This window comes from Mucilaginibacter sp. P5_A4 (assembly GCF_056400605.1).
Window position 1 is genome coordinate 1 of sequence record NZ_JBFUKX010000045.1, and the last position, 57,229, is coordinate 57,229.

58 protein-coding genes are annotated in these 57,229 nt (G+C 42.1%); 25 read left to right on the forward strand and 33 right to left on the reverse strand.

The genetic code is table 11. The features are described from left to right. Positions 1–264: 264 nt before the first annotated feature. The 4 genes from AC1DQW_RS21755 to AC1DQW_RS21770 all read right to left on the reverse strand — a co-directional run bounded on the left by AC1DQW_RS21755 (position 265) and on the right by AC1DQW_RS21770 (position 2,213). On the reverse strand, positions 265–423 hold the full coding sequence (locus AC1DQW_RS21755; RefSeq protein ID WP_477455987.1) for a hypothetical protein: 159 nt from the start codon (positions 421–423) through the stop codon (positions 265–267). Between the two features lie 184 nt (positions 424–607). Continuing rightward, entirely contained in the window at positions 608–967 is a 360-nt protein-coding gene (locus AC1DQW_RS21760) for a hypothetical protein (protein ID WP_477455988.1), read from the reverse strand. After that, positions 964–1,605 carry a TNT domain-containing protein gene (locus AC1DQW_RS21765; protein WP_477455989.1) on the reverse strand — a complete coding sequence of 214 codons (642 nt, stop codon included), beginning with the start codon at positions 1,603–1,605 and terminating at the stop codon, positions 964–966. The genes AC1DQW_RS21760 and AC1DQW_RS21765 overlap by 4 nt, the downstream gene beginning before the upstream one ends. Positions 1,606–1,871: 266 nt before the next feature. After that, positions 1,872–2,213, reverse strand: a complete 342-nt coding sequence (locus tag AC1DQW_RS21770; protein ID WP_477455990.1) for a HopJ type III effector protein — start codon at positions 2,211–2,213, stop codon at positions 1,872–1,874. 312 nt (positions 2,214–2,525) lie between these two features. On the opposite strand from AC1DQW_RS21770, the gene AC1DQW_RS21775 reads away from it, so the two are divergent. Continuing rightward, the gene (locus AC1DQW_RS21775; protein WP_477455991.1) at positions 2,526–2,801 is read left to right on the forward strand and encodes a DUF4342 domain-containing protein; all 276 of its coding nucleotides are present in this window, start codon (positions 2,526–2,528) and stop codon (positions 2,799–2,801) included. 112 nt (positions 2,802–2,913) lie between these two features. On the opposite strand, the gene AC1DQW_RS21780 is transcribed toward AC1DQW_RS21775, so the two are convergent. The 4 genes from AC1DQW_RS21780 to AC1DQW_RS21795 form a co-directional block, all read right to left on the reverse strand. Then, complete coding sequence (locus AC1DQW_RS21780) at positions 2,914–3,522, reverse strand: hypothetical protein (protein WP_477455992.1); 609 nt, start codon at positions 3,520–3,522, stop codon at positions 2,914–2,916. Continuing rightward, a complete protein-coding gene (locus AC1DQW_RS21785) occupies positions 3,519–5,675 on the reverse strand; it encodes a xanthine dehydrogenase family protein molybdopterin-binding subunit (protein WP_477455993.1) in 2,157 nt (718 codons plus the stop codon). The genes AC1DQW_RS21780 and AC1DQW_RS21785 overlap by 4 nt, the downstream gene beginning before the upstream one ends. Beyond that, positions 5,672–6,142, reverse strand: coding sequence for a (2Fe-2S)-binding protein (locus AC1DQW_RS21790; RefSeq protein WP_477455994.1), 471 nt, complete (start codon positions 6,140–6,142; stop codon positions 5,672–5,674). Before AC1DQW_RS21790 ends, AC1DQW_RS21785 begins: the two co-directional genes overlap by 4 nt. 231 nt (positions 6,143–6,373) lie before the next feature. Then, positions 6,374–7,075 (reverse strand): hypothetical protein, encoded by a 702-nt coding sequence (locus AC1DQW_RS21795; protein ID WP_477455995.1) that lies wholly within the window; start codon positions 7,073–7,075, stop codon positions 6,374–6,376. A 167-nt stretch (positions 7,076–7,242) separates the two neighbouring features. Between AC1DQW_RS21795 and AC1DQW_RS21800 the strand changes: the two genes are divergently transcribed. Next, the gene (locus tag AC1DQW_RS21800; RefSeq protein ID WP_477455996.1) at positions 7,243–7,998 is read left to right on the forward strand and encodes a hypothetical protein; all 756 of its coding nucleotides are present in this window, start codon (positions 7,243–7,245) and stop codon (positions 7,996–7,998) included. A gap of 94 nt (positions 7,999–8,092) precedes the next feature. Here the strand turns inward: AC1DQW_RS21800 and AC1DQW_RS21805 are convergent, their stop codons facing one another. From AC1DQW_RS21805 to AC1DQW_RS21815, 3 genes are all read right to left on the reverse strand, one after another. Continuing rightward, positions 8,093–9,988, reverse strand: coding sequence for an SPFH domain-containing protein (locus AC1DQW_RS21805; RefSeq protein WP_477455997.1), 1,896 nt, complete (start codon positions 9,986–9,988; stop codon positions 8,093–8,095). A 223-nt stretch (positions 9,989–10,211) separates the two neighbouring features. Continuing rightward, positions 10,212–10,613: a type II toxin-antitoxin system VapC family toxin gene (locus tag AC1DQW_RS21810; protein ID WP_477455998.1), complete on the reverse strand. Its 402-nt coding sequence runs from the start codon at positions 10,611–10,613 to the stop codon at positions 10,212–10,214. Beyond that, positions 10,610–10,906, reverse strand: coding sequence for a type II toxin-antitoxin system Phd/YefM family antitoxin (locus AC1DQW_RS21815; protein WP_477412102.1), 297 nt, complete (start codon positions 10,904–10,906; stop codon positions 10,610–10,612). The genes AC1DQW_RS21810 and AC1DQW_RS21815 overlap by 4 nt, the downstream gene beginning before the upstream one ends. Positions 10,907–11,015: 109 nt before the next feature. Between AC1DQW_RS21815 and AC1DQW_RS21820 the strand changes: the two genes are divergently transcribed. From AC1DQW_RS21820 to AC1DQW_RS21840, 5 genes are all read left to right on the forward strand, one after another. Next, positions 11,016–11,174 (forward strand): hypothetical protein, encoded by a 159-nt coding sequence (locus AC1DQW_RS21820; RefSeq protein WP_477455999.1) that lies wholly within the window; start codon positions 11,016–11,018, stop codon positions 11,172–11,174. Positions 11,175–11,229: 55 nt separating this feature from the next. Then, entirely contained in the window at positions 11,230–11,637 is a 408-nt protein-coding gene (locus AC1DQW_RS21825; protein WP_477456000.1) for a hypothetical protein, read from the forward strand. Positions 11,638–11,839: 202 nt separating this feature from the next. After that, entirely contained in the window at positions 11,840–12,385 is a 546-nt protein-coding gene (locus tag AC1DQW_RS21830; RefSeq protein WP_477456001.1) for an RNA polymerase sigma factor, read from the forward strand. Beyond that, positions 12,366–12,638, forward strand: a complete 273-nt coding sequence (locus AC1DQW_RS21835; protein ID WP_477456002.1) for a hypothetical protein — start codon at positions 12,366–12,368, stop codon at positions 12,636–12,638. The genes AC1DQW_RS21830 and AC1DQW_RS21835 overlap by 20 nt, the downstream gene beginning before the upstream one ends. A gap of 103 nt (positions 12,639–12,741) precedes the next feature. After that, positions 12,742–13,425 (forward strand): ClpP family protease, encoded by a 684-nt coding sequence (locus AC1DQW_RS21840; protein ID WP_477456003.1) that lies wholly within the window; start codon positions 12,742–12,744, stop codon positions 13,423–13,425. A gap of 134 nt (positions 13,426–13,559) precedes the next feature. On the opposite strand, the gene AC1DQW_RS21845 is transcribed toward AC1DQW_RS21840, so the two are convergent. From AC1DQW_RS21845 to AC1DQW_RS21865, 5 genes are all read right to left on the reverse strand, one after another. Further along, complete coding sequence (locus AC1DQW_RS21845; RefSeq protein ID WP_477456004.1) at positions 13,560–14,786, reverse strand: multidrug effflux MFS transporter; 1,227 nt, start codon at positions 14,784–14,786, stop codon at positions 13,560–13,562. 74 nt (positions 14,787–14,860) lie between these two features. Then, the gene (locus tag AC1DQW_RS21850) at positions 14,861–16,033 is read right to left on the reverse strand and encodes a BamA/TamA family outer membrane protein (RefSeq protein ID WP_477456005.1); all 1,173 of its coding nucleotides are present in this window, start codon (positions 16,031–16,033) and stop codon (positions 14,861–14,863) included. A 258-nt stretch (positions 16,034–16,291) separates the two neighbouring features. Further along, positions 16,292–16,642, reverse strand: a complete 351-nt coding sequence (locus AC1DQW_RS21855; protein ID WP_477403840.1) for a glycine zipper domain-containing protein — start codon at positions 16,640–16,642, stop codon at positions 16,292–16,294. Positions 16,643–16,853: 211 nt separating this feature from the next. Further along, positions 16,854–17,666, reverse strand: coding sequence for an alpha/beta fold hydrolase (locus AC1DQW_RS21860; RefSeq protein WP_477456006.1), 813 nt, complete (start codon positions 17,664–17,666; stop codon positions 16,854–16,856). A 7-nt stretch (positions 17,667–17,673) separates the two neighbouring features. Next, on the reverse strand, positions 17,674–18,990 hold the full coding sequence (locus AC1DQW_RS21865; protein WP_477456007.1) for a gluconate:H+ symporter: 1,317 nt from the start codon (positions 18,988–18,990) through the stop codon (positions 17,674–17,676). A gap of 393 nt (positions 18,991–19,383) precedes the next feature. Here AC1DQW_RS21865 and AC1DQW_RS21870 point away from each other — a divergent pair, with 393 nt between their 5' ends. Further along, positions 19,384–19,743, forward strand: a complete 360-nt coding sequence (locus tag AC1DQW_RS21870) for a response regulator transcription factor (RefSeq protein ID WP_477456008.1) — start codon at positions 19,384–19,386, stop codon at positions 19,741–19,743. 1,012 nt (positions 19,744–20,755) lie between these two features. Next, positions 20,756–21,127: a response regulator gene (locus AC1DQW_RS21875; protein WP_477403848.1), complete on the forward strand. Its 372-nt coding sequence runs from the start codon at positions 20,756–20,758 to the stop codon at positions 21,125–21,127. A 68-nt stretch (positions 21,128–21,195) separates the two neighbouring features. Here AC1DQW_RS21875 and AC1DQW_RS21880 read toward each other — a convergent pair whose 3' ends face one another. The 4 genes from AC1DQW_RS21880 to AC1DQW_RS21895 form a co-directional block, all read right to left on the reverse strand. Then, entirely contained in the window at positions 21,196–21,378 is a 183-nt protein-coding gene (locus tag AC1DQW_RS21880) for a hypothetical protein (protein ID WP_477456009.1), read from the reverse strand. 64 nt (positions 21,379–21,442) lie between these two features. Further along, positions 21,443–21,565: a hypothetical protein gene (locus AC1DQW_RS21885; protein ID WP_477456010.1), complete on the reverse strand. Its 123-nt coding sequence runs from the start codon at positions 21,563–21,565 to the stop codon at positions 21,443–21,445. A gap of 72 nt (positions 21,566–21,637) precedes the next feature. Then, complete coding sequence (locus tag AC1DQW_RS21890) at positions 21,638–22,144, reverse strand: GbsR/MarR family transcriptional regulator (protein ID WP_477456011.1); 507 nt, start codon at positions 22,142–22,144, stop codon at positions 21,638–21,640. 167 nt (positions 22,145–22,311) lie between these two features. Further along, a complete protein-coding gene (locus tag AC1DQW_RS21895; protein WP_477456012.1) occupies positions 22,312–23,376 on the reverse strand; it encodes a hypothetical protein in 1,065 nt (354 codons plus the stop codon). A gap of 307 nt (positions 23,377–23,683) precedes the next feature. Between AC1DQW_RS21895 and AC1DQW_RS21900 the strand changes: the two genes are divergently transcribed. From AC1DQW_RS21900 to AC1DQW_RS21930, 7 genes are all read left to right on the forward strand, one after another. After that, positions 23,684–26,803, forward strand: coding sequence for a tetratricopeptide repeat protein (locus AC1DQW_RS21900; protein ID WP_477456013.1), 3,120 nt, complete (start codon positions 23,684–23,686; stop codon positions 26,801–26,803). A 35-nt stretch (positions 26,804–26,838) separates the two neighbouring features. After that, positions 26,839–28,719, forward strand: coding sequence for a hypothetical protein (locus AC1DQW_RS21905; RefSeq protein WP_477456014.1), 1,881 nt, complete (start codon positions 26,839–26,841; stop codon positions 28,717–28,719). Between the two features lie 37 nt (positions 28,720–28,756). Further along, positions 28,757–29,857: an HU domain-containing protein gene (locus AC1DQW_RS21910; protein WP_477456015.1), complete on the forward strand. Its 1,101-nt coding sequence runs from the start codon at positions 28,757–28,759 to the stop codon at positions 29,855–29,857. Beyond that, positions 29,854–30,567, forward strand: coding sequence for a MotA/TolQ/ExbB proton channel family protein (locus tag AC1DQW_RS21915; protein WP_477406597.1), 714 nt, complete (start codon positions 29,854–29,856; stop codon positions 30,565–30,567). The genes AC1DQW_RS21910 and AC1DQW_RS21915 overlap by 4 nt, the downstream gene beginning before the upstream one ends. After that, positions 30,564–30,965, forward strand: a complete 402-nt coding sequence (locus tag AC1DQW_RS21920; protein WP_477406599.1) for an ExbD/TolR family protein — start codon at positions 30,564–30,566, stop codon at positions 30,963–30,965. Before AC1DQW_RS21915 ends, AC1DQW_RS21920 begins: the two co-directional genes overlap by 4 nt. A 136-nt stretch (positions 30,966–31,101) precedes the next feature. Then, positions 31,102–31,920, forward strand: coding sequence for an energy transducer TonB (locus AC1DQW_RS21925; RefSeq protein WP_477456016.1), 819 nt, complete (start codon positions 31,102–31,104; stop codon positions 31,918–31,920). 96 nt (positions 31,921–32,016) lie between these two features. Next, the gene (locus AC1DQW_RS21930) at positions 32,017–33,333 is read left to right on the forward strand and encodes a bifunctional folylpolyglutamate synthase/dihydrofolate synthase (protein ID WP_477456017.1); all 1,317 of its coding nucleotides are present in this window, start codon (positions 32,017–32,019) and stop codon (positions 33,331–33,333) included. 18 nt (positions 33,334–33,351) lie between these two features. Here the strand turns inward: AC1DQW_RS21930 and AC1DQW_RS21935 are convergent, their stop codons facing one another. Continuing rightward, on the reverse strand, positions 33,352–33,876 hold the full coding sequence (locus AC1DQW_RS21935; RefSeq protein WP_477456018.1) for a GNAT family N-acetyltransferase: 525 nt from the start codon (positions 33,874–33,876) through the stop codon (positions 33,352–33,354). Between the two features lie 61 nt (positions 33,877–33,937). Further along, a complete protein-coding gene (locus AC1DQW_RS21940) occupies positions 33,938–34,429 on the reverse strand; it encodes a lipocalin-like domain-containing protein (RefSeq protein WP_477456019.1) in 492 nt (163 codons plus the stop codon). A gap of 118 nt (positions 34,430–34,547) precedes the next feature. Between AC1DQW_RS21940 and AC1DQW_RS21945 the strand changes: the two genes are divergently transcribed. The 4 genes from AC1DQW_RS21945 (at position 34,548) to AC1DQW_RS21960 (ending at position 37,640) form a co-directional block, all read left to right on the forward strand. Beyond that, positions 34,548–34,883: a winged helix-turn-helix transcriptional regulator gene (locus tag AC1DQW_RS21945; RefSeq protein WP_477407797.1), complete on the forward strand. Its 336-nt coding sequence runs from the start codon at positions 34,548–34,550 to the stop codon at positions 34,881–34,883. Positions 34,884–34,977: 94 nt separating this feature from the next. After that, positions 34,978–35,970 (forward strand): L-glyceraldehyde 3-phosphate reductase, encoded by a 993-nt coding sequence (gene mgrA / locus AC1DQW_RS21950; RefSeq protein WP_477456020.1) that lies wholly within the window; start codon positions 34,978–34,980, stop codon positions 35,968–35,970. A 106-nt stretch (positions 35,971–36,076) separates the two neighbouring features. Further along, entirely contained in the window at positions 36,077–37,054 is a 978-nt protein-coding gene (locus tag AC1DQW_RS21955) for a Gfo/Idh/MocA family protein (RefSeq protein ID WP_477456021.1), read from the forward strand. 82 nt (positions 37,055–37,136) lie between these two features. Continuing rightward, positions 37,137–37,640, forward strand: coding sequence for a hypothetical protein (locus AC1DQW_RS21960; protein WP_477456022.1), 504 nt, complete (start codon positions 37,137–37,139; stop codon positions 37,638–37,640). Positions 37,641–37,702: 62 nt separating this feature from the next. Here AC1DQW_RS21960 and AC1DQW_RS21965 read toward each other — a convergent pair whose 3' ends face one another. Further along, positions 37,703–37,879, reverse strand: a complete 177-nt coding sequence (locus AC1DQW_RS21965; RefSeq protein WP_477456023.1) for a DUF6496 domain-containing protein — start codon at positions 37,877–37,879, stop codon at positions 37,703–37,705. Positions 37,880–38,148: 269 nt separating this feature from the next. On the opposite strand from AC1DQW_RS21965, the gene AC1DQW_RS21970 reads away from it, so the two are divergent. Then, on the forward strand, positions 38,149–39,243 hold the full coding sequence (locus tag AC1DQW_RS21970; RefSeq protein WP_477456024.1) for an AI-2E family transporter: 1,095 nt from the start codon (positions 38,149–38,151) through the stop codon (positions 39,241–39,243). 62 nt (positions 39,244–39,305) lie between these two features. On the opposite strand, the gene AC1DQW_RS21975 is transcribed toward AC1DQW_RS21970, so the two are convergent. Further along, positions 39,306–39,506: a hypothetical protein gene (locus AC1DQW_RS21975; RefSeq protein WP_477456025.1), complete on the reverse strand. Its 201-nt coding sequence runs from the start codon at positions 39,504–39,506 to the stop codon at positions 39,306–39,308. Between the two features lie 142 nt (positions 39,507–39,648). Here AC1DQW_RS21975 and AC1DQW_RS21980 point away from each other — a divergent pair, with 142 nt between their 5' ends. The 4 genes from AC1DQW_RS21980 to AC1DQW_RS21995 all read left to right on the forward strand — a co-directional run bounded on the left by AC1DQW_RS21980 (position 39,649) and on the right by AC1DQW_RS21995 (position 42,885). Then, positions 39,649–40,551, forward strand: coding sequence for an MBL fold metallo-hydrolase (locus AC1DQW_RS21980; RefSeq protein WP_477456026.1), 903 nt, complete (start codon positions 39,649–39,651; stop codon positions 40,549–40,551). Between the two features lie 25 nt (positions 40,552–40,576). Then, positions 40,577–41,467: an alpha/beta hydrolase gene (locus AC1DQW_RS21985; RefSeq protein WP_477456027.1), complete on the forward strand. Its 891-nt coding sequence runs from the start codon at positions 40,577–40,579 to the stop codon at positions 41,465–41,467. A gap of 78 nt (positions 41,468–41,545) precedes the next feature. Next, positions 41,546–41,926 (forward strand): hypothetical protein, encoded by a 381-nt coding sequence (locus AC1DQW_RS21990; RefSeq protein ID WP_477456028.1) that lies wholly within the window; start codon positions 41,546–41,548, stop codon positions 41,924–41,926. Positions 41,927–42,000: 74 nt separating this feature from the next. Further along, positions 42,001–42,885, forward strand: a complete 885-nt coding sequence (locus AC1DQW_RS21995) for an alpha/beta hydrolase (protein ID WP_477456029.1) — start codon at positions 42,001–42,003, stop codon at positions 42,883–42,885. Between the two features lie 107 nt (positions 42,886–42,992). Here AC1DQW_RS21995 and AC1DQW_RS22000 read toward each other — a convergent pair whose 3' ends face one another. From AC1DQW_RS22000 to AC1DQW_RS22040, 9 genes are all read right to left on the reverse strand, one after another. Further along, positions 42,993–43,550, reverse strand: a complete 558-nt coding sequence (locus AC1DQW_RS22000) for a hypothetical protein (protein WP_477456030.1) — start codon at positions 43,548–43,550, stop codon at positions 42,993–42,995. A gap of 21 nt (positions 43,551–43,571) precedes the next feature. Then, complete coding sequence (locus tag AC1DQW_RS22005) at positions 43,572–44,369, reverse strand: FHA domain-containing protein (protein WP_477456032.1); 798 nt, start codon at positions 44,367–44,369, stop codon at positions 43,572–43,574. Positions 44,370–44,380: 11 nt separating this feature from the next. Next, entirely contained in the window at positions 44,381–48,472 is a 4,092-nt protein-coding gene (locus AC1DQW_RS22010; RefSeq protein WP_477456033.1) for an FtsW/RodA/SpoVE family cell cycle protein, read from the reverse strand. Beyond that, positions 48,472–49,905 carry a PP2C family protein-serine/threonine phosphatase gene (locus tag AC1DQW_RS22015; RefSeq protein WP_477456034.1) on the reverse strand — a complete coding sequence of 478 codons (1,434 nt, stop codon included), beginning with the start codon at positions 49,903–49,905 and terminating at the stop codon, positions 48,472–48,474. The genes AC1DQW_RS22010 and AC1DQW_RS22015 overlap by 1 nt, the downstream gene beginning before the upstream one ends. 90 nt (positions 49,906–49,995) lie before the next feature. Beyond that, positions 49,996–50,958 (reverse strand): hypothetical protein, encoded by a 963-nt coding sequence (locus AC1DQW_RS22020; protein WP_477412033.1) that lies wholly within the window; start codon positions 50,956–50,958, stop codon positions 49,996–49,998. A gap of 33 nt (positions 50,959–50,991) precedes the next feature. Then, positions 50,992–52,425, reverse strand: a complete 1,434-nt coding sequence (locus AC1DQW_RS22025) for a serine/threonine protein kinase (protein WP_477456035.1) — start codon at positions 52,423–52,425, stop codon at positions 50,992–50,994. 252 nt (positions 52,426–52,677) lie between these two features. Continuing rightward, positions 52,678–54,963, reverse strand: a complete 2,286-nt coding sequence (locus AC1DQW_RS22030) for a glycoside hydrolase family 20 protein (RefSeq protein ID WP_477456036.1) — start codon at positions 54,961–54,963, stop codon at positions 52,678–52,680. Positions 54,964–55,027: 64 nt separating this feature from the next. After that, the gene (locus AC1DQW_RS22035) at positions 55,028–55,861 is read right to left on the reverse strand and encodes an N-acetylmuramoyl-L-alanine amidase family protein (protein ID WP_477456037.1); all 834 of its coding nucleotides are present in this window, start codon (positions 55,859–55,861) and stop codon (positions 55,028–55,030) included. Further along, on the reverse strand, positions 55,858–56,304 hold the full coding sequence (locus AC1DQW_RS22040; protein ID WP_477402791.1) for a Fur family transcriptional regulator: 447 nt from the start codon (positions 56,302–56,304) through the stop codon (positions 55,858–55,860). The genes AC1DQW_RS22035 and AC1DQW_RS22040 overlap by 4 nt, the downstream gene beginning before the upstream one ends. Positions 56,305–57,229: the final 925 nt, after the last annotated feature.

Below are 57,229 nucleotides of genomic sequence, written 5' to 3' on the forward strand. Positions count from 1 at the left end.
ACCCTGTAATACGGCCAATAGAACAAATAGTCCAAGGATGAGGTATTTACGCATGTGATTAAGGTTCGGTTAGTGCCAATAACGGCTAATTAGTTGGATACTAAAACTACTATAAATAGTTCTAATATTCAACTAATTATTTTAAATAAAAATAAGCTAAGTGATTTCACGCCCTTGGTTGATTCTCCAACTTCCAGCAGTGTTCTGCTTTGTATTACACCAAAAAAGCCGGTGGCCCGGCTTTAAAAATTATCTTAGTTTTAACTATTTTGCGTATTTTCTCGGTACAGGGAACTTCGCGAGTGTTTCACGTGCCTGCTCTGTCTTTTTTACCACATTCGGCGAATTGCTGTAATCTTTAACCTTCACATTTTTAGCGTCCGATGTGTTTTTTTCAGCTATGTAATGTGTATTTCGTGCCATATCTACACAAATATAAAATTTTACTTTCTGTTTGTTCTACACCAAGCTTTTACGTTTGATTAGCAGCGGTCCCATCACCCGTAAAACCCCTTCCTCCTCCTTCCCCAAGGAAGGAATCGCACATCCCCTGCTTTTATAATCTTCCGAACACCTATGGAAACAACTCTAACAACGGATTCGATAGCTAATCAACTATCCAAAAACCTTCCAGGTAGAGCATATAACGGCCGGGTTGAAATTCGCCGTAGGCAAAAACAACTATAGTATTACCTTTTTTATGATAATACAGCCTGAGGTTATTGCTGCCCTTATATAGGTTCAGGAAGCCGCCATCGGTAACAAAAGCTCCGGTTTTTTTAATGAATTCAAAGTCGGCGGCACTGATAGCGCCCTGTAGATCTTCGAGGGTATTATTGGCAAAGTCGTTCAGTTTTATGGCGTTGATCAGGCTGGTTTCACGGCTCAAATCGAATGTTTTGTGCAGTATCTCCTGTTCGGGGCCATCAAATATGAGCAACTTTGCCTTCTTATAATTGGTTATCATTTGGGCCGTTCTTTATCTTTTTGTTCGGCAATATACCCTCCTTTTTCCAGATCATTAATATTATAAGGTAATTCAAACTGGACACCTAAACCGGGCTTATCAAACCAGGGGATAATCTGACCTCTTTTTACACTGTCAATAGGTTTTACAATTTTATAAACCCTGTATGGCGATTGTAAGGTTTTATCGGGCAAAGCGCGTTTTGGAAACGGCACCCCTACAAATGATACAAAGGTACCCTTGTCCTGGAAAACACTGTCAGCATCGTAATAACCTCCATAGCGATCAACCAACAGGCCGGCCTGCAACGTAATCATTTTTAATGACAGGGCGCCACGGTTTGGGGGCCAGCCGCCATTGAGGTTGTTGGTACTAAAAAACTGCTGCAGTTGGGCCCATTTTTCGTGCTTCCATAATTGCCAGGCAGTTTTCGCAAGCGGCTTTTTGGTACTGTCGGCAAAATCGGCAACAGAGGCTACAAAAACACTAAACGAAACGCCGCGTACAAGGCTGTCGTTTTTTTGATGTTCCCTTCCTGAAGGGGCTACGTGTTTGTGTGTGTTTTTGGATTGCGCCGTTTGCGCATTGACAGCAAAAGGCAGCAGTACTGCCAACAGCAATATTCTTATTGTTTTCATAGGACAAGATATTTGGTTTATTAATTAGCTAAAGATAATATATGTAAATATTTTATCAATGCAAACCGGGATATTTATTTTTAATAATATGCTGGTGTTATTAAAAATATCAAGGCAGATGTGTTAACTATTGATCACAAAAACCCACCCCGCTGTTGGAAGCCTCTGACTTTGAACTACTATGCCTGTTTCTACGGGATGCTTAAACAAACAATAATTCTATATATCTGAATCTATACATGATTTTCGCTGACCCTAAACCGCTATTATTTCGCGGTCAGCGCCTCACCTTCAAAAACAACGCCAGGCCAGCCATGGGCCATAAACTGCCTGATATTTTGATGGTCTGCTGCGTCGGGATTAGCCAATACCGACTGGTAATGTTCGGCAAATAAATAAAGTGTATCTGCCGCGCTCAAGTTGTTGAGTTGGGCGCAGGCAAAAACTTTTGCACTCCCCTGGTTTTGTGTAGCCTGGTTATAAACATCACCATTTTTAAAGGCTGTTGGTTGATGATTGTAATACGTTTCAATCAATTTTATAACTTCGCTAAACAGCACCAGTCCTTGTTGGGATGCGGTAATTAACGTAAGTAGTTGCTCCTTCATTCAGAATAATTTTTCGCGAAAGTAAAAAAGAAAAATCAATTCCTGCGCAGGTCGGAGTCTCCGACGAACCCGACCGGGCAAATTGCGCATGATACGAATATCGGTATGTAATGCAGTAACGCTGGCTGTATCCCTATATAGACTAATATACTTATCAACTTCAGCGTATTGATTTAAAAGTACATTATAATAAAAAGATCTTTTAACGATCTTACTTTTCTTCGTGGTACCATCCTGCTTTTTGTAACAACATCAGCAAAGCTGAGTCAAAAAGGAAATAAGAACCCATTATTCACTTAATAAAACTTAATCATGACCATAAAAGAAACCTTTTACCTGCACGGCGATAACCTGCTTAAAAAAGTTAAAGAATTGATAGCAGAAGGTAATGTAAGAAAAATCACCATTACAGATCATGCCGGCAAAGAACTCATGACCTTCCCCTTAACAGTTGGCCTTATAGGTATTTTACTGGCGCCGGTACTTGCAGCCGTTGGCGCAGTGGCCGCCTTTGTTGGCGATTGTAGCATTACGGTTGAAAGGGACGGATCAAAAAGTGAAGACAAAGAAAAGAAGGAAGAGTTGTAAACTTTGCTTTTATTACTGATGTACTTGCCGTCGCGGGTGCGCGCCGACAAGTACATCATGTTTACCTACCTGTTTTTTCTCTTCTCCAAGTATTCCATTCGGCTTTTTGTTATTATTTAGCAGGAGCATATGCCCCTTTGGCTATCCATAATTTTACCTGCGCGCTAAAAGCGGTATGGCTAAGCGGCGGCAAAGTTCTGCCAACACCAGGGCGCCAGGCCCAGGATACTAAATCGTCTGAGGTCATATGCTCAATTAATTGTTGTTTGCTTCTGCCGCCATTCTGTTTGGGATCAAGCAATTGAAGAGCCAGCTGCCTCGGCGTTTTTCCCTGGAAAACCATCCGCATATTTGCGGGCGGTAATCCCCATTTTGGATTTCCCGGAGGAGCATGCAAGCCCGGCGCATTTTCGGCCTGGTGGCAATTGCTGCATTTCATGGCATATAAACCTTTGCCATCGGGTCCCCTTTTTACACCCATTGTATGCAGGTGACTGTCGTCGCCCTGCAAGGGGACATCACCGCTGGGGTGGCAGTTCATACAACGTGCGCTCTTCAGAACCCCGTATACAGACATAAATGCCCTGACAGAGCCTACGCTATCTTTTGGTGAACCCACAACCGCTGCATAAATGACCGGCTTTTCCTTAAATGACATTACAGTAACAGCAATTGTTGCCAATAGCAGCACCACGAAAATGAATGATTTTTTGCTTCTCATGAGATGTGGTTTAATGGCGTGTTCATGATTGGTAAATTATAGATGCGCTTGCCTGTTGCCGCAAATACGGCATTGGCGATAGCAGGCGCGGTTGGCGGCACAGCGCATTCTCCGGCACCACCCATTTTTTCATTGCTTTCAACAATATACACATCAATCTCCGGCGACTCATTCATACGGGCAATACGGTAATCATAAAAATTATTTTGTTGTAGTTGTCCTTTTTCAATAGTCAACTCACCATAAAGCGCCATGGTTAGGCCAAATATAATACCGCTTTCCATTTGCGCTTTTACCCCGTCGGGATTAACAGCAAGGCCACAGTCAATAGCGCAGGTTACTTTATGCACCCTTAGCTTCCCGTTATCAATACTTATTTCAGCAACCTGTGCCACATAGCTGCCAAAGGCCTCATGTACAGCAATTCCCTTATACCGGCCCTTTGGTAATTTATTATCCCATCCGGCTTTTTCTGCCGCCAGGTTTAAGGCTGCCAGGTGGCGTGGTGATTTCTGCAGCATTTTGCGCCGGTAAGCTACCGGGTCCTGCCCGGCTGCATGGGCTACCTCATCCAGCATGGTTTCCATCACGTAGGCCGTATGGGTATGTCCCACCGAGCGAAACCATAACACCGGCACAACTTCTTTAGTGGAATGTAAACCAACAAAATAATTGGGGACCGTTTCAAAATATGGTGAACCGGCAACACCCTCTACTGATGTAGCATCAACACCATCTTTGGATTCAAAAGGGGTACCCGCCATAATAGACTGGCCAACAATATTATGGCGCCATGCTACCGGCAAGCCGGATGAATCTAAACCAGCATTGATGCGATGCACAACCATTGGGCGGTAATAACCGCCTTTCATATCATCCTCGCGTGTCCAAACCATTTTTACAAATTTGCCGCTCGCTTTGGCTATGTGCACAGCTTCCGAAACAAAATCGGAAGTTATAGTAGCCCGGCGCCCAAAACCGCCGCCAAGGAACACCACGTTCATTGTTATTTGTCCGGGTTTCATGCCTAATATCCTGGCGGCCGCCGCCTGATCAATACCAGGCAGCTGGGTACCTGTCCATATTTCGCATTTATCATCACTTATTTTCACTGTGCAATTCTGCGGCTCCATAGGCGCATGGGCAAGGTAAGGGAAAACGTATTCGGCTTTTAATATTTTAGTGGCTTTAGCCAGGCCGTCGTCAACATTGCCTTTTTGTGCAGCCTTTAGTCCATCGGTATGGGCGAGTTTTTGGTAGGCGTCAACTTGTGTTTTGGTGCTTAAATTAGCGCCGGCTCCATCGTCCCAGGTTATTTGCAAAGCTTTACGTCCCTCGCTTGCCGCCCAAAAATGATCTGCGATCACTGCAATGCCTGTCGGAATTTCTACCACCTGTTTAACGCCCGGGACGGCTTTAGCACGGGAGGCGTCAAACGATTTTACCTTACCCCCAAATACAGGTGCATGGGCTACAACAGCAGTAAGCATGCCGGGAAACTGCATATCCATGCCAAACTTAGCCTGCCCGTTGGTTTTAACCGAAGCATCAAGACGTTTAACGCCTTTACCAATCAGTTTCCACTGCGCCGACGGTCTTAAGGTAACATTTTGAGGTACCGGCAACGTTGATGCTTCGGTAGCCAATTCGCCGTAACTTAATTTTTTTCCACCTGCGGTAACATAACCTCCACCTGTTGTACAGCTTTCAACTGTTACCCCGGTACGTTTGGCTGCAGCCTGGGTTAACATAACACGCGCGGTTGCTCCAGCCTTACGGTAACGGTCAAACTCCGACCAGGTAGAGCTGGACCCACCGGTAATCTGGATGCCATACACGGTATGATTATAATCTTTATCAACTCCGCTATGCATGACTTTAATGGTATTCCAGTCGGCATCTAATTCTTCTGCCAGGATCATGGGCAGTGTGGTCCAGATGCCCTGCCCCATTTCAACGTGACTTAATATTACCGTGATGCTATTGTCGGCACCAATACGCAAAAAGGCGTTGGGGGCAAAAGCGGTTGCAGCATCCTGTACCAGCAAACGATTGGCCTGTGGTATGGTAAAGGAGATCAGTAAGCCTCCGCTTAACACCGCGCCCGCTTTCAGAAAATTACGGCGGCTGATCGCTGTTTGTTGATCGCTCATGATTTACCTCCTTCTTTTTGCATTGTTGCAGCCTTATGTATAGCCTGCCTTATTCGCGGGTAGGTACCGCAACGACAAATATTACCCGACATGGCATCATCAATATCCTGATCGGTAGGATTAGGGTTTTCCCGGAGCAGCACCGCAGCTGACATCAATTGCCCCGATTGGCAATATCCGCATTGCGGCACATCAAACTCGACCCATGCTTTTTGCAAAGGATGATCGTTATTGAGTGACAGTCCTTCAATGGTGACTACGTTTTGCCCTTGCGCGCGGCTCACTTTGGTAACGCATGAGCGTACAGCCTCGCCATTTAAATGAACGGTGCATGCGCCGCATTGAGCAACGCCGCAGCCAAACTTGGTGCCGGTAAGGCCTAACAGATCCCTGAGTACCCACAGCAGCGGCATATCGGGGCTGGCGTCTACCTGATACGATTTATCATTAACTTTTAATGTGATCATAAGCGGTAAAATAAGTAGAAAACAATTGGTGTATACTAAGTTAAGAAAATATTTTGCTTACTTTTGATGTTTTTCACCATAAGTATTTGGAAGATTTTTTATTTCTCTCAACGGGATAATCTACGCACATCTTTTTGTTTTGAAATTACTGGTTTCGGTTTGCATAGTTAATCCTTAAAGCATTTTATCCACAGACAAGCTTTTTGACCGCTTGTTAAACTGCTTGCAGCATTATTGTTCCAGCTGCGTATTCCTTTTATCCGCAGGTATTTTCAGGAAAGCTTTATAATTGGTATCAAGATAAACCAAAAGGTTAAAATCTTTACTGAAGTAGACCCCGGGCGATGGCGTGTACAAAACTAAAAAGTCGTCCATATCCTTACCTTTTAAAGGCAGGTATTTGGATATATAATCGGCATTAAAAACTTTGGCAATTTCGTCCTGCTGTTCCTGGTCTTTCAAAAATTCAGCTTGTTTAGCTTTTCTTTTTTCGTCCTTTTTAAAGTAATGGATTCTTAATGCTATTCCCCCTTTGTAGTTTCCATATTTTTCATCCCGTTGATAAACCATTGTTTGGTTATGATACTCGGGAGCCAGGAATGATCCCGTATGTATAGCTTCGGTCGCGGTTACATTTACCTCGTTAAGCATATTATGCCGGGGCGTTAGGAATATTTCAAGCGGCTTATTACCGGTAAGTAAAACCGTATCCGATTTGTAAAAATAACCGCTAAACACCAACAATTCGCCGGCCTTACCCTCTATACTAAATGCGCCCGATTTATTGGTGATCGTGAATTTGCGGTTGCTTAAATTTTCAACTTTTATACTTTGCAGCACCACACGCGTTTTATTCTCATATACTACCCCGTTTTGCACACTTTGGCCAAATGCAATTGCTGCTGTTGTACTGCAAAGGAATAATAAAAGCAAATGTTTAAGCATCTATAAAAATAATCATAAAATTTAAACTGCAATTACACCTAACAGCATTTAACAAAAATTAACAACTTATATAATAAGTTAAATTTTTGTTACATAACGATCAAAATTTTATAAGCAGATATTATTTATATTCGCTAACCCTAATCCAAAACCTAATGCCTGATATAAATCCATTTTTTAACCGGTATAAAACATTAAGGAATGCCGAATTGCTTACTGTTATTATTAACCCGGATAATTATCATCCCCTGGCCCTTGAGGCCGCTCATATAGAACTAAATAACAGACAGCTGACCCCCGAACAGCTTGAACTGCTTTATATCGACATTGAAGCCGCCGAACAGCAAAACAACATTCATCAGCAAAAAACAGCCCGGATAGGTCAGTCCATAGTTAACTTTCTAAACCCACTATCAGCAGCATTACCGTCCGTATCAAAATATATTAACATAATTACTATTATCGCAGCTGCCCTGTATATAGTGGCTTTGGTATTTGGTGGTAAATTAATGTTAACCGCCCTGTTTAACCCCGCTTTTTACAGCCCGTTTTTCTTTTATTCATCTATCCCCTATTTACTGCTCCCGGTAGGAATCTTACTTTTCGGGTTACGAAAAAAAGCCGGATGGCTAATATTATGCCTAATATCAACTTATAAGGCTATAGAATTACTTATCATTTATAAAAAAGAGATCGGCTTTAAACTGGATAGCCAATTTGGTTCAGAAATTACCGATACAAGGCTGGTAATATCTGGCATTGTAATTTTGGTTACGTTATTTGTTGCCGTATCCGTTTGCCGTGCCGATATCAGGGGCGTATACAAAGTAAGTAACAGGGCAAAAGTACTTACTATTGCCCTGGCTGCCGGCTGGGTGATATTTGATATGTTTAAACTTTTTAAGGCATAGCACAAAAGGTGCACCCTAAGATGCACCTTTTATAAAACCGTCATTGTTATAACGATGGTTCATTTACTACTCACCATTCACTACTCACCATTCACTACTCACCATTCACTACCCCTCCACTCACAGCACCATCTTCATTAGCCTTCTGTAGCTTTCTGAGCATTTCGCTGCCTATAAGGGCATCTATCATGCCGTTACCGCCGCCATCTTTACCGCTTACCAGTATTTCTGGCACCAGTTTAATACCATTGCTGGCAAGAGCTTCGGCTACACGTACTATGGCGTATTGCTCGGTACCCATGGCTTCGGTTTTCTGTTTGGTTACTTCAGCTTCGGCCATACCTATGGCTTTAATTTTGGCACCTTCGGCCAAACCGTTCACCTCTGTTGCGTTGGCATCGGCTTTGGCGTTCACTGTTTTGGCTTCGGCATCAGCTTTGGCTATTGTAATCTTAACTTCGGCATCAGCCTTGGCGTTAATGGTTTTGGCTTCGGCTTCACCACGTGAGGCGGCAACCCTTGATGCTGCCATCTGGGTATTGATCTCTACCTGGCGGGTTGATTTTACAACCTCCGGCTGCATATCTGCACCGGCCCTGGCGCTTTCAAACTCCTTACGCTCAATTTGCGCGTGGCGTTGTATTTCGTAAGTCACTTTTTCCTGCTCGGCTATTTTACGGTCGGTAAGGGTTTTCATTAAAGCAGCTGGCGGCACTATATCGCCTATCAGTGTATCCACACCTATTACGTTGTAAGTTTGCAGTACCGTACTGATATGTTCTTTAGCATCATTTTGCCTTTGTATACGGTTAGCCAAAAAGCCTATCACATCACTCCTTTGTGCCGAGTTACGGAAATAGTTGGCAATGGTAGGTTCCAGCACCTGCGATACCAGATTTTTCATTTTACCAAAACGGGCTATTACTTTTGGCGCTTCGTTACGGGGTACGTGTATAATTTGCGATACATCCAAATTGAATGTAAAACCATCGCTTGATCTTACGGTAATTGTGCACAGGTTTTTATCCAGCTCATGCGCTTCTGTGCGGCTATCGGCCCAGTTTAATACAATGTTGGTAGTTGGCACAATTTCTACCGCGTGGGTATATATGTTTACAGGGTGTTTACCGGGGTCAAGCGGTTCTTCCCAAACACCCTTTTCGTTACGTTTTACAATATTCCCGTGCTTAAAGGCATCGCCGCTGGTGTCTTTACCTTCGGGCCCAACAAAGGAGTTTACCACACCTACATAACCAATAGGAATGTAAACCATATCCACCTGCTCTACAATTACAAACCAGGGGTTTAGGTAATAAGTACCGGCCAGTATCACATCCTCCTGCAAACCTTTACGACCGCCAGCGTTAATAAACGCTATCGGATCCTGGAAGTTTTTATGACCATCAACCGAGTAGCCGGCAATTTCGCCCTTTGCCAATGGTTCACCATCAAGCGTGGTAATAACACCCACCTTGTTTTCCTGGATCTGGGTAATCGGCACCATCACAATCTCGAACAAAAAGGTGTTGATACGGTAACTACCCGGCGTAAGGAAAGCAGCCTGCGGGCCTTTCTGCCCGTTGTTATCCAAAAACGCTATCGCATCCTGGAATTTGTCGCAGTTTACCGGTTTACCCAGTACCCTACCGGTGTCCAGGATGGCTCCATCTTTCGCCTTCACCAGTCCCAGTTTGTTTTGCTCAATAATGGTAAAAGGCTCCATGGTAATACCGTACTGCCATGGCCACATGCCCCAATACAAACCTGGCGCAAGCGCTTTGGCCTGCATACCGGCCTCGCCGGCGGTGGCAATAATACGGCCATCTGGCAGGCGTGATTTACCCGATAAGGTGAACTTTTTTACCACCAGGCCAATACGGTCGTCGGGGACTATCACCATACCAAAAAACACCCGTAAAACAAACTTGTACATTACAAGCACCAGAATTACAGGCACAGCCCAAAATAACATCGCAATTGAATTGTTCATTTTTTAAAAGATTTAGAATTTTTATTTTTTGATTTTTAACGGAACCCTTAAGGTGCGGGCCCTCACAAATAACATATAGCTTAAACTGGATTGGAGTACCTTGGCTATATAGTGTCATTAAGACAGTTGCAATTACAGGATGTTACAATTATTTTAAAAAATATTTTTAATATTTCGGATGCCGGATGTGTGATTTCGGATTTATTACTTGTATTTATTTGATTTATAGCCAAATTAACTTAAGGCCAACAGATTTATATTGAGCTACATTTTTATCCTTACTAAGCAGTGTTAAGTTATTGGTAATAGCCTGCCATATCAGCATCCTATCAAAGGGATCGCGGTGCCAATCTGCATTCAATTGATGATATCCGGATGATTCCGATGGCAGGAGCGGTAGTAAACTAAACCCGGTTTCTTCGGCATGTTTCGGCAGATCATCTGGGGTTACTCCATTTAAATCCAGCTTTCCTAACGAGTATTTTACCGATATCTCCCAAAACGTTACTGCGCTTACAAAAACTTCGTTATTCGCATCTTCCAGAATAGTAATCACTTTGGATGATAGTTTTTTCTGATCTGATATTGCCCACAATAAGGTGTGGGCATCAAGTAGAAAACTCATCCTAACAATTCCTCCTCCGTCATTCTGAAGTCTTGTTTAAAACTTACTTTTACCTTGCCTTCTAATAAACCAAGTTTTCGTTTTGGTTTTAAAAGCTGCGACTCTGGTAAAAAGTAGCCGACAATTTCCTTTTTCTTGCCGTAAGTAACAGCAAAACCCACTCCGGCTTTAACCTGTTCCAACACTTCCGCAAAATGCGATTTAAATTCTCCAACAGTCATTGTTTTCATCCTACCATTCTTTTTACAATAATACATTTTACTTGACAAGTTGTCAAGTAAAATTCTCTTCATTTTATTAAAACTATTTATAATCTTTAGTAAAATCCGATACTTTTAGCAATTGCAAACAATTTTAAACCCTCATGAGTTTAAATAATAACATCATTAAAACCCTACGATCATGGCAACGCCAGCATCAAATAAAACCGTGACTAAAAAAACAGTCCCCGGTACCAATAAATCGGACAAACAGGAACTTAAAACCGACTTCCCGATGAGCGAAAAAGATGAAGTAAAAAAAGCCGAGGAACGAATGAGAAAGCAAATGAAGGGCAAATAATTTTCTGTTTATTTCGGCGACAATTTTATAGCTTAGGCAAACAATTAAAACCGTTATGATTAAACATAGCTTTTTATTGCTGGCTGTTGTATTACTGTTCATCACAGCTTGCAAGCCTTCAGTGTCGGTTACTACTCTTACCGGTAAATGGAAATACGTGAAGGTAGAACATCCCAATGCCAGTCCGCCCGATACCATGAAAAAGGCCGAGCTGGATGAGGTTGTTCCCTATATTCAATTTACCCCCGAAATGAAGTTCCTGATAGTATGGGGAGGTAAATTCCTGGCGCATGGTATTTATACCCTTAATGGCAGCAATATGAACATAACAGAAGTACTGCCCGATGGCAAAACCCGCAATTATGTTTTCACCGTATCGGAGCTAACCGAGAGCAAGATCATTTTCGAAACCACCGGGGCAGACGGCTCCAAGGTGACAGCCTTGAGGGCGAGTAAGTTTTGATTTATTGTTGCGTGGTTCGTGTTGCGTGGTTCGTGTGGTGTGGTTCGTATAATTTAGCATCACTTTGGTGACATCCAAAAGTCCTTTGTCTTTCGTCCAAAAGTCTTTTGTCCAAAAACCCTTGTTCCTTGTTCAAAAAATCTTTTCTCCCAAAAAGGTGATATATCTTCCTTAACTTGCACATAGTAATAAACAGTAAACAATGGATGCGGTTAAATTACAGGAGCAAGCAGCAAAAAGGCAGGAGCTTTTTATCGGCTTATACAAAAAGGTATTCCCAGCGGTGGCAAAGTACGTGGCTAAATGCGGCGGATCATTTGATGAGGCCAGGGACGTTTTCCAGGATGCTTTGCTGAGCTATTATGAAAAAACACGATCGGCTGGTTTAGCCATCAACAACAGCGATGGCGCCTATATTTATGGCACCGCCAGGTATTTGTGGCTCAAACGCTATAAAGAAGGCAAACAAACATCCCCCTTAAATGAAGCGGATACAGCAAACACTACTGCCGAGATTGTAACCGTTCCCGATGAAAACAAACTACTCAGCTTCCTGGAGACAGCCGGTAAGCGTTGTATGGAACTCCTCCGCTCCTTTTATTACGATAAGCTCCCGATGACGGAAGTGGCGCAAACGTTCGGCTTTTCGGGTGTACGCTCGGCAACAGTGCAGAAATATAAATGCATCGAAAAAGTTAGGGAAACAGTTAAACAAAAAGCATTAACGTATGAGGACTTCCTTAAATAACATAGCCTATATAGAAGCCCACCTGCTTAAAACGCAGCAACCCGGCGATGCCTTGTTGTTTGATGCAAAACTATTGCTGGATCATGACCTGCAGGTTGATACAGTGGCCCAAAAGCAGGTTTATACTTTAGTGCAGCAATATGGCCGCAGGCAGTTAAAACAAGAGATAGAAGCCGTGCACCAGCAACTATTTACCCAACCCGAACACATGAGCTTTAAACAAAAAATAGCCCGATTATTTTTCAGGTCATGAGTCGGTAGTTTTAAGTCGTTATAAATCAATGATCAAAATGACAACCTTAGACTAAAGGTTACCGACCTGGGGCTCTGAACTTAAAACAAAAACCAAAATTTTTATGAATATCGATAAACAGGAATTCCGCAAATATGCGGTCATGCACCATGCTATTGCCGGTTCGCAGGTAGATAGCTACATTTCAGGGGTCGAAAAAAATATGCTGCCCACAGCCATGACTCCCTACATTACCGAAGAGCGCGAAATGCGTGTTGCCCAGATGGACGTGTTCTCGCGCCTTATGATGGACCGGATCATTTTCATGGGCCAGGCGGTTGATGATAACGTGGCCAATATCATCCAGGCTCAATTGCTTTTTCTGCAGTCAACCGATGCAAAAAAGGATATCCAGATGTATATCAACTCGCCTGGTGGTTCGGTATATGCAGGCTTAGGTATTTATGATACCATGCATTTCATCAGTCCGGATGTGGCAACCATTTGCACAGGGATGGCCTTATCAATGGGGGCGGTATTACTTTGCGGCGGTGCCGTAGGCAAGCGGGCGGCATTACGGCATTCCCGGGTAATGCTACACCAGCCATCGGGCGGGGCGCAGGGTATGGCCTCTGATATCGAGATAGCATCCCGCCAGGTGCTCAAAATAAAGCAGGAGCTTTACGAGATTATTGCCAAACACAGCGGCCAGCCTTATGAAAAAGTATATGAGGTATCAGACCGTGATTACTGGATGATAGCCGACGAGGCTAAAGAGTTTGGGATAATTGATGAGGTATTAGTGTAATTAGGTGTGCAGATATGCAAATTTCAAATGTGCAGATAACGCGTTAACGAAACCCTGAATGGTCAGATTTATAAGTCATGCTGAATTTTGTTTCAGCATGACTTACTACGGTTGATTTTTTTCTTATGAAGCTATCAATGCGCCGTCACAGCCACCCCTGCCACAGCCTCTACTTTGTTTTTAATAAACCTCCTGCCAATAACCAATACCAATAAGGCCACTATGGATGAAGCCGCCATTACCCCTGCCATTGGCAAGGTAGTTTGGCTTTTTATCAATGTAATACCTACTGATGCCAGCGAACCTACAGCCATTTGAAAAGCTCCCAAAAGTGCAGAAGCCGAACCGGCGTTTTTTGTGAATGGCGCCAGCGACAAGGCTGATGTATTGGGGCTGCAAATCCCTATGCAGCATAAAACCCCAAATATTACGGCTATAGTGCCGCCCATACCAAACCAGCCATTTAACGATCCTACCAAAAACACAACAGAAATAATTACCATGCAGATGAGGAAAGTGTTTACGAGTTGCTCGCTGCTGTATCTTCTCACCAGCATGCTGTTAACCTGGCTCGACCCAATAAAACCTATCGAAAGGCCGGCAAAGATCCACCCAAAAGTTTTCTCGCTCACTTTAAATACCTCTATAAATACAATGGGCGATGAGGATACATATGCAAACAAACCGGCAAATGCAAAAGCCCCGCTTATGGCATAGGTGAAAAACTGCGGCTCTTTTATTACCTCCAAAAAATTATTGATGATGGGTTTTGGTTTTAAGGAGAATGAGGGATCGGGCTGGTAGCTTTCGGGTAAAAAGAATATTACGGCTAATAAAATCAATACGGCTATAATAGTGAGGATTAAAAATATAACCTGCCACTCAAACGCGGCTGTTATGTAGCTGCCAACAGTAGGTGCAATCATTGGGGATGCCCCAAGTACCAATATCAGCAAGGCAAATACTTTGGCATTATCCTTCACCGGGAACAGATCGCGCACCATGGTCATGGCAGCTACTCCTGCTGCGCAGCTGCCCACCGCCTGGAAAAACCGCATAATGATCAGCATCTCCAGCGAGGTGGAAAAAAAGCAGCCGATAGATGTTATAATGTACAAGCATAGCCCAAAATACAAAGGTTTTTTACGGCCGAACCTATCAAGCAAAGGGCCATACAATAACTGCCCGGCCGAGATACCGATAAAAAAGCTGGAAAGCGACAGGGCCACCTCATCGGTGCTGGTGTGCAGGTATTTTGCTATCGCCTTAAAACCGGGCAGGTACATGTCTATAGAAAAAGGCCCTAAAGCGGTAAGCGAACCTAATATGAGGATTAAAAAAAAGTATCGCTTTTTGGTCATATGTTGTTAGTAGATGGCCGATTGACCATGGTTAATGGATTAAATACGGGCCAAAGATACCACTAACTACGGACTTAAAAAGTTTCGCCCAAATTAAGGTTTATTGAAGAATAGTTGCGGCTTACTCCATAATCGAGACTGATATTTGTACCCGATTTTTTGTTAAATTTAAACCTAAGCCCCGTACCACCAGCCGGGTGCCAAAAGGTAAATTTCATATTATCGGGCTCGGTTACGGAGTTTACATTGGCAAATAAAACAAAGCCAAGCAAGCCATTACGGGTTATATCGCGGCGGTATTCGGTTTCAAAATAGGCAAGACGCTGGCCGCGGTAACGGTTTTGCTTAAACCCACGCCCCGATCGCTGGTAAGGTTCCCAACCTAAACTGGGCAGGTTAAGGTAGGGGGTTCCTGGTGTTAGCGATGTCCAATAGTACGACCAAAATGCCAGCACATTTTTAGGCCCCGAATTGGTTAGCGAAACGTACTTACGCACATCGATATATAATGATTGCCAGTTGGTATGGCTGCCCAACAGCCTGGTATTAAACCTGTACGATACATTGGCATAAACTCCAGGCAGTGGGTCTATTGAATTTTTACGGGTATCATACAATAAGTTTAAAGTTGCCCCTGATGAAAACGCATCCTGGTTTGTAGCTGTACCGTATTTGTAATTGGCAAAATTACGCAGGTTATTGTTGCCCTGGCTTTCCATATCTACGTAGTAATCCAGGTTGTACCCTACCCCAGCATAAAAATATGGTTTTATTTTTTTAAGCACAGTTTGGTAAAAACGAACATAGTTATACTCTACCAAAAACTTATGATCTTCGGGCATATTGCCACCAAGGCCCCAGGTATATTGTGGGTAAACCAGTAAACGGGTATCGCCTACAATATTCCATTCGTTATTATTAAGCCATATGTTTGATCTGATGGGCAAGCCATAACGGCCTTTTAAATTAAAATAAGGCGTGAATGTAAAACTCGAAAGGTTTGTTGTCGTTAGGTCGCCAAGGTAAAAACCAGCTGTAGTTGAAGTAAACAACGCCCTGCCGCCGCTTCGCCCATCTGAAGAAGATATGGGCAAAAATGAAAAATAAATTTTCTTTTTTTCGATAGCTGATATCTTCCTAGGCTTAATACTAAACACGGATCTGAAGACATCTATCAGGTCTCGCTGCTTAACAGTATCAGCTCTGTTTTTAGTAGTATCAGCAACAGGCGTGAAACTTTGCGCCATTGCGGCATAAGAAATTAAACAAAATAATAATGCTATAAACGCTTTACCCATTATACATTAAACGGAATACTTAAATATGCAATTTGGTATTTTTAACAGTTAACACAAATGCTTTAACGAATAATTCGCTTTTTAAGCATGCAACAAAATTTATTTTCTCCCGATCCTTTTACCAGGTCCTGCGCCTTAAGATAACAATAAAAAGCCCGCGATTAACATAACCGCAGGCTTACCAGGCTATTTTAACCTTTTTTAACTTTATTGGTATTTAACCGTAGTAACGGTAGTGGTTTTGGTATATGGGCGATGATGCCTTGGGTGGGCACGGCGCCAGGCAATACGGCGCGCACGTTCTTTCTTCTCCCTGGCCCTGCGGGTTTCATTTCCAATAATGTAACCTCCTCCTGCACCAATTGCACCGCCAATTAAAGCCCCGCCTACGTTATGGCCAACTAAGCCTCCAACAACGGCGCCGCCGGCACCGCCTATAATAGCCCCTTTTCCCTGATCGCTGATTCCCTTTTTCTTTGTAGTTTGTGCCTGTATGTTTGATGCAAACGTAAGCAGGAACGCAAAAAACAGGCAAGTGAATATGATTAACTTTTTCATAAAAATATTATCTGGTAAGTGTTATAAAATATACCGGGTAACACCTATACAAATAACAAGCCGAAATGCAGATGGCGGCAAGCCGGTCCCAGCTGGCAAACAGCGATTAAAGACAGCCAACAATGCGTAACGACAAGCTTGTCAGATGGTTGACTACCGAACAAAGATAACTGGAAGTTGCCTTCGATTACTTACCAACTGCAGAAACAAGCTATTTCAAAAACGCAAGTACTGTATCAGAAAACTGGACACTTTTACCGGCAACATTATGATCGCCGGGGATGTAGGTTAATTTTGATCCGGGAATAGCCTGCTGAAGCCCTTCTTCAGATCCACCATCTTTATCCTCGGTTCCACAAATAATTTGCACAGGTATTTTCACTTTAGCAAGTTGCTGTTTACTGGTTGAAGGCTGGTACTTTTGCTGAAGCATTAATGCGGTAACATCAAATAATGGATTACTATGAATGTATTTGATCATGCCATCCACATCATGAAAAGTTGTATCGCCCATCAATGCTTTATAAGCATGCACCCGCCTTGGCCAATCGGGGTTAGTATAGGCATCGCCCATACCTCCCATTACCAGTTTTTGCACCCTTTTATCTAAAACCAAAATACGCGATGCAATGATAGAACCCCGCGAGTAACCCACCACATTATATTTTTTGATACCTAAACTGCTTACCAAACCCATAATATCCTTTGCCTCGGCATCGTTGGCATACCCGGCATCGGTATGAGGCTTGTCCGACCGGCCATTGCCCCGCTGATCAAGTATGATCACTTTATAACCGGCATTCAGCAGATTGTTAAACAATGGACCATTCTTCCAGCCCTGCCCGGTACCCGAAAAGCCGTGGATCAGCAAAACCGGAAAACCATCACCCTTAACCTCGTAATAGATTTTTGTACCATCAAATGAGGTGTAATAACCACCTGTCACAGCCTCCTGCGCATAATTAACACTGCTAAGGGTTAACAATAGCAGTAAAGCAGTTATGGATTTAAAGATCTCTTTCATTGGGTCATTATTTTACAAACTGGTTAATAATTAATACCCCGGCCAAACCGACCACCGAAACCAATGTTTCCATCATAGACCATGATTTGATGGTATCTTTTATACTAAGGTTAAAATATTCTTTATATAGCCAAAATCCCGAATCATTCACGTGTGAAAACGCGAGGCTGCCTGCGCCTATGGAAAGCACCATCAGGTTAGGGTTTACATGATTTTGCACTACTAAGGACACTACAATGCCCGCGGCGGTTAATCCCGCTACGGTGGCCGAGCCTAAGCTAACGCGAATTATTGCGGCTATAACCCAACCCAAAACTAAAGGCGGTAAATTAAAGGTCTGCAATTGGGTAGCTATCTGGCTGCTTACACCACTGGCAGTTAATACTTCTTTAAATGCACCAGAGCCGGCAATAATGAGCATTATCAACGCAATGTCTTTTATAGCATCGGTATAGTTTACAGCCAGCTGGCTCATTTTTTTTCCCTGTTTAATGCCCAGGGTGTAGGTAGCTACAATAAGAGCTATCAGCATAACAATAGACGGATCGCCAAGGAAGGCAAAAACTTTTAACAGATCTTTATTTTTGATACCCAGGTATGGTAAAAAAGCGGTAAGCATTAACAGCATAACCGGCAGTAAGGCAGTAAAAAAACTATTTGCCGCCCCGGGCAATTTATCGGCGGGCAATTCCTCGGCCCTGAATGTGGCAAGCGGTTCTGATGGTATTTTTTTTAAGAATTGAGCAAATACCGGCCCGGCTAATATAATAGCAGGTATGGCTATCATTAACCCATAAATAAAGGTAGTAGCCATATTTGCATGAAACAGCACCACCAGCGCCGATGGTGAAGGGTGCGGCGGCAAAAACCCATGTGTAACCGATAAGGAAGCCAGCATAGGTAAACCAATGTATACAGCCGGTAGTTTATACTTATACACTACCGAAAATATGAGCGGCACCATGAGCACAAAGCCAATACCATAAAACAGGGGGATACCTATAATAAAACCGGCGGTAACCAGCGCCCATTGAATGTATTTTTCGCCAACGGCTTTAACCAGTACTTCGGCAATTTTTTGGGCAGCGCCGCTTACTGCTACCAGTTTACCCAGCATAGCGCCCAGGCAAATAATAATGAGCAGTTGCCCCAAAATATCGCCCATACCCTTTTGTACCGATGCTGTAACCTTATTTATAGGGATACCCAGCATTAAACCGGCAGCTATTGAAACGATAAGAAAGGCGATAAAGGGATTTAGCTTAACCCAGCTTACCAATAAAACAAGCAGGATAATACAAACAAGAATAATTAATAGTGCCATTACATCAAACTGTTATACTTTTAGGGAGGTAGCTTTATTACAAAACAAAATGTTACCCGCCTAAAGTAATAACAATATTTGAGTTTAAGATTTATAATAGGCAAACCTTTTTAATACGCTTGCACAAACAAAATAATTACTGCCCACTTAATTATTCGTTAAAAACAAAATTGCTTCGGCCATATTAATCGCATTGTAATAATTACTTAATTAAAACAAAAATGTTACTCAAAAATCACGTCCATTTACCATTCATTAATTAAAATATTTTAAATTTGTGTGCTGATTTATCCGATAAATTTTAGCTCATGCCACTACCCCTTAAATTGTTCGGATAATTTTTCAGCACTTACTTAGATACATTTTCGGCCTTTTCACTTTTTAATGCTTTTTATGTCAAAACGTATTTTGGTATTAGATGATAACCAGGACATTTTGGAAATTGTTCATGAAACCCTTACTTATGAGCAATTTGAGGTAATCAGCACAGCTGATAGCCTGGAGGTACTACCGCTGATTGAAAAATTTGCTCCTAACCTTATTATATTAGATTACCGTGTTGCGGGCACAAATGGCGGCGAAATTTGTAAGAGCATTAAGCTTCACCCCAAATTTTGCGACATTCCGGTTATCATTTTTTCAGCTTATTTAAGTAACGAAGATCATCAGCTAACCTACGGCTGCGATGGCATTATTAATAAACCCTTTGACCTTATTGAACTTGTTGAGAAGGTTAATAACCTGATAAAATAAGGTTTAGGCCAACAGCTGTAAAACTATTTCCTTACAGCACTTTTTTAACACCTTTTGATTAAAATTGATAAGTATTTAAAAAAAGCGACTAAAAAAAGCTTTTATTAAAACAATTTCAATTTAACCATTAAAATAATTATAATTACATAATAATTAATCCCAATAGTTAAAATATTGGCAATCTTCATATCTTTGTTTAGTAATTTTAAACAGTGCGTTAAATACAATAAACCCCTGATTGTATTATGGTTTTATCAGCAAATAATCCGCAAACAGGCAGTACCAGGCAAAAAAAGCTTCCGGTCTGCCCCAAATGTAAAACAGAGCTCGATAACCGGGTTCCAAGAGGTTTTTTTGCAAAAAATATATTATTTTTTCTCCCCCTAAAACGATACGTTTGTTATAGATGTCAACGTAAACGCTACCTTCTTGGTTAAATAATTTAACCACAAGCATATACACACATACGTTTAGGTACTATTTTAAATGTTTTATACCTGTTTATACAAAGGTATCTTTACTTTCGTCGCCTTATCAATTTTATGGCAGGCGATCAGGATCATAGCGTAAAAACAAGAAAAGTATATTATTGTGGAAAATGTGGAGCCCCATTCCATTTCCAGATGCACAGAGGATGGTTTGCTAAAAAGTTTTTGTTTTTTTTACCGATAAGAAAGTACTTCTGCGCCAAATGCAAAAAACCAAGCTATATATTTACCGATAAAAGCGAATAGCACCAACCGATGGCTTATTAGTTATTTCCCCTATGATTTGGTGAGTACTTTTTTGCACAGAGCCCCTTTTTAAACGCTACAATTAATAATTATTAAAAAAAAAGTTACACTGTTTCTCATAAAACTGTGTATAAATCAAATATTATTCTCGTTTCAAAGCACTTATCAATAAACTTGGTATAACATTTGCTTTGTTCTTAACATAAAATATAATCAGGCATTAGCTAATATTTAATTAGGGATAAAGCATATAATTAAAGACAGAAAAGGATAATAAAATGAGAAGGATATTAGCAGTGGATGATGACAATGATATATTGGAAGTTTTACAATATATACTTGAAGATTCTGGCTACGAAGTTGAAACATTATCAAACGGGCACAACTTATTTGCCAAAATAAGGGAGCACCAGCCAGACCTAATACTACTGGATATTATGCTTGGCGGTTTAGACGGGCGCGAATTGTGCCGACACCTTAAATCGGTTAAAGAAACGCATGATATACCTGTTATCCTAATTTCTGCAAGTCATTACGTTTCGCTAAGTTCATTAAGTCAGGATGGAAGTCCAGATGACTTTATAGCCAAACCATTTGATATTGATGTTTTGCTGCGAAGTATAAAAAGACAGTTAAATACAGCAGCTTAAACAAGTTCATTTTATAAAACAAAAAAGCAGGTGCGTTTGCAACCTGCTTTTTTGTTTTATAAATCTATTTAAATATTAACATTAAAAGCTTTATCCCTTTTGGCGCGGTTACGTAACTTAAAAAACACTACCAGGTTTAAAAAGTGCATAGCCCCTAATATCAGGATGATCCAGCCTAATTTGTAGCTCAATACCTCAACCACTACCTGGCTATTTGGTATACCGCCGGTTTCTTTCAGGGCCAAACTCATGTAACCTATATTGATAAGGTAAAAACCAACCACCAATAGCTTGTTTACAGAATCGGCCAGTTCATTATTGCCGTGAAAAATCTACCAGGAAAATGCGCCCGTTTTTAAATAATACCCTGGCAACCCATACTGTTAATGCAATGCTTACCAACAGGTAAACAAGGTAAGTTAAAATAAAGTAGTTCATGATTGTGTGATTTTTATTATATATAAATTATTGAATTTTCAGAAAAAAATGAAATATAAAATTAAAAAAATATTACTTGAATATTTTAAATATTGAACCAAAAAACCAGCTCTCTTCGGCTTTCAGCATAGTTTCTAAGGTCTTGTTCACGTTTTTTGCCAGCTTACTAATATCCGCTACCGATGTTTTAAAAGTTTTATAAGCCGGATCTTTTTCATCCCCTTTAACCTCTGATAACTGCGAGAGTATTTTTAAAACGGGATCAAGCTCGCGTTTTTTACGCTCTTCGGCTACCCGGCGGGCAATTGTCCAGGTGTCTTTTTCGGCGTAAAAAAACTCCTTGCGCTCTCCTGTTTTATGTTGCTTTTCAACCAGGCCCCAGTCAATCAAATCGCGCAGGGTCATGTTGGCATTACCACGGGATATGCTCAATTCGGCCATCACTTCCTCGGTAGTTAAAGCTTCTGGCGAAACCAACAGCAACGCATGTACCTGGGCCATAGTGCGGTTTATTCCCCACTCCGATCCCAACTTACCCCAGGCCTCAATAAACTTAAGCTTTCCTTCTGCCAATTCCATGTACAAATATAAATAAGTTTTTAAACTTTCAAAAATAAATGAAAGAAAAATAAATGTGCAAATTTCAAATTACAGATGTGCAAATGATTTTTTGAATTATCCTTAATTTATCGTCAAAGTACTATTGCTCTTGTAATCACATTTTTTTCATCTGCACATCCGCACATCTACCTTCCCAGCTCTTTATCAATCTTTTTATCCCACTGCTCCTGTACATAGTGGTTAATTCCATGGTTGGTTTCATCGTCGTATTGCTTTTGCATATCGTTCATCTCCTTAAACGAATCAAAGTATTGTACATTAATTGGTCCGTCATAATTTTCAACAGTTAGCTTTTCTTTTAGTAACTGCTTTTTAAAGTGCATGGCAACTATTTTCACAATATCAAAATGCCGTTGCTCGTGGTTAAGGTTGTATGCGGTTTGCGCGCCCTCCTTTACCCAGCACGCACTTTTAGGGAGGTAAGCCTTAAGACTCAAATGAACATTAATTATCCCCTTCACAATCTCAACCTCCTCGGCATAACCAAAACTCGGAAAAACCTCGGCCTCGAATTTACTTGCAGGGGGCCTTTGTTGAAAATCGCTCCATTTTATTGGTCTTTTAGCCGAGTAATAAATGGTATCTCCTTCGGGCTGTTCGGTATAATCGGTAAAAACAAGCTTTACTCCTTTTACCAGCTTTATATTGGTATCAGCTTCTTTGTTTATCCAGGTATTAAAGTAGATGAGTCCGCTTTGAATAGCGTTACTTAACATCCCTCCCACGTCCATTTGCTGCGCAGAAGTACGCGTATAGTTTGAGCTTGCTTTATAGCCAATCAGTTGTATATCATTCTCACCTCTCCGCAGGGTAAAGGAAAAAACAACATTTAGTTTTCCATTAACCCTTCCTCCGGCCTGCAACGTTTCATCCAACTGTAGTTTTTTTATATGGATAATTATGGCGCGTGATGCTTTGTTCGTTACCAGGTTTCTGCTGGTGAATTGCCTGATAGCTAATGAGGCACCATCTTTCAGATCAAGCGTATACTTTGGCGTAGTTTCGTTTATTAGCCCGGCAGGAAGTAACCTGGCTATAACACTCCGGTCATCCCGTTCATCTACAACATCGGCTATATGAAATTCTGTTGCCGAAAATAAAAATTGCTGATCATTTAAAACAATTGGGCCGCTTATTTTTTGTGCTTTACAAAACACCGGGAAAAGCAAAAAAGCAATTAATGTTATCATCCTTTTTGCAGGAGATAAGCTACAGCTGTTTATCAGGATTATAGCAAAAATCAAACAACACATACAGTAAAAAATGTCATTCATCACTTTTAATGTTTAAAAAAAAATGCAGCAAATTACAGTAATTCCTTATTTTTGGTCCAATCGTCCGGCGGTTGTAGATCGTCATCAATTTTAAAGTTTTCCACACACATATCATCTTTAGTATTACCTTCGTTAATAAAAGTGTTTTCCACATTTGTTAACTACTTGTGTGAATTAGCCTTTTTCGTTTCGCTATTTTAGCACCATCGTTAGTATGCGCTTTATGATCAAAAAAAGATACATCCCCCTGCTAATCCCGGTATTTATTGTTTCAACCGCTCTTGCCCAGCAAAATCCATCTACCCAGGTTTACCGCACTTATCACTCAGCTATCGACCTGATGGACAAGGGTAAATACGTGGCCGCCGCCGAGCAATTTCGCCTTGTTGAAACATCCCGGCTTAAAACAACCACCCAACCGCAGTTTGAATCAGACCTGTCGCTGGTTAAAGAAAACAGCCAGTATTACGAGGCTTTCTGCGCCCTTAATTTGAATAACGATGATGCCGAAAGCATGTTTTTTCGCTTCATTAAAGAGCATCCCGAAAACCCGCTTACCCGGCAGGCCTATTTCCAGATTGGTAAATCGTACTTTAAACAGGGTGACTTCGAAAAATCTTTAGAATGGTTTAACAAGGTACAAGCCGGCGAACTTAACGGGCACGATAATACCGAATACAAATTCCGCAAAGGTTATGCCTATTTCTTCATCGGTAATTATAAAGAAGCCCAACAGCTTTTTGCCGAGGTGAAAGCCAAGAAAACCGAATTTACCGAGGACGCAACCTATTATTTCGCCTATATAGCCTATCTGAATAAAGATTATCACCTGGCTTTAGTAAATTTTGAAAGGCTAAAAAACTCTAAAAAATACGAGAATAGCTATCCTTACTACATATCTGCCGTTTACTTTTTAGATAAACGTTATGATGATGTGATCCACTACGCTGTACCCATTGTGAACAGCACGCATCAGCAAAACGAAACCGAAATACTGCGTATTATAGCAGCATCGTACTTTGCCAAAACCGATTACGATAACGCGGTTAAATACTACGGCCGTTTCCAGGATCGCGACCAGGGCCGCACCCAAAACACGCAGGATAGTTACCAGATAGGTTATACTTTTTACAAAGTGGGCAACAATGCCCAGGCCACTACCGAACTTGAAAAACTGGTGGAGCAAAAAGATGTATACAGCCAGAGTGGTAATTATACACTGGGTGATGTTTTCCTGAAGATGAATAACAAGCAAAGCGCGCGCAACGCCTTTCTTAATGCTTCAAAACTTAGCTTTGATAAGCAATTACAAGAAGATGCTTTGTATGAGTACGCCAAGCTATCCTATGAGCTCGATTTTAATACCGATGCACTTGCTGCCACACGTTTGTACCTTAAAAATTATCCGCGCTCGCGCCGCAACGATGAAATGAAGGTGTTACTGGGCGAGGAACTTTTAAACTCCCGCAATTACAAGGAAGCTGTTGATATACTTGAGCCTATTCCCAATAAATCACAAAGCGCGCAGATAGCTTATCAAAAAGTTACTTATTACCGCGGTTTGGAGTTTTATAATGAACGTGCCTTTGAAAACGCTATCGGCATTTTCCTGCGATCTTTAAAAAACCCGGTTGATACTAAAACCGCGGCCCTTACCACTTACTGGATGGCCGAATCGATGTACGAGGTACGTAAATACACAGAATCGGTTGAAACTTTTGAGCAGTTTTTGGCTATGCCAGAGGCTAAGGAAACCGACGTGGCCAACTACGCCAACTACGCCTTAGCTTACGCTGCATTTTATGGCGAGCAATATAAAAAAGCGGCTAATTATTTCGAGAAATTTTTAGCCGGCGATGTAAAAGATGTAAGTACACAAAATGATGCGATAACCCGCATTGGCGACAGCTACTTTGTTTTGAAAAGCTATGGTAAGGCATTGGATTATTACAACCGTATTATTGCCATGCACAACCAGGGCGAAGACTACGCTTTGTTTCAGCGTGGTATGATACAGGGCCTACAGGGATCGCTTGATACCAAGATAAGTACATTGAATGATGTATTGAACAAGTTCCCCAACTCTGATTATGCCGATGATGCATCATTTGAAATAGCTTATACCTATTTCCTGAAAACAGAGGGTGACAAATCTAAAACCGATCTGCAAGCCATGATCCAGAAATATCCGCGCAGCAGCTATGTTCCGCGTGCATTGGTTACCATTGGTTTAATTGATTATAATGCAGGTAATGATGATGTGGCTGTTGAATCATTTAAAAAAGTGATACAGGATTATTCATCAACCGATGAGGCTAAGCAGGCGCTTAAACAAATAGAAAAAATATATACCGATAAGGGAGACGCCCAAACATTTATCAGCTACGCAACTACTACTCCAATTGGTAACTATACCACTGCCGACCAGGAGAACATCATGATCACTGCGGCTAATAACCTTTACTTAAAAGGCGACTGGCAAGGCACCGTAGGCGCTGTAAACGCTTATTTTGATAAATTCCCTGCAAAACAGATCTATGAAAAACAGGCAAGATTTATCAGGGCGCAAAGTTTAACCAACCTAAACAGGACGCAGGAAGCTGTAGCCGATTACAATTTAATATTAAACGATTGGACAAGCGCTTACAGTGAAAAATCGCTGATAAGCATGGCTAAGCTTTACATACAACAGAAAAAGTATAATGATGCTGTGGTGTTCCTGAAAAGGTTAGAAACAAACTCCGAATACAAGGCCGATTATACGTTTGCCATTAATAACCTGCTGCTTTGCTATTCGGAAATGCAAATGCCCGACGATGTACTTAAATATGTAAAACTGGTTAGGGATAACGAAAAATCGGCACAGGAGGATAAATTCCGCACAGGCTTATATGCCGGTAAAGCATACCTGCAAAGAGGCGATACCACAACAGCCGTTAAGGAATTAAACTATACCGTTACCAATACCAAAACAGTAGCCGCCGCCGAAGCCAAATATAATGTGGCCCTGGTTGAGTACTTAAAAGGCAGGTACAAAACATCGCAAAAAATGTGTTTTGACCTGGCTAAAGAAATGCCAAACTATGACTACTGGGTAGCTAAAACTTATATTTTATTGGCTGATAATTATAAAGCCTTAAAGGATAATTTCCAGGCTAAGGCAACGCTGCAAAGTATTATTGACAATTACAAGGCCGATGATGATATACTATCAACAGCCAAACAAAAACTGGATGCAATAAATGGAGGCAAACCAGGTAAAACTGTTGCTCCTGCCGTTCCTGATACCACTGAAAATAAACAGGCGCCTGCAGATACCACTAAAACTCCATCTCAAAACTAACAGGATCTCAAAGAATAATAAAAAGAAGACAAGCAATGAACTCAAGATACACCTATACGCTGCTTACCTTAATAATAGCATTATACTTTGTTCCTGCACAAGCGCAAACAAAGAAACACGCGAAAAAGGCAACCGTAAAAACAGCAGCTAAAGTAAAAACCCCTGCCAAGCCTGTAAAAAAAGCACCGGCTAAACCCGTAACAAAAAAAGCAGCCGTTACCAGTGCTTCAAAAAACCTTGGAGATGCGGCGGCAAAAGTAAATCAGGATACTACCAAAAAAGGAGGTAGCGGCAACAAACCGTCAAATGGCGGCAGCCTTTCAGAAGAGATAGTGGTAACAACGGCATACAAACCCGTTTTGGCTGATGCTGTTAAGATTCGCCGTAACCCCGACCTGGAAGATAAAGCGCCCTTTAAAGCACCGCTTACCTATACTACTTTAGATAAGAAACTTGACCAGGACTCGGAAATAAAACACCTCGACCCACAAAAAAGGCCGGCCGAACAGGACTCGATACTGCTTAATAACTATATTAAAGCTGGTGTAGGTAACTTAAAAACCTTATTCGGCGAAGCTTATTTTGGTAATGGCCGCGACCAGGCTTTGCAGGTTGGCGGTTTCCTGAAACATTTCTCGCAGGCCGGCTCATGGGAAAAACAGAACGAAAGCAAGGATGAAGTTGGCGTGTTTATCAAAAGCATCAATTCAGAAAACACCATCAGCGGCCGTTTAAACTATAAACGTCGCGGTGTTTATTTCTACGGCCACCCTGATTCAATTCCCCTGCCATTCACCCCTCAAAAGCAACATTTTAACGAAATCGGCGGTGAAGTTGAATTGGCCAAAAATTTTAAGGATGTTGAAAATGATTTCACTTATGCCGTAAAATTAAAAGGCTATTCTTTCGGCAATGCTTACCAGGCCAGGGAAAGCAATATTGTATTATCCGGATTTGTGAACCAAACTATTAAACAATTTTATACCGGTTTAAGCGCTTCGGTTGATCTATCCAATCCAAAGGATAGCCTATACAATTTAAACAACAGCATTCTTAGGTTAAACCCTTACATTAAATTCCAGGGTACCAATTATAAAATTGACGCAGGTGTAAACATTACAAAGGAATTTGGTGATTTTAATCGCTTTTCCATTTTCCCGGCAGCTAAACTGGAATACCAGGTGATACCCAAATATGTGCGGCTGTTTGTGGAAGCCAAGGGCGATATCAACCGCGCATCCATCCGCGATTTTGCCAACATCAATCCTTATATCGATAAAAACATCCAGCTTAAAAACTCTGTTGATCAGCTTGATATCAGCGCTGGTTTAAAAGGCACATTAGCACCGGGGCTTAGCTTCAAAGCTGCTGTGTTTCGCAATAGTGTAAAAGATATGCCGCTGTTGGTAAGCAATCAAACGGCCGAAGGCTATAAATTTATTGTGATATACGATAATGGCCGGTCGCGCGTAAGCGGCTTTAATGGCGAGCTGGACTTTAAAGCTACCGATGATGTAAATATTTTTGGTCGTGTTGAGTTTAAGGACTATAAAATGAATACCGAGGCTGAAGCCTGGAACCTGCCTAAGTTTTTGTTAACCGCAGGTACTGCTATCCACATAAACAACAAAGTGAGCATAACAGGTTCGTTATTAATACGGGGTTCGGCCTATGACAGGCCGTTTGGAATTGTACCGGGACCGTTAGGAACACCGGCTGCCAATTCAAGCATATTATTAGCTAAAAGATCTATCAGCTCATTTGCCGATCTGAATGGTGGTGTTGAGTACAGGGTAACGCCGGTAATTACGGTATTTGCACAGGCAAATAACATTTTAAACTCGGGTTATCAAAACTGGGTATACTATCCTAACTACGGATTTAATATCTTTGGTGGCGTCGGTTTCTCGTTTTAAAGATTTTGATATTTACAATAAACCGTACTTTTAGCAAATGGATATAGCCAATTATTTAAGTGAACTATTGGGCCAGCACGGCGAAATAAGCGTGCCGGGCCTGGGCTATTTTGTGCACGTACGTGTAAGTGCCAGTTATGATGATGCAGAGCGTAAATTTTATCCGCCCGGTTATAAAATACAATTTGATCCGCAGGCCCATGATGATGATACCTTAACAAGGTACATTGCCGAAAAGAAAAAAATCTCGCTGGCTTCGTCAAAATATTTTACCGAAAAATATATAACCGCTTTAAAACAGGAAGTTGCCCTGCAGGAAGTAGCATTTGCCGATCTGGGTTGGTTTTATATGGATAAGGGCAAAATCGCTTTTAAATCGCAAGTGAGTAATACTGATAATGCTCCTTTTTATGGCTATGAACCCATCAGCATAAAAAAACTAAACCAGGTTGAAGAACCCGAAAAACCAGCGGCCGTACCGGTACCCCCACAAATGCCGCCACCCGCTGTGGTTGCGACAGAGCCCTTGCCGCTCCCTCCCCCAATCAGGGAGATACCTTTACCGGCACAAACGGCTAATCAACCGGAAGAATACGTTGATGACGAGCCTGAACAAAGGCAGGGTATGAGCATCTGGGCCATTATATTGATTGTGGTGATAGTTTTGGCAGCCGCATTGTTTGCTGTGTATAAGTATAACCCCGGTTTATTAAATTTACCAAAGGGCGGGCAATTGCAAATGCCTGCAGAGCCAAAAGCCCAACCGGTACTTAAAAGCGATACAGACACGGTTAAAAAGGCAAACTTGCCTGTTGATACTACAGCAAAAGCAATTTCTAAACCCGACACGGCGTTAAATACTGCAATAATTAATGCTGATACAATAAAAAGAATACACTACGAGCTTTTAGCAGGAGCCTTTAGAAAACAAGCCGAAGCAAACAAAGCCATACAAGCTTACAAGAGAATGGGATTTACCGCGCATATAATTGAAAACGTGCCCGGCAGATTGATTAAAGTAACCTTAGGCACCTATTATGTACGCGATGAGGCTGTGGCTGCCAAACAAAAAATATTAAGTACAGGTAAGATAAGCAACGATAAAATAACTATACAACCATATAATCCCAGGAAATGACTTTATTATTAATACAGCAGGTAACAGATACAGCAAAACACTTAGCAGATACCGCTAACCATACAGTAACCCAATTAGCACAAGCCCCAGAAGAATTACGTTTTGGCGACCTGCTAATAAAAGGCGGCTGGGTAATGGTACCTATTGGTATACTGGCTGTACTGGGCCTGGTTATATTTTTTGAGCGCTTTTTTACTATCCGTAAAGCTTCAAAAAACGAATCGAACCTGATGATACAGGTGCGTTCAAGCATTCACTCCGGTAATTTAGAATCGGCTATTGCCATTTGCCGTAACAGTAACTCGCCTTTGGGCCGCATGCTGCAAAAGGGTTTGTTACGTATCGGTCGCCCTATAAAAGATATTGAAGGTGCGATTGAAAACATTGGCAAGCTGGAAGTATCAAAACTTGAAAAAAACATTGGTATATTGGGTATTGTAGCCGGTATTGCACCAATGTTTGGTTTCCTGGGTACCATTGCCGGGGTAATCAAGATATTTTATGATATATCCAAAACAGACAACATTAGTATGGGTGTTATATCTGGTGGTTTATATGTAAAAATGGTAACATCAGCCGCCGGTTTAATGGTGGGTATTGTGGCCTATGTTTGCTACCACGTTTTAAATATGATGGTTGATAAAGTGATCCTGAAACTGGAAACTGATGCTATAGAATTTATTGACCTGTTAGAGGAGCCAAGCAAATGAATTTAAGAAAAAGACATAGAGGTGCATCGGCAGAGGTTCATACATCAGCCATGAACGATATCATGTTCTTCCTGCTTTTGTTTTTCCTCATCGCGTCAACAGTTACCAACCCCAACGTAATTAAACTGATGTTGCCCAAATCATCAAGCGGGCAATCGGTATCAAAAAAAACAATAACAGTTTCGGTAACCAAAGACCTGAAATATTACGTTGATAAAAAGGAAGTGCCTGTGGCTGCCCTGCAAACAACACTATCGGGCTATAAAACACTGGCAACAGAACTTACTATTGTTTTATATGTTGATAGAACAGTAGCCATTCAGGATGTGGTACAGATAATGGATATAGCACAAAAATTAAATATAAAACTGGTACTGGCAACGGAACCTAAGGGATAGAGAGTATCAAGTAGTTAGTATCAAGTATCGAGATTTTTTTAAGAGCTTACAATCATTATTGCAGCCGTCCTGATACTTGAGCCGATACTAACAAAGCAGCTGTCTTTATACTTGATACTAAATACTTGATACTAAAATGGAATACAGGGAAGAAGAAAATAACTATCCAAAGGCGTTTTTGTTAACAGGCATTATTTTGGCTGTGTTTTTCCTGGTATGTTATATAATTATCCTTCCAATGCCGCCTAAAACCGAGGATGGTACCGGCGGGATCCTGGTAAATTACGGTACAGTTGATGAAGGAATGGGCAGTGATTATATGAGCACCGAAGAACCTTCTGTTGCCGAAAAAGCCAACCATACCAAGCCGGATAAGGTTACCCCTGCCCCGCCAACCGAAGAAAAACCACAGCCCGAAAGCAGCGATAAAGCTGTTGTTACCCAAAATACCGAGGATGCCCCCGAAGTTGCCGCTCCTACCAAAAAGCCTACAAATACGGTAACCGCGGCCCAACCTACAAAAACTGCAGCTAAACCTGTAGTGAACCAAAACGCGTTATATAAAGGCAAGGCAACCACCGGTACAGGCGAAGGCGACGGAACCGGCAATAAACCCGGCAACCAGGGTAAACCTACAGGCACCACTCTTACTAATAATTACAACGGAACAGGATCTGGTAATGGCGGTAATTTGAACATGTCGCAACGCAGCTTTGTAAGCAGGCCTGCTGTTAGCGATGATAACCGCCAAAGCGGCAAAATCATGGTTGATATACGTGTTGATAAAGATGGTAACGTGGTTTATGCCCGTGCAGGTGCCCGCGGTACTACCATATCTGATGCAACCCTGCTCCAGAAATGCGAAGACGCGGTTAAAAACTCCAAACTTAATCCACTTGACTCGGCACCAGAAACGCAGGTTGGTACAGTAGTATTTGTATTTAAGGTAAATTGATTTTTAGTCCACAGTCTACGGACGATAGACCATTGCAACAGTTTATTTTATAAGTTTGCACCTATTGCCATAGCTATGGACTATGGGCTATAGACTATGGACTACCAACAAACCATCCAATACCTCTACACCCAGCTCCCGATGTTTACGCGCGACGGGGCTTCGGCATTTAAGGCTGATCTGCATAATACCCTTGAGCTTTGTAAACGTTTAGGCGATCCGCAGCATAAATTTAAAAGTGTACATGTTGCCGGCACCAATGGTAAAGGTTCCACATCGCATATGCTGGCGGCTGTTTTGCAAACGGCTGGTTATAAAACCGGGCTTTATACATCGCCCCACCTGAAAGATTTTCGCGAACGCATCCGCATAAACGGGCAAATGATCAGCGAGCAAACTGTTATCGATTTTGTGGCTGGGCACAAGGAGGATTTTGATGAGATAGGTCCTTCATTTTTTGAAATGACCGTGGGCCTCGCTTTTAAAATTTTCGCGCAGGAAAAAGTAGATATCGCTGTTATTGAAGTTGGCCTGGGCGGCCGCCTGGATTCAACTAATATTATTACCCCCCTGCTCTCTGTTATCACCAACATAGGCTGGGACCATATGAATATGCTTGGCGATACCCTTCAACTGATAGCAGCCGAAAAAGCCGGTATCATTAAACCGGGTATACCCGTAATTATTGGCGAAAACCAACCCGAAACAGCAAGGGTGTTTATTGAAAAAGCAATTAAAGAAGAAAGTAACATCTTGTTTGCTTCGGATTTGTGGGAGATTGATCAAAAACCAAAAGTCAAAAGTCAAGAGTCAAAGAATGATTTACTTGAATTGAATGTTATAAAAAACTCACCACTCACCACTCACCACTCACCACTCACCATTCATCTCGACCTCACAGGTTCCTATCAACTTAAAAATGTAAAAACGGTTTTATCTGCTGTAGATGAATTGCGCTCGCAGGGATTCACGATAACCGATAATGATATAGTTATAGCGCTATCACAGGTAAAAACTTTAACAGGTTTGCATGGACGATGGGAAACATTGAGCCAAAACCCGCTCACCATTTGCGATACCGGGCATAATCCGGATGGTATAGAAGAAGTAATGAAAAACATAGCGACTGTTGACTACCAGCACCTTCATTTTGTAATTGGGATGGTAAATGATAAGGATATTTCCAAGGTATTAACCATGCTACCCAAAGATGCTACCTACTATTTTTGTAAACCCGATATACCCCGGGGGCTGAATGCTGAAAGCTTAATGCTAAAGGCCGAAAGCTTTGGCTTACATGGCGAATTTTATGCTTCGGTAAAACAAGCGCTCCAATCGGCACAAGGTAACGCCGGCAACAAAGACCTGGTTTTTGTTGGAGGAAGTACTTTTGTGGTGGCTGAGGTTGTCTGATAGTCCTAATTGATTTTGTCACTCTCCTTTCCTGATTTTAAACCAACTATGAGGTTCGCCTCGCAAGTCAAAATCTTCTATAAATTTCAACCCTGTTTTTTCAAGTACGCTTTTTGATGCATGATTATTAATATCAGTCATGCCAAAAATTTCATTTAATTGTAGTTGAATAAACCCATAATCGCGGGCTGCAATTGAAGCTTCTGTTGCATAGCCTTTCCCCCAATACCTCTTTATGAACCTATAACCCAGATCATAATATCCAATCTGGTGATTTACTTCCTCATTTATAAATTTAAGCCCTGCCCAACCAATAAAATCGCCGGTATGTTTTTCAATAACCGCCCATCGGCCAATGCCAAAGTCCCGATATTGCTGCCTTATAAAATCTATAATTTCTCTACTCTCATTTATGGTATTGAGAGGTTTATTTCCCAAAAAGCGATGCACTTCCGGATCCGAATCCAACTCAAACATTCCTTTGGCATCTATTGGTATTATTTCCCTCAAAATCAATCGGTCAGTTTCAGCGAAAATCGTCATAACAATTAGCAAACTATAATGAACCTATATTAAGTATAAATTTTTAATATCTGGCCATCACTTAGTCAATCCTTCTCCACTCCACCTCTCCCGTTACAGCCCCTCCTGTAGTCGGTGCAGGCACAGTATACTTAAAAGTTGAACCTATCAACGTAAATGGCCGTTTTTGCTGTGTCCCCTCCCAGTTGGGGAATGAAGCGTGTTGAATATTAAAGGTGATAGTTCCATTAGCATCATCAACGGTATAGGTACCAAAATGGGCATTACTGCCTTTTACTGCAGCACGGTTCTCGTCGTCTGTGCCTTTACTTTTATCGTTGGTGGTAAACCTTTGTCGCCCCTGGCCAAATATCTGCAGTGCATAATGGCCTCCGGCATCAAACATCAGCAGCCCCTGCGCAGTATCTCCATATAAATGAACCCGGCTGCCATCTGCAAGAATATTATCTACAACAACCAGTTCATAAGTTCCAGCTAATTTGGTTTCCTTTTTTTGAGCGAATGCCACCAGGCTGCTCATTATATAAAATATGGTTATCAGATTGGTTTTCATGTATCAAAGTTATATTTGTAGTGTACCATTATCAAGTAGGCACTAAAAAGTAACCCGGTCACTTAAAAGTTACCAAACTGTAAATCAGCTATATTAATTTTGATTTAATAGATAAAAAATGAAAAGACAGCTGCCCAAATGTGGAATAGATTACGCCTTTCAGCGTATAGGCGGTAAATATAAAGGCCGTATTTTATGGCGATTACGTACCGGTATACTTCGCTATGGCGAATTGCGCAAAACAGTTACCGGCGTTACCCCAAAAATGCTTACCCAGGCACTAAGAGAACTGGAAGATGATGGTCTGATAACCCGCAAGGTTTATGTTGAAGTACCACCCAAAGTTGAATATGAACTTACCGGAACCGGCCGCGAACTACTACCTTTTTTATCCTTATTAAGAGACTGGGCCAGGCAACAAATGTTGGTAAATAATGTGGAAGCCATGCCGTAAAGCATTCATCATCACAAAATATTTACTTCTGATATCTATATTAAATTATATTTTTACGAACATTAGAAAACATCTCAATCCTCACCTTTTATATATGACTTACGTTCCATCTGCAGACAGGTACAAAAAAATGCAATATCGCCGTTGTGGTAATAGCGGCATCAAATTACCGGCTATTTCGCTTGGTTTATGGCACAATTTCGGGCATGTTGATGTTACCGAAAACTACCGTAAAATTTTGCACCTCGCTTTCGACAGCGGTATAACCCATTTTGACCTGGCAAACAATTACGGTCCGCCTCCGGGCTCAGCCGAAGAAAATTTCGGCCGTATTTTAAAAGAAGATTTCCGGGGCTACCGCGACGAGTTGATCATCAGCAGCAAAGCCGGTTATACCATGTGGGATGGCCCATATGGCGATTGGGGATCAAAAAAATACCTGGTTGCCAGTCTTGACCAAAGCTTGCAGCGCATGGGTTTGGAGTATGTAGATATATTTTATCACCACCGTCCCGATCCCGAAACACCGCTGGAAGAGACAATGGCCGCCCTTGACCTTATCGTTCGCCAGGGTAAAGCTTTATATGCAGGTATCTCTAACTACCCTGCCGATCTTGCTGCAAAAGCTATCAAAATATTAAAGGACCTGGGTACGCCATGCCTTATCCATCAGCCTAAATACTCTATGTTTGAACGTTGGGTTGAAAACGGTTTAATGGATGTATTGGGCAATGAAGGTGTGGGTTGTATCCCATTTTCGCCATTGGCCCAGGGGTTATTAACTAACAAATACCTGCATGGTATTCCCGAGGATTCAAGAGCTGCTAAAGCAACCGGTTTTTTACAGGCTGCCCAGATAACAGACGAAAGGTTAAGCCAGATAAAACGACTTAACGATTTGGCCCTGCAACGCGGCCAAACACTGGCCCAAATGGCATTGGCCTGGTTATTAAAAGATAACAGGGTTACATCGGTATTGATTGGTGCGAGCCGCGCCGAGCAACTTGCCGATTCATTAAAGGCATTGGATAACATTGCGTTTTCTGCCGATGAATTAGCGCAGATAGAAAACATATTGGCTCCCTAACCACCTAAAAGGGGAACTGCTAAGCAGTTTATTGGGACCGGTTCAATTCAATTAAACAAAACTAAAAAAAGTCTCCCCCTTCAGGGGAGATTTAGAGGAGCTACTAATGACTACTATTAATTGGGGCATAATTGGTTGCGGGGATGTGACCGAAAAAAAAAGCGGACCAGCATTTAAAAAAGTTGCGGATAGTACACTTATTGCAGTTATGCGCCGTGACGCGGCCAAAGCTGCCGACTATGCCAGCCGGCACCAGGTGAGCAAATGGTATGATGACGCAGATAAAATGATGGGCGAAGCAGATATAAACGCCATATACATTGCCACTCCCCCGTCATCACACCTTGATTATGCTTTAAGCGCGCTGCAAAAAGGCTTTAATGTATACGTAGAGAAACCGGTTACCCGAAATGCCGCCGAGGCGCGGGCCATGGCGGAGGCTGTAAAACAAAGCAGCTCAAAACTAACGGTGGCGCATTACCGCAGGGCTGTACCCATGTTTTTGGCCGTAAAGGATCTGTTGGATAAACAGAAAATTGGTGAGGTACGTACCGTGCAGATCAGGATGTGGCAAAGCAGCAAGCCTAAACTCATTGCCGATACCAAAACCAACTGGCGGGTGCTTCCCGAATTCTCTGGCGGGGGATATTTTCATGACCTGGCTCCTCATCAGCTCGATTTGATGTTGTTTTATTTTGGTGAACCTGAAAAATATCATGGATTCTCGCTCAATCAATCGGCCTCATCACCAGCCGACGACCATGTTTGCGGAGAGATTGTGTTTAAAAACAACGTTGTAGTTAACGGCTCCTGGTGCTTCAACGTTGCCGAAAGCCTTACTACTGATACCTGTGAGATCATCGGCACCAAAGGGAAAATAACCTTCCCGTTCTTTGGTAATTACATAAGCTGGAAAACCGATACAGAAGATGAAACTATTACCTTTCAGCATCCGCAGCACATTCAGCAACCAATGATAGAAAAGATCGTTTCTTACTTTAAAAACGAAGGTCCAAACCCCTGTTCTATTGACGAAGCTGTTACGTTAATGGATATCATGGATACATTTACAAAAACTAATTGAGCAGTTTTTCCTTATATTAATAAATTTGCAGTGGTTCCGGGTTCGGAATCTCATGTATTAATTAATTCTGTAAAAACAAAAAATGAAAAAGATACTAACGCTTATAATCGCGATAACCGCTTTTACCCTAACTGCAACGGCACAAAAATACGATGTACCCATGCATTACGAATTGCAAACCGATGCCGACTTTATCATGTACGAGCAACAAGTAATTAATACTGCCGACTGGTTGCAGCAAACAGGCTGGAAAGATAAAAGAGATAAAAGACAGGCAGCCCGGTTATTTATTTTAGCATGGGTACAGGGCTCGCGTAGCGTATCGGTATCTATCAATAAGGCGGTTAATGATTTGTCAGATCAAAACCCCGAGTTGTTATTTACCTACACCTCACAATACGCAAAATATGCGTTACAACATAAAAGCGATTTTGACAAAAATACCGCCAATCTTGTAGCACTACGGGCAGTGATAGCCAAATACAACATTGAAGAATCGCACAAAAAAGATGATGATGTAGAAAAGCTGGCACAAATTAACAAAGAGGGTAACCTGGCGAGCTGGATAAGCACTGATTTTAAATAGATCGTAAAATTAAACATAACCACAAAGCCGTCTTTCGCGATAGCTTTGTGGTTTTTTAATATTTAACTTTTCTTTTTAGGCACTTTTGCACCGGCTTTGCGCGCCTCAGATAAGCCTATCGCTATAGCTTGTTTTTTGCTGGTTACTTTTTTGCCACTGCCGCTTTTAAGCTTCCCTTCTTTCATTTCATGCATGGCCTTTTCAACTTTTTCCCCTGCTTTTTCTGAATATTTTGCCATAATATTAGTTTTTAAGTAGATATCTTAACTAAAGCAAAACATTTGCCAATTTTGACAATAAGCCGCAATTGAAAAATTAATTAAAGTTGACCGGCCTTTTTTACATACTATCTGTGAAGTAAGTTTTACTCTCAAAAAGTCGGCGCGGTTTACAACATTCCCTTACAAAGTAAAAGGATAAATTTAGTTGATCAATATTTTTTATATCTTCAAGCATCTGATTTAAATATCCGTTACCCATTTCAAAAAACAAATTTAACCACTACCGTATGCCGGCAAAAAAACTGATAGCCCCTTTTTACGAACGCCTTGCGCTTACCTTAATAGGCTTTTTAGCTCTGGGATATCTCATTATTGTGGGTAAAGACATTCTTGATCCACTCATTTTCGGTTTCATATTTGCTATTTTATTATTGCCGATTTCCAATTTTTTAGAGAAAAAACTTCGGTTGCTACGTAGTATGTCGTCCCTGGTATCAATACTTTTAATGGTTGGCCTGGTAGGTGGAATATTATACCTGGTAGGCTCCCAGATCTCAAACCTGGCCAACGACTGGCCAATGCTTAAAAACCAGGTTACACAATCCCTGCACGACCTGCAGGAGTGGGTGCAATCGGCTTTCCATATTAACGCCAGCAGGCAACTAAAATATGTTAACGATGCTTCTAAAAAAATCATGGAATCGGGTACCGATGTGGTGGGTACAACATTTGGGGCCATATCATCACTCATGATATTTTATGTATTCATCATGATCTTCACCTTTTTTATATTGCTTTACAGACGTTTGCTGCTGCGTTTTATCATTTGGGTTTTCAGAGATGAAAACTCACACGTGGTGATGGATATTGTAGAGAATATTCAATCCATTTTAAGGCAATATATCCTGGGCTTACTACTGGAGATGGTGATAGTGGCCAGCGTGGCAATTACTATTTTTTGGTGGATTGGGATAAAATACGCCGTTTTGCTGGGTATTATTGTGGGCTTATTTAACATCATACCATACATAGGCATCTTTACCGCTTTATTGCTTAGCGCCATTATTACCTTTGCTACCGGCAATATTGCTAAAACAATTACAGTTGTAGTAAGCATAATATCTATCCACGCCGTTGATGCTAACTTTTTACTGCCAACCATTGTAGGCTCAAAAGTGAGGCTTAACGCCCTTATCTCGTTCATTGGCATTGTGCTGGGCGAAATGATATGGGGGCTTTCAGGCATGTTCCTTTCAATCCCCGTGATAGCTATTTTTAAGATCATTTTTGACAGGATAGAAAGCCTTAAGCCATGGGGTTACCTATTAGGTGGCGACTATGAATACAACAAAGCGGCCGCCGAAAAAATGAAAACCGAATAAATTTATTTTATAAAATCTACTCTGCTCATTTTAACTATTTGAACATTTATTTTAAATTTGTTTCATACAGATACCCTTATAAAATAATGCAAATTGTGAGTAATAACCCGCGCCCGGTTTACAGGTGCAAAAAATGTAAGGAAATCCTTAACATCAGGCGTAAGCGTGGCTTTTTTATTAAAACAGTATTGTTTTGGCTCCCCGTAAAAAAATTCTTTTGTGAACGCTGCCTTACCAACAGGTATCATTTTTAAAACACTCATTTTATTTTGTTTAATTGATGGGTATATCATTAATTTAGTAGTTTAACAATTGCATCATATTGCATTTGATACATTACCTGTAATGAGCCGTAAATGCACCTCAGTAATCATATTTATATTCTTTCTGTTGCCGTTTTTTTCGATGGCACAGTCTAAAAACAAGCCGGCTTTCAGACTGGTGCCTTTGGGCGTTTTGGGCGGTATTGATGAAAGCAACTTATCAGCTTATATGCTGGCGGCTAATGGAACCAACGATTACATCTGTTTAGATGCCGGTACATTGCACTATGGTATAAAAAAAGCCATTGAAAATAAGGTTTTCGCTGTGCCGCAGGAAAAAGTATTAAGGCAATACATCAAAGGATATTTCATATCGCATGCCCACCTCGATCATCTCGCCGGGTTGATCATCAACTCGCCGGATGACAGCACCAAAAACATCTACGGCTTACAAAGCACACTCGAAACCCTAAAAACCCACTATTTTACGTGGGCAAGCTGGGCCAATTTTGCCGACCAGGGTGAAACCCCGGTCCTAAAAAAATTCCATTACCAGGTGCTTAATCCGGGTAACGAAACGGCCATCGATAATACCAACATGAAAGTGCAGGCATTCCCATTGAGCCATTCAAACCTTACCAGTACCGCCTTTTTGATACATAGTAATAGTGCTTATGTTTTATATTTAGGCGATACCGGGCCAGACGAGATTGAAAAAAGCAGCAACCTGCAAAACCTTTGGCAGGCTATTACCCCACTGATTAAAAACAAACAGTTAAAAGCCATTTTGATAGAAGTATCTTTCCCCAATGGGCAGCCGGATAAAACGCTGTTTGGGCATCTTACGCCTAATTGGTTAATGTCCGAAATGAATAAACTTGCCACCTTTACCGGTAAAACAGAGCTAAAAGGATTAAATGTTGTTGTTACTCATTTAAAACCCCCTGTAAGCAATATCAGCAAAATAAAAACGGAGCTTAAAGCAGAAAATAAATTAAAATTAAACCTAATTTATCCGGAACAGGGCAAACTCCTGAATTTTTAACGATCAGCCAAAACATACCAAACACATGAAAAATATTTTAAAAAAATGCCTGTTCTTTTTCTTCATTTTAAGCGTTAGCACCTCTTTTGCACAGCACCAGGGCAAAGTAATTGAAGAGCAAACGGTTAAAAGCAAGATATTGAAACGCAACGTAAAGTTTACCATTTACCTGCCTGTCGATTATGAAACGGCTAACCGTACCTACCCTGTTGTTTATCTTTTACATGGCTATACAGATGATAATACCGGCTGGCTTCAGTTCGGCGAGATTAACCGCTATGCCGATAAAGCCATTACCGACGGTACCATCCCACCGATGATTATTGTGATGCCAAATGCCGATTCGAGCTGGTATATTAACTCTTACGATGGTAAAGAAAAATATGAGGACTTTTTTATTAAGGAATTTATGCCGCACGTTGAACAAGCTTATCGCATAAAAACCGAAAAGCAATACCGCGGTGTTGCAGGTTTGTCAATGGGTGGCTATGGTACGCTGATATACGCAATTAAATATCCTCAGCTGTTTTCGGCGGCAGCAGCCCTAAGCGCGGCCGTACTTCCTGAGGATCAGATGATCAGTCAGCCAGATGAACACTATGAAAAGGTGTTTGGCCAACTGTATGGTCGCGGGTTAAAGGGGAAAGACCGCCTAAGCAAAGCCTGGCAGGCTAATTCTGTTTTAGACCTGGTACAAAACAAAACCACAGATGAGCTGAGCAAAGTGCGTTACTGGATTGACTGCGGTGATGATGACTTTTTAACCAAAGGAAATTGCCTGCTGCACATCGCCCTTACCGAAAAGAAGGTACCTCACGAATATCGTGTACGCGACGGCGCACACAACTGGACCTACTGGCGTACCGGCATCATCAACGCGCTGGATTTTATGGGTGACAGCTTTAGACAGAAATAGGTTCAGATATGCAGATTTCAAACAGATGTGCAAGTTTAGCTGTAAATGATCTTAATACTAATTACTTGATACCTGAATATGGCACAGGATTTTGAATTACCGGTTTCTGCGGATATCCTGGAAAGGTTATCAGGCCGGGATATTTTTATTGGGCAGTTTTTGAATAAAGTGTTTGATGACAAACAAATCTATGCTAACTTTTGCCGGGGCCTGGCATCCTATTTTTATGATGAAGGTGGTTCTCCGGAGGTACTTGAGTTTGATATCGTTAACGCAACTTTTAATGCCGATAGTTTAACAGGGGCCTTTAAATGTAACTTTGTGGTGCATTATTTTTTTGGATGCAGCGATATTAAAAACGACAAACAGGAAAACATTACCTGGAAATTTAAAATTGACCATACTAATCTAAACATAGCTTTTGTTGGGGAAGAACCCTGGGTAAGGGATGCAGATTAATAAATGTGCAGGTGTGTGAATGAAAGACAGTAAAATGATTTAATAAGCCAAATAAATCTTAATACTTGATATAAATGAAAAAAATTCTCCTGATCTGTTTCCTTTTATCAGCGACAACTGTATATGCGCAGAATATCACTGTGGGTAAAGTGATAGAAGAACAAAACGTTAAAAGCGATATTTTAGGGTATAATGTTAAATATGCCATTTACCTGCCTGCTGATTATGAAACATCAAACAGGAATTACCCGGTAGTATACCTTTTGCATGGATATGGTGACAACCAGACCGGCTGGTTACAGTTTGGCGAGGTTAACCGCTACGCCGATAAAGCCATTGCCGAAGGCAGGATTCCCCCTATGATAATTGTAATGCCCGATGCGAAGGCGACCTTTTATATCAATTCCTATAATGGTAAACAGAACTATGAGGATTTCTTTTTCAAAGAATTTATACCGACAGTTGAAAAGGAGTACCGCGTTAAAAACAGCAAAAAATATCGTGCGGTTGCAGGGCTTTCCATGGGTGGTTATGGCACACTCATCTATAGCATAAAACACCCGGATATGTTCTCGGCAGCAGCAGCCTTTAGCGCGGCAGTACGCAACGATGAAGATTTTATGGCAACAACCGATGCCCGCTGGGCAGAGGTATACAGCAAGGTCTTCGGACCAGATCTTAAAGGCGCTGAGCGATTGAATGATACATGGAAAAGCAATTCTATACTTGGCCTGGTGCAAGGCAAAACTACCGATGATCTTAAACAGGTACGCTACTGGATAGATTGCGGTGATGATGACGCGTTAAGCAAAGGAAATTCCCTGCTACATATTGCTTTGGTGGAAAAAARGGTTCCCCATGAGTTCCGGATCCGTGATGGCGCCCACAACTGGACCTACTGGCGAACCGGTATTACCGACGCGCTGGAATTTATTGGCGACAGTTTCAGGCAAAAATAAGTTTCGGATAGATGTGCAGATTCCAGATTTCAGATATGCAGCGATTAGCCTCGTAGTCATTTATTGGAAATCATCATTTGCACATCTGAAATCTGCACATCCGGATTTTACTGATCACTTAGCAGATCGATACAATTTTTCCTGAGCGTTTCCAGGCGTGCAGGCAGCATATTAAGTGCCTTCTCATCTTTTAAATTCTTGTAGAGCGCCTTGATAATTGCCAGCGTATTATCGTCCGGTTCGCAGGCCTGGGCTTTTTCAAGGTGGGGCAAGGCAGCCTTTGCTTTGATTACATAGGCCGCATCAACAACTGTTTGTTTGCCGGAGATATCTTTAATATACAGGTAACCTAAAGCCCTGTGTGCTACATAATAATCAGGCTGGGAGGCAACAACCAATTTATAGTACTTAATGGCGTTTATACTTTGATCATCGTCCTCATACAATTTTGCCAGCGAGTTATAAAAACTGGTGCGTACTTTTTGAGTTAATTTAGCTGTATCGGGTAATATCTTCTCGGCAAGGGTCATTGATCTGGCTGCATCTGCATTCATCCGGGCTTCGTTAAAATCAATGTAGGTGTTATAAACCTCATCGGCAGTTTGCGCATGAGCCTGCGTACTTGTGGCTATCGCCATTATTAACAACAGGATTTTTCTAAGCATATAATAGGTAATTAATCCTGATTACCCTTCGGCTTTAACACTAAATAAAAACACTGCCGATTCGCCCAAAATCACCTGGTCGCCCTCGCTCATGGGGTGTCCTATTTGGGTTGAGTTTAGCTTGATCAATTTATCATCTGCTGCAATATTGATCTTGGTTTTATTACGCGGAGGTACACCTCCTTCATCTGCGAAGATCATAAAACACTCTGCATCCTTGTTCCACTCAATATGAGCATGCTGACGGCTGATGAACTTATTACTTTCATCATTACTTACGGCTGGGAACACAATCTTATTCAGTCGGTATGATCCATTATCTGTCACCGCTTTTTTATCCCGGCCAATATTGATCTTGCCATCGGTTGCCTTAACAACATACTCCTCCTGCTCAGCCTCACCGCTCAATATCCGGATATAGGCTACTGCCGATGAAGCGTTGTGCGCAACCTGCCTGCGGGTATGCATAAGGAAAGCTGCATCGAGCTCCGGGACCTTGGAAGCTTCTGTGGGTAATACATCAGTAAAGATCACCTCTATCGTCCAGTCGTCAGGCAACTCAATAGCATAATCATCGGCTATTCTTTGGATCTCATTTCGAAAAACTTCTTTTTCGTGCACGTAAACCGCACCCTCATACAAATGTTTTTCCTCTGCAATTGGCGTAACATATAGCAACAACTCTTTAATATGCCTTCCCTCGCCGCCTTCTACCTTTTGCAAGGCTTCTTTTATAAAACGTAATAACGCATCGCGCAGGCTTTTTACATCCATAGGGCGCTTTTCGCCCCCGTTTTTACTAAAAAAATTAAATGCCATGTTCCATTTTTTTATTGATTCGCTTCTTCTGGTGCTTCTATCTCTACCGGAACTATACTTTTCATATAACCTTTCTTTAGCAGGAATGGTATTACATGCTTACCTGCCAAATGAACCGCGTCTGATGATCCTTTAGTTGATTCTACACGGATACAAACAACCATATTACCTTTTCCGTTTGCCTCAGGTGCAAAAAAAACATACCAGCCATCGTTCACACTTTTGTTTTTAACTATGCGCTCGGGCGTACCGCTTTTGCCGGCCACTGCTATGCCTAATATAGGTACTTTAGGCGCACTTTGGGTTATCATATATTGCCTTAGCAAACCTGCATACTGCGGCTTGTCAGTTAATTTGATACCATCTTTTATTGGTGTTTTTGTTTTGCCAATGTTGAGTACAAAGCGGTTAGCCAACAGCACACCATTATTAGCCACACCTGATACCAGCCTGGCCACAGATGCGGGGGTTGCTATCAGCTCACCCTGCCCCCATGCCATACCCGAGATACCTTTAGCCCTGGTTTTATGAATATTGTTAGGATCATAGCGTGGCCGGGTATTAAATTCAGTTTTACGCCATAGGTTACGCCATTTTTCTTCCTGGGCATCATTGTCAGCAGGCTTATTGTAATAATAGCCACCTACCCCGTGCAAAAACATCCCTGTCTTCATATAAAGGTTAACCATATACTCTTCCAGGTGTTGTTGATTGGCCAGTTTGATGAAATATACGTTGTTTGACTTTGCTATGGCCCGTTCCATTGTTATCGTCCCGGTTTCATCCGGCTCAATACCTTTTGTACGAATGCGTTCCCCGATGCTCACATGATAGGTAACTTTAGCAGCATCCATCCCCAATTTGTTAAAGGCCGACATAGCGGTCAATACCTTGGCTGTTGAGCCCGGTTGTGAGGCGTAGGTAAAACCAAGGTCGGTAGTGGTCATCCAGTTGGCTAACTTATTCTGATCGGCTTGCGACATGGTCAGCTGATCCCAATTATGCACAGGAGGTAAAGGATATTGCGCAGATACCAGCACATCGCCGGTATTGGCTTCCATTACCACAACAGATACCCGATTGTCATATAAGGATGTATCTGTAGCTATAGATTTCTGGATGCTGGTCTGCAGATCGGCATCCATGGTTAGTTTCACATCACGGTTCCGGTTCTTGAACGCAGCTACTTCGGGTCCGTTAATATCAGTCAGCAGCAAAGGCGCCAATGCGCTATAATCTTTTTTAGCTACCGTCATTTCCTTTACGCCTCGTGGTAAAAACCTGTCTTCCTGAAAACGGGATGCCTTTACATTATAACTGGTAATGGGCATCTTAAAACCACGTAGTTCGGCAGCATGTTCATATTCGGCAAAATAGCCGTTGGTGCTGCCGTTAAATACACCGGTATTTGCGTCACCAGTCCAAAAAAACATTTGCTCCTCGAAAGGATAAAACCTTTCCAGCCGCTTATGTACAGCCGAATCGAGGTTATAATCCTTTATACCCGATGACGCTAATTTCATCCTTTGTTTTGAAATCAGCTCCGGCTTGCTGGTTGCCAGTATCAAACCATTTCTATCCAGCAATGAACCAGCCTGCAGCTTGTTCATCAGTATGGCAATACGCGGGTTATAGCTAAACATCCTTAATCCGCTTTTATCAGCAACCAGCGCGGGTTTAACCACCCATTTTTTATTGTCGGCACTATAGCGGGAAACGTTTACTGTTAATAAAACCACCCCGGCCAATGCAGCTGCCAATGCCGGCACCAGGTTTTTATCCTGTTGTTTGGTAATGAAACTCATTTGCACCTGCGTACCTTTTACCATTGATACCGACAGTAAAAAACCGGTGGCCAACAAATTAATTACCAGCGATGAGCCACCATAACTTTCAAAAGGCAGGGATACCCCAGATAATGGCAACGCACCAATAGATCCGCCTGCTATCAGCAAAAACTGTACAAAGGTACATACACCAATACCTGCACTAAGGTAAAACAGTAACGGCGTACCCGTTTGCCGTCCAATGATAATAGATCGGTGCAGGTACAGTAAAAACAATATAAACACAGCTGCCATCCCTGCCCAGCCAAACTCTTCGCCTATAGAAGGCAATATCATATCAGTGTGCGCTTCGGGTATGGTTTTGGCAAAGCCCTGCCCTACGCCCTCGCCGGTTAAGCCGCCGCCAGCCATGGCCCAAAGACCGTTGGCAACCTGGTCACCTCCGTACACTTCATTGTTCCAGGGGTCCTGCCAAATGGCTTTGCGCTCCACCAGGCGCTCAACCGGGCCGGGGATGACCTTATCCAACCCCGGAATTTTATCGATGGTTAAAAACGCGCTAACCACAATAAGCGCCATAATAGCCGATTCACTCAGGAACCTTGGCTTTAAAAATCCTATCAAACCCAGTATCCCAAAAGTGACGCCCGTACTTAGCCAAACATTGTCAAAAAACCAGGTGATCAACACAAATAAAATCACAAAACCGGCCATCGATAGGAAATCGCCGCGGGAGAAAGAAAACAGGATAATAAACGTAAAGCAGATAACCATTGCCGGGCCCAAATCGCCCAATACCAAAAACAGCAGCAGGGTTATAACGGTAGCTATTAAAGCAAATGAAAAAAACGACCAGCGCTTACCCCAACTGGCGTACTGACTGATGAATTTCTCATTAGCTGCGAAAAATCCCGCAAGGAAAATAACGATCAAATATTTAACAATCTCGCTGGGCTGAAATCCCAAAAGGTTAACTTTTACCCCGCTGCCCTCCGGACCCGTACCAAACAAAATAGTGCTGAACAAAATGCCCATGGCCACAATAGCCCATGGCCAGCCATTAGCGGCGCTACGCGCCTTTTTAAATATCAACAACCTATACAACGCCGAGTCTGCTGTAAACCGCCGCAGATTGATGAACAACATAAGGCAAACAGCACCAACGCCCATACCTAAATACATAAGGGTGTCTTTGGCTAAAAACCTATCCCTTAACGGGTCCTGCAAACTCAATAATGTAAGGAACGAGATACCCGTGAGCATCATTACCAATGGCAAAATCAATTGATCGGCCTGCGGATAACGGTAACTGAGGAGGACATGGATCAGGATGAACCCGGCAAAAAAACTGGCTGCTATTATCCAGTACCAGCTATTAAAATCGTCAATTGTACGAACAATGAATGCCCCCTCCTTTTTCAGGATATTAAAATCACGAGTCGAAAGCAGTTTTATACTATGCGCCGATTGGAAAAAGTTGATAGTTTTATCACCATCCAGCTCTACAACCCCTTGGGATCGACCAAACTCAAAACCTGGTTGCAAGGGTAATAGCTCAAAGGCTTTATCTGTAGGCAGGTTTTTAAATTCATACTTGCCATTGGCATCGGTACGGGCAAAAGCAGTTAGTGATTGCAGCTGTCGCTTTTTATCGGCATTTAAAACATAAATTTTTTTGGTGGATGGAGAGTTTTCGGTTGTTGTATTTTTAGCGGCGGTTTCCTCGTCGGAGTAAATACTATCCTTAGGCAATATCATATTCAGCCTAACCAAAACGCCTGCAACGGGCTGATCTTTATGTTTGATAGTTCCCCTGATGCTATATTCACCAAGCCCCAGGTCGGTTTGTGCAGGTATTTCCGGTGGATGATTTTTTTCCTGCGAAAACCTTACAGAATCATCACCGGTGTAGCCCAACAACTCGCGCGAATCCATAACCCTTTGTCTGAACAACTCGCCGCCCCGCGCAATGGCGTCATCGGCATTAACATAATACCTGCGTTTGTTGAGCTCACCGGCATTGTCAAAAGCCACGGCTGCGTTTGCTTTACCAGCAATAATTGATTCGATGTAACCAACATCCCTGGGATCATCAAAATAGTACCCTTTTTTTAATAACGCGGCTACGTTTTTGGCGGGATTTGGCGCATTAAGGTTCACTATAGTACCATCAAGAAGCCGTTTATCTACATCAACAAACTTTTGCTGCAAAACGGTATAAAGCTTGCCAAACAACACAGCCAGCACAATACCGGTGAGCAGTAAAAACAGCCGTTCCATTCTCCTGCCCGGAGCATTAGGTGTACCCTTATCCATTATTTTTTGATGGCTTTGGGTAAGGAATCTATCTTGAACATACCGCCAAACAACCTGCCCGAAATGTATTTTTTATCGGGGAAAATATAGGATGTTTGTACAGGCAATACACAGTTGTTAAACTGCACATATTTTAACACCAGTGCATCGTTGTGCGTTGCAACCGCCACCCGGAAACCTTCAAAAGCTACACTATCCAACACCACATATTTGCTTTTGGGCGATAGTACTATCCCGGGGCCGTTGTAGGCAGAATCCTTTTTAAATACAATTTTACCTTTTGCTTTTATGTACAAACTATCCTTTGTAATGTAAATGGAATCGCTCAAAATAATAGGTTCCTTAAAGTCGGCATCCGAGAGTATAAGCGTATTGCCTTTTAATTTATTGAGGGTGTCTTGTAATTTTATCTCTCCCGCACTTTTCGGCTTTAGGGTTTTAGTTGCTACTGCTGATTTAACGTCATCATGCTTTAGTTGCTGGTTAAGCCAGTACTGCCATACAAATCCGCATAAAAACACCAGGAAGAGAATAGAAAGCAGCACTACCGTTCCCCGGTTACTTTTACTTTTCACCGGTATTTTTGTTGGTCCGTCGGGCAGTTTGGGCTCATGTTTAGGGTCGATGATCTCCTCCGACACCCTGGTAGCGGCCGCCGGACGTGTAGCGCTCTGCTGGCGCGGGGCCTTATCATTATGCGCAAGCACCACGGTCACGTTATCTTTGCCCCCTTTGCTATTAGCTGCGTCAATTAGTTTCGCACCTTTATCTTCTAAGGTCCCGCTGCCAGTTAAAATACCTTTTATTAGGTTTTTATCTACCATATCGGTAAGGCCATCACTGCAAACCAGCAGCATGTCGCCAGGTAAAAACGGCGAATGGCCTGTCTCTACAAAGTCAGCATCCTTAACTATGTGCGGGTCGAAACCGAGCGCCTTGTTTATCTCGTTACGTTTGGGATGATCCATAGCGGCCTCTTCACTCAATCTGCCGGAATCTTCCAGGAAGCCTACAAAAGAATGATCTTTTGATATTTTGATGAGCGAATTATCGCGCAGCAAATACAAACGCGTATCGCCTACGTGGGCATAGTAAAACTGGTTGTTCTCTAAATCAATAACAGCAAGTGTAAGCACACAGGCCATGTTCGCCAGTTGTTTATCCTGTAATTTCCTTTCATAGATCTGCCGATTGGCATTAACAAAAGTGTTCACCAGCAAAGGGGTTACATCGCCGGCTATGTATGACAGGTCTTTGATGATACACTCGCGTGCCATATCCGCAGCAACCTCACCACCTACATAACCACCCACACCATCAATAACGCAGGCAATGATAAAATTGCCATCATCGGTTTTCTGGGCAATAAAGGCGTCTTCATTATTATCCCTTTGCCTGCCGGTGTCTGTTATCCCGAAAAAATTATTTGTCATGGTTTCTACTGGATTTTTTTATGTCGATAAAATGGGCCAGCAATAATAAAACGCATATTGCCAATAAGCCTATTGATAATATTTGTGACATTAGGCTTCGGGTTTAAATATGTTAATGCCGATAATACCATTCAGCAATATTTTTGAGTTAAAGGGCAGCTCCACCCATTGCGGCGAGTTTACATCGCTGCGGGTAACTTCCTGTTCATTAATCATAGTAAGCTCGCCAAAAGAGGATAAATAAAGCTTACCATCGGCCTTATTCATACGGATACGCAGGTGCGGTGTATTTACCCAATCGCTCGGGATCCTGAACACGGCTGCTTCTTCACGGGTTTCTTCATTGCCTGATACTACAATATCCTCATTCTTCATCAGGAACTCCACCTTCCGGCCCACAAACTGCTTATCGGGCATAATGGTATCCAGCCGGGCCAAAACCTGTTGCCCTGGTTTTACCACGTCCTTTTCATTATAATGCAGCTCGTTCGAGTAGGGTAGCTCGTAATAGCCCTCGCTATAATAAGTAAAGCCTTTCAGGATGTCGTTGCTGATATCCAGGGTTTGTGCAACACCCGTATGGCGGGGGATAAAAGTAACCCGCAGGTTTTCCTCCTTTTTATTGCTGCCAGGTAATAATTTGCCTATAAAGCCTTTGTCGCCTTTGGCATAATCAGGGTGTGATACAAGCCTGAACACCCATTTGGAACTTGATGGCTCTACCTTTTTACCAACTTCCTGGTGTTCGCGCAATAACTCATAAAACTTTTTTACCGATTCATGCACGATAATACCAAAAAGCCCCGAGCGGTTATTGATAAAATCCTGGTAGTCCTCTTCATTAAAGCTGATGATATATTCGTGGTAAAATACCACGCGATCGGCAAAGGAAAGCTGCCCAATTGATTCTTTGAATTTTTCGATAATGTACATGTAAACATCATCGGGCGTAAGTGTTTTATTATTTACTGCAGCTACCGCGGCGGCTTTTCCATTCGGTAGAAACCAGTCCTGCAGACCTATCTTTTGCCAAAATGTTGATTTAGATTCCATTCTGAGGATCTTTAGAGATTAACTATCTATTAACTAAAAACTCAATTTTGATGTATCGGCTGCCTTTACGCTATCGCGATAAAATTGCGGATCGCTTTTAGGTTTATGCCTCACTCCCCTGAGTATTGAATCTGCAATTGAATCCACCTCGGGCGGAATACCTGATGCATCATCATTATTATTGACCGGCTGATTTACATTGCTATCCGGCCTCACGCTGTCGACCTTTGCCTGTTTAGCAACACGGCTTAAAGTATCCCGTGGAGGTGGTGTCGATTTAAAAAAAGTATTATAAATGCCCCGCCGGTGTTTAATAGCCATAACAGAAGAAAACCCGGTAAGTACTACCAATAATACAATTAAACCTATAAATACCGGTTTGGAAATCCGCACCGCGTGCTTGCCAACAACAACAGGTGTTTCTGTACTATTGTTTATAACATGTACGCCCCTTGCACTTTCGGCCTCCTGGTAATAAAGCAGCAGTCCTTGCAGGCGTTCGTTTTCCTTCAATAATACCGATGCATTCCATGAATCATCGGCCTGGTTGCTGCTTACCGCGGCAATGCTGCTGTGTACCAGGGTTTCCTGCAGTTCCATCCCGTTAGGGAAGCGATGCTCGGGCTCTTTTTCCAAACATTTTGAAACAATTTGCAGGAGCCATGCAGGTACCTGCATCTCGTGTTCCTTTTTCTTATCAGCCCAGCTAGCTGGCAAATTCTTTTTACGCAGCTCCATTACATCGGGCACCTGGTTATCCATGTGTGCCAGCATCACCGCATTACGGGCGGTTTCGCCATTATCGCGCAACGGGAAAGGTACCTGCCCGGCTATCAGCTCATAAAGAATAATGCCGTAGCTGTACACATCCGTCTGGAAATACATCAGTCCCTCATTCTGCTCGGGCGCCATAAACTCTATGGCTCCCGCATGGCGGATACTGGTACGGCGCTGGTCATCAGACATAGCCGAAAGACCAAAATCCAGCAGTACATAATTGCCTGTATGGATATTGAACTTTACGTTATTACTTTTAATATCGCCGTGCTTTACCGAAACCTTGTGGCAGTGCGAAAGGGCATTGGCCAGCTGATCGGCCAGTTTGATGATCTCTTTAATGGTAAAGATAGGCTCGTGCGGTGGTTTCAGCAGATCTTCCAGATCGGGACCATCAATATACTCCATCTCGATAAAGGGGAACGAACCACTCTCGGTAATACCGGAATTTAATATCTTAACCACATTAGGGTTAGGTTCTTCGTTTACCTTTTTTAGTTTTTCAACCTCGTTTTGGAAATTTCTGAAATTTTTATCGTCGGTACTTTCGGTATGAATAGGGGTCGGCAATAGCTTTACCGCTGTGATGATGGGGCCATAACGCCGTCCTTTATAAACTGAGCCTTGGCCGCCCGTTCGCAAAGCCCCCATATTCTCCAAACCTTCAGTTATTGTAAATACTTTGCTCATTGATTATTCTTGCAGTGCTATAAGGTAAAATAACAATTAGTTAAACTTTGTTACCTCAACATAACGCACACATTAGTGTTTGGTTATAAAAATATGAAAATTTATGTGCAGATGTGCAAATGAAAAACAGATGTGCAAATTTCAAATGTGCAGATATGCAAATTGATTGGTCTGAATCAGAATTTTCAGAATTAATGAATCATCAGAATTCTGAAAATTCAGTCAAATAACTATCTTGATACTTGATACTAACTACTTGATACTAATTTCATCAACCAATAACCAGGCCTTTGCCCCGGCAATATACTCGCCCGGCGGTATTATACCTCTATTGGTTCCCTTTACCCTGATGTACCGGGCTTGCAATGGTTTTATGCTGGCCCTAACAGCATTGATGCCATTGGCATTAAACGCAGTTTGGCGATAAACCTCGGCGTAGGCTTTTCCATCTTCGGATACTTCAAAGGTGAGCAGCGTTGGTTCCCACATTTTTTGCCAGTGATATTTTAAAATATTGATACCCAATTGTGATATTGTTTGTACCGAACCCAGGTCGACTATAGCATCCAGGTCATTGCCGCTGAAACCATACCATTGCCCATCATTATATAATTTGCTGCCGAATACACCATTTACCAGGCCGAAAGTATTACCCGGGTTATAGCCTCCCTGTGGCTGATTTGCAAGTGTTATAGTTTTGCCAATGGCTTTATGCAGATGGAAAGATTTTTCATACATCCGCCCGGTTACTTTACCATGGCTAAATACAGATGCTTTTACCGTCCCTGATTGTATAATGGCAAAAGGTTCATCGTACTTTTTGCTTTTTAAACCTGGAGTGGTTCCATCGGTGGTGTAAAATATTTTGCTGCCGGGTAATGTTGTGTTCAAGCTCAGCGATACCTGGTGATCTGCTGTTTCGGATACACTGTCAGTTATCTCATCAAAAGTATTGGAGGTGTTAACATGGAGCGTTTTGAGCAGGGGCTGTTCAGATCTTAATCGTTTCAAAAATTCGGCATAGTCCTTATTTTCCTTTGCCGACCATCCTACTTCGGCTAAAGCCAATATCCGCGGGAACAGTTGCCGCCCGGCCTGGGCAGGATTGGTCATGTACTCGCTCCAGGCATTGGCCTGTACACCTTTGATGTATCTGGCTTCATCACCGGATAGTTCTTTAGTTATGGGCTCATAATTGTAAACCTTACTTAGTGGTGTGTAACCTCCACCGGCAATAGGTTCGGCGGGATATAATGACTGGTAGTAATCGAGGTACACAAATTTCTCGGGCGTCATGATGGCATCATGGTGCTGTTTGGCTGCGGCAATGCCCCCCTCCTCGCCTGTCCAGCTCATTACGGTTGCGCCTGGGGTTAAACCGCCTTCCAGTATTTCGTCCCAGCCGATGATCTGCCTGCCTTTATTGTTCAGGTATTTTTCCATCCGGCCAATAAAATAACTTTGCAGTTGGTGTTCGTCTTTCAAATGCTCATCCTTAATGCGTTTTTGGCATTTGGGGCAGGTTTTCCATTTGTTTTTTGGGCATTCATCGCCGCCTATGTGGATATATTTTGATGGAAAAAGCGGCAGTACTTCATCCAGCACATTTTGCAGAAAGGTAAAAGTTTCATCATTACCCGCGCAGTATACATCGTCAAATATGCCCCAGTAAGTAGCTGTTTTATAAGATCCTCCGGTACAGCCCAATTGAGGATAAGCCGCCAGCGCCGCCAGTGCGTGCCCAGGCATTTCAATCTCGGGGATGATACTGATATGCCTGTTCATGGCGTATTTTACAACAGCCTTAATTTCGCCCTGTGTATAATAGCCGCCATATCGCTTGCCATCAAACAGGTGCGGGCTATCGCGTTTGTGGCCGATGATAGTTTCATCGCGGTAGGCCGAAATAGTTTGCAGCAGTGGGTATTTCTTTATTTCGATACGCCAGCCCTGATCGTCTGTAAGGTGCCAGTGGAAGGTGTTGATCTTGTACAAGGCCAGTATGTCTATCCATTTTTTGATGGTTTCGACGGTGAAAAAGTGACGGCTTACATCCAGGTGCATACCACGGTAGGCAAAGCGGGGATGATCTTCAATGGTACAGCCTTGTACGGTTATTTTTCCATTAGATGGTTTCAGCAACTGGATAAGCGATTGCAGCCCGTAAAATACACCGGCCTCATCGTGGCCAGTGATGCTGATTTGCTTTCGGGTCACGGATAACCGGTATCCCTCGGGTTCAGTAACCTTGGAGGAATCTATGTTCAGGCTGATAGAAGCCGTGTTTTTGACCAGCAAACTGAACCCCGCAACCGACCGGAAATACTGATTGAAGAACGCAAGATTATCAGCATTAATACCCTCACCAACAGAGATATTAGTTGCAAGCGAAAAGGTAAACACAGCACTGCTTTTTTCAACTTTATAAGGCAGAGGGATAATCCCCTGCTCTTTAATTTGTGCTGTTGCACTGCTGATGATGAATACCGGGATCAAGTTTTTAAAAAGAAACTTACAGGGCTTAAGCAGCTTTATCATCAATATAGATTTGTAAAGCCGAATATAACTGATTATAGCAATGGTAGTATATGATACCCGAAAATTACAGGCTCCCGATAGCCTTACGGTAATTATTTATAGCGGTAACAATTGATCTTACAATTTCGTCCTGCCCGTCCGGCGAGTTGAGGTAATCCTCTTCTTCGGGGTTGTTGATAAAACCAGTTTCGATAAGCACGGCTGGCATTGCGCTGTGGGCTAATACCAATACGCCCTGCTCCTTTACACCCTCACTTTCACGGCCATCGGTATCTGTAAATTCAGCATTCACCAGGTCGCCGAAGAGGATACTTTGCTTGCGGTATTTTTGGATGTAGGCATTGAGTATGATAGCATTAGATGGATCGCTTTCATCATAGCTCTCGTAGTTTTGCTTATAGTCTTTTTCGATAAATATAGATGAGTTTTCCCTTACGGCCTCTTCCTGCTCCTTTAGCCTGTGGAAACCGTAAACCAGCATCAGCACGCCCTTGCGCTTATGAGCCGAAGCGGCATTACCCTCTGGCGATGAGTTACAGTGAATGGAAATAAACAAATTGCCATGGGCCTGGTTGCCTATATTCGAACGCTGGTTGAGGGGGATAAAGGTATCATCGGTACGGGTCATAATGGTGGTTAAACCTTTGATCCCGGTATCAATGGCCATTTTTAGCTTTTTGGCGATGGCCAGTGTTACATTTTTTTCGACAGAATAGGAGCCGCGCGCACCTGGATCTTTACCACCATGCCCGGCATCTATTATAACAGTTTTGAACCGGAACGTTGAGGCTACCAGGATGGTATCATTCTGCTGGGTAAAGGAGCAAAGACAAAAGAATAAAGACAGCAGTACACCATTTGCAGCTACAACACCGAGAAACCTTTGATTCAATTTCATTGTTTTACCGCCTTTTTGCTGCATTTAGGGCATAAGCCCGTCGCGGATAACGTAAAACTCTGCGGTTTAAAGCCCGGGGGGAGCTTTATGGCGGGCAGGTGCAAATCATCCAGGCAATACACATTTTTGCATTGGGTACAGTTAAAGTGCAGGTGTTCATCGTGGTGGTGGGCTTCATCACAATTGGATGAGCAGAGAGCATAGTTTGCTGTACCGTTAAGGTCAAATACCTTGTGGATGATGCCTTTTTCCTCGAATGTGTTCAGGATACGGTACAGGGTAACCCTATCGATATCGTTAATCACGCTTTCCAGGTCGGGCTGGGAGGTGGCCGCGTTACGGGACGACATCATGGACAGCACCCGGAGCCTGGGAGCGGTCTTTTTTAAATGATGCTTGTTCAGCAGGTCTTCAAAGTGAAAATTAGTACGGGTTTGTGCCATTAGCCTTTCAGCAATATTATTGATGCAAATATATACAACGTTGCATTAAGGATGAAATTATAAGGCAGCTGCGGACAATATATGTGGACAAGAAAGATTCAAAAAAAATCAAACTTTAGCGAACTTCAGATGCATTTAATGAATATTAATAGGAGAAAAATAATACTTTTTTCAAAAGCATCGAAATTCCGCCCGATCACTGCCGGCAAATCTTATTTTCACTTAGAAGCTGTTTAAATTTGATTTATTAACTGTTCCATTTGAGTGCAGTGGAACACACCGAACGCTTTGGAACGCATTATGGCTGATTATCAACAATTTAAGCTTTTTAAAAATCAACAAAGACCGGAACACTTATGCGACTGATAATCAACATTATAAACCCAAATATTAACTTTTGGTTAAAATCAAGCTAACGGACTGTAGTTCGATATCTGAATTTATCTCGCGCAAAGACGCTAAAACGCAAAGTGATTTACTTCTTTTTTCTTTGTTGGTTAATTTCTATATAGTGTTCCTGTCTTCACTATAAATACACTTTTTTGAAGAAAAATCAATTTATATCGGGATATATTGAGCCGGATTAATTGGAAACTTATCATCCGCCTTTCTCACAAATCCGGCAAATTTTAGCGTCAATTTAAGAGGCAGTCTAAAAATAAAAAACAGACTGTCATACGAGGTACGAAGATAACCGACCGCAGGGAGCTCATTAATACCTATAAAAATAAAAACACAACATTAATAATCCCAAAGTATGCAGATCGGATTTGCAAAGCTACTCTGTAAGGTGGGGATTGCTTCGTACCTCCTATGTTTACAGTTGAAATTAAAAAATGTATTATATCTTGTTTAGGAGATATTAAAACATTCTTTACATACATTTTATGAGTGAAAAAGGATGAGAGCACGTCGTGCCTAAATA

Bases quoted from the DNA above. Each gene is read 5' to 3' on its own strand.
- AC1DQW_RS21775 (WP_477455991.1), top strand. From the start codon at position 2,526: ATGACCATAAAAGAAACCTTTTACCTGCACGGCGATAACCTGCTTAAA.
- AC1DQW_RS21935 (WP_477456018.1), bottom strand. From the start codon at position 33,876: ATGACGATTTTCGCTGAAACTGACCGATTGATTTTGAGGGAAATAATA.
- AC1DQW_RS21890 (WP_477456011.1), bottom strand. From the start codon at position 22,144: ATGGAATTGGCAGAAGGAAAGCTTAAGTTTATTGAGGCCTGGGGTAAG.
- AC1DQW_RS21905 (WP_477456014.1), top strand. From the start codon at position 26,839: ATGAACTCAAGATACACCTATACGCTGCTTACCTTAATAATAGCATTA.
- AC1DQW_RS21900 (WP_477456013.1), top strand. From the start codon at position 23,684: ATGATCAAAAAAAGATACATCCCCCTGCTAATCCCGGTATTTATTGTT.
- AC1DQW_RS21825 (WP_477456000.1), top strand. From the start codon at position 11,230: ATGATTAAACATAGCTTTTTATTGCTGGCTGTTGTATTACTGTTCATC.
- AC1DQW_RS21820 (WP_477455999.1), top strand. From the start codon at position 11,016: ATGGCAACGCCAGCATCAAATAAAACCGTGACTAAAAAAACAGTCCCC.
- AC1DQW_RS21975 (WP_477456025.1), bottom strand. From the start codon at position 39,506: ATGAGTGTTTTAAAAATGATACCTGTTGGTAAGGCAGCGTTCACAAAA.
- AC1DQW_RS21800 (WP_477455996.1), top strand. From the start codon at position 7,243: ATGCCTGATATAAATCCATTTTTTAACCGGTATAAAACATTAAGGAAT.
- AC1DQW_RS21870 (WP_477456008.1), top strand. From the start codon at position 19,384: ATGTCAAAACGTATTTTGGTATTAGATGATAACCAGGACATTTTGGAA.
- AC1DQW_RS21985 (WP_477456027.1), top strand. From the start codon at position 40,577: ATGAAAAATATTTTAAAAAAATGCCTGTTCTTTTTCTTCATTTTAAGC.
- AC1DQW_RS21865 (WP_477456007.1), bottom strand. From the start codon at position 18,990: ATGGCACTATTAATTATTCTTGTTTGTATTATCCTGCTTGTTTTATTG.
- AC1DQW_RS21930 (WP_477456017.1), top strand. From the start codon at position 32,017: ATGGACTACCAACAAACCATCCAATACCTCTACACCCAGCTCCCGATG.
- AC1DQW_RS21965 (WP_477456023.1), bottom strand. From the start codon at position 37,879: ATGGCAAAATATTCAGAAAAAGCAGGGGAAAAAGTTGAAAAGGCCATG.
- AC1DQW_RS22025 (WP_477456035.1), bottom strand. From the start codon at position 52,425: ATGAGCAAAGTATTTACAATAACTGAAGGTTTGGAGAATATGGGGGCT.
- AC1DQW_RS21760 (WP_477455988.1), bottom strand. From the start codon at position 967: ATGATAACCAATTATAAGAAGGCAAAGTTGCTCATATTTGATGGCCCC.
- AC1DQW_RS22020 (WP_477412033.1), bottom strand. From the start codon at position 50,958: ATGGAATCTAAATCAACATTTTGGCAAAAGATAGGTCTGCAGGACTGG.
- AC1DQW_RS21895 (WP_477456012.1), bottom strand. From the start codon at position 23,376: ATGATAACATTAATTGCTTTTTTGCTTTTCCCGGTGTTTTGTAAAGCA.
- AC1DQW_RS22000 (WP_477456030.1), bottom strand. From the start codon at position 43,550: ATGCTTAGAAAAATCCTGTTGTTAATAATGGCGATAGCCACAAGTACG.
- AC1DQW_RS21860 (WP_477456006.1), bottom strand. From the start codon at position 17,666: ATGAAAGAGATCTTTAAATCCATAACTGCTTTACTGCTATTGTTAACC.
- AC1DQW_RS21885 (WP_477456010.1), bottom strand. From the start codon at position 21,565: ATGAACTACTTTATTTTAACTTACCTTGTTTACCTGTTGGTAAGCATT.
- AC1DQW_RS21970 (WP_477456024.1), top strand. From the start codon at position 38,149: ATGCCGGCAAAAAAACTGATAGCCCCTTTTTACGAACGCCTTGCGCTT.
- AC1DQW_RS21940 (WP_477456019.1), bottom strand. From the start codon at position 34,429: ATGAAAACCAATCTGATAACCATATTTTATATAATGAGCAGCCTGGTG.
- AC1DQW_RS22035 (WP_477456037.1), bottom strand. From the start codon at position 55,861: ATGAAATTGAATCAAAGGTTTCTCGGTGTTGTAGCTGCAAATGGTGTA.
- AC1DQW_RS21925 (WP_477456016.1), top strand. From the start codon at position 31,102: ATGGAATACAGGGAAGAAGAAAATAACTATCCAAAGGCGTTTTTGTTA.
- AC1DQW_RS21815 (WP_477412102.1), bottom strand. From the start codon at position 10,906: ATGAAGAGAATTTTACTTGACAACTTGTCAAGTAAAATGTATTATTGT.
- mgrA (WP_477456020.1), top strand. From the start codon at position 34,978: ATGACTTACGTTCCATCTGCAGACAGGTACAAAAAAATGCAATATCGC.
- AC1DQW_RS21830 (WP_477456001.1), top strand. From the start codon at position 11,840: ATGGATGCGGTTAAATTACAGGAGCAAGCAGCAAAAAGGCAGGAGCTT.
- AC1DQW_RS21785 (WP_477455993.1), bottom strand. From the start codon at position 5,675: ATGAGCGATCAACAAACAGCGATCAGCCGCCGTAATTTTCTGAAAGCG.
- AC1DQW_RS21915 (WP_477406597.1), top strand. From the start codon at position 29,854: ATGACTTTATTATTAATACAGCAGGTAACAGATACAGCAAAACACTTA.
- AC1DQW_RS21910 (WP_477456015.1), top strand. From the start codon at position 28,757: ATGGATATAGCCAATTATTTAAGTGAACTATTGGGCCAGCACGGCGAA.
- AC1DQW_RS21810 (WP_477455998.1), bottom strand. From the start codon at position 10,613: ATGAGTTTTCTACTTGATGCCCACACCTTATTGTGGGCAATATCAGAT.
- AC1DQW_RS21805 (WP_477455997.1), bottom strand. From the start codon at position 9,988: ATGAACAATTCAATTGCGATGTTATTTTGGGCTGTGCCTGTAATTCTG.
- AC1DQW_RS21920 (WP_477406599.1), top strand. From the start codon at position 30,564: ATGAATTTAAGAAAAAGACATAGAGGTGCATCGGCAGAGGTTCATACA.
- AC1DQW_RS22030 (WP_477456036.1), bottom strand. From the start codon at position 54,963: ATGATAAAGCTGCTTAAGCCCTGTAAGTTTCTTTTTAAAAACTTGATC.
- AC1DQW_RS21835 (WP_477456002.1), top strand. From the start codon at position 12,366: ATGAGGACTTCCTTAAATAACATAGCCTATATAGAAGCCCACCTGCTT.
- AC1DQW_RS22015 (WP_477456034.1), bottom strand. From the start codon at position 49,905: ATGACAAATAATTTTTTCGGGATAACAGACACCGGCAGGCAAAGGGAT.
- AC1DQW_RS21780 (WP_477455992.1), bottom strand. From the start codon at position 3,522: ATGAGAAGCAAAAAATCATTCATTTTCGTGGTGCTGCTATTGGCAACA.
- AC1DQW_RS21845 (WP_477456004.1), bottom strand. From the start codon at position 14,786: ATGACCAAAAAGCGATACTTTTTTTTAATCCTCATATTAGGTTCGCTT.
- AC1DQW_RS22010 (WP_477456033.1), bottom strand. From the start codon at position 48,472: ATGGATAAGGGTACACCTAATGCTCCGGGCAGGAGAATGGAACGGCTG.
- AC1DQW_RS21955 (WP_477456021.1), top strand. From the start codon at position 36,077: ATGACTACTATTAATTGGGGCATAATTGGTTGCGGGGATGTGACCGAA.
- AC1DQW_RS22005 (WP_477456032.1), bottom strand. From the start codon at position 44,369: ATGGCATTTAATTTTTTTAGTAAAAACGGGGGCGAAAAGCGCCCTATG.
- AC1DQW_RS21990 (WP_477456028.1), top strand. From the start codon at position 41,546: ATGGCACAGGATTTTGAATTACCGGTTTCTGCGGATATCCTGGAAAGG.
- AC1DQW_RS21850 (WP_477456005.1), bottom strand. From the start codon at position 16,033: ATGGCGCAAAGTTTCACGCCTGTTGCTGATACTACTAAAAACAGAGCT.
- AC1DQW_RS21880 (WP_477456009.1), bottom strand. From the start codon at position 21,378: ATGAGTTTGGCCCTGAAAGAAACCGGCGGTATACCAAATAGCCAGGTA.
- AC1DQW_RS21840 (WP_477456003.1), top strand. From the start codon at position 12,742: ATGAATATCGATAAACAGGAATTCCGCAAATATGCGGTCATGCACCAT.
- AC1DQW_RS21875 (WP_477403848.1), top strand. From the start codon at position 20,756: ATGAGAAGGATATTAGCAGTGGATGATGACAATGATATATTGGAAGTT.
- AC1DQW_RS21855 (WP_477403840.1), bottom strand. From the start codon at position 16,642: ATGAAAAAGTTAATCATATTCACTTGCCTGTTTTTTGCGTTCCTGCTT.
- AC1DQW_RS21980 (WP_477456026.1), top strand. From the start codon at position 39,649: ATGGCACAGTCTAAAAACAAGCCGGCTTTCAGACTGGTGCCTTTGGGC.
- AC1DQW_RS21770 (WP_477455990.1), bottom strand. From the start codon at position 2,213: ATGAAGGAGCAACTACTTACGTTAATTACCGCATCCCAACAAGGACTG.
- AC1DQW_RS21765 (WP_477455989.1), bottom strand. From the start codon at position 1,605: ATGAAAACAATAAGAATATTGCTGTTGGCAGTACTGCTGCCTTTTGCT.
- AC1DQW_RS21790 (WP_477455994.1), bottom strand. From the start codon at position 6,142: ATGATCACATTAAAAGTTAATGATAAATCGTATCAGGTAGACGCCAGC.
- AC1DQW_RS21945 (WP_477407797.1), top strand. From the start codon at position 34,548: ATGAAAAGACAGCTGCCCAAATGTGGAATAGATTACGCCTTTCAGCGT.
- AC1DQW_RS21755 (WP_477455987.1), bottom strand. From the start codon at position 423: ATGGCACGAAATACACATTACATAGCTGAAAAAAACACATCGGACGCT.
- AC1DQW_RS21960 (WP_477456022.1), top strand. From the start codon at position 37,137: ATGAAAAAGATACTAACGCTTATAATCGCGATAACCGCTTTTACCCTA.
- AC1DQW_RS22040 (WP_477402791.1), bottom strand. From the start codon at position 56,304: ATGGCACAAACCCGTACTAATTTTCACTTTGAAGACCTGCTGAACAAG.